Source organism: Limnohabitans lacus, assembly GCF_030053395.1.
GTDB lineage: Bacteria > Pseudomonadota > Gammaproteobacteria > Burkholderiales > Burkholderiaceae_C > Limnohabitans_A > Limnohabitans_A lacus.
In genome coordinates this window covers 111747-165716 of record NZ_JASGBH010000006.1, presented here as the reverse complement: position 1 = coordinate 165716, position 53970 = coordinate 111747, and the positions used below count along the sequence as shown (strand labels likewise).

The following is a 53970-nucleotide window of genomic DNA, read 5'->3' as shown; positions in this document are numbered from 1 at the left end:
AGTCACCACTGGCATCGGGAAAGCGACGACGCTCTTCGATCAGGTATTGCGTCAAGGTGGGCGTGGTGCGGGGACTCAAGGACATGGGGTCAACACTCTCTGAAGTTGTAAAAATTCGGGAACTCGGAATCTGACTCAAGCCACAGCGGCTTGCTTGAGGGCTTGCATCACCCCGCGGTAGCCCCCATCGGCATCGGGCGCACCGAACACGGCGCTGCCCGCCACGCAGGTGTCGGCACCGGCCGCCACGATCTGGGCGATGTTGTCGGTCTTCACACCGCCGTCTACCTCCAGCACGATGGATTGGCCACCCCGCGCCGCATGGGTGTTGATGCGCTGGCGGGCCGCTTGCAGCTTGGGCAAGGTCGAGGGGATGAATTTCTGGCCGCCAAAACCGGGGTTCACGCTCATGAGCAAGACCACGTCCAAGCGGTCCATCACATGGTCCATCCACTCCAACGGCGTGGCGGGATTGAACACCAGGCCCGCTTTGCAACCGTGGTCGCGGATCATTTGCAAGGTCCGGTCCACATGGCGGCTGGCTTCGGGGTGAAAGGTGATGATGTTGGCCCCGGCTTTGGCGAACAAAGGCACCAGCGCATCGACCGGCTCGACCATCAAATGCACATCGATCGGGATCTGGACATGCGGGCGGATCGCCTCGCACACCAGTGGGCCAATGGTCAGGTTGGGCACGTAATGGTTGTCCATCACGTCAAAGTGCACCCAGTCCGCGCCTGCGGCTTCAATGGCGCGGACCTCTTCGCCCAAACGGGCAAAGTCGGCGGACAAGATGGAGGGGGCAATGCGGACGGTGCTCATGCGGTGACCTTGAAAGCGGTGTGGTGCCATTCACGCAACTGCGCCAGCCCCACGCCCTGCAGGCTGGGGACAATGCGCAATGCGCCTTTGAAATCGTGCTCGGCAGTGAAGTCGTTGGGGGTGATGACCGTGGACAGACCTGCTGCCATAGCGGCGCGCAGACCGTTCTCGGAATCCTCAAACGCCAGGCAATGCTCGGGTGCCAAACCCAAGCGCGAGAGGGTTTGCTGGTAAACCATCGGGTCTGGTTTTTTGCGCGGCGCGGTCGAGGCATCTTCGAGCACCGAAAAATGCTGCTTCCAGTCGGGGCCGATGGCTTGGCGCAGCAAGGCCGCGATGTTGACGGGCGAGGTGGTGGTGGCAATGGCCAATTTGAGCCCTGCCGTACTGGCGGCCGACAGCAGCGCCAGCACCCCCGGGCGCATCTGTACCGCGCCGTCTTGCACCGCTTGCTCGTAAGCGGCGGTTTTGATCTCGTGCAGACGGTCAATGGTCTCCTGCATGCCCGCGCCGCTGATGTCCTTGGGCGGATTAGCCAAGGTTTGCCAATACGCCTTGATGCGCTCTTTGCCTCCAGACACCGCCAACAAGCGGTTGTACAGCGGCACATCCCAGCGCCAGTCCAGCCCCCCCTCGACGAACGCGTGGTTGAACGCCGCCAAATGCGCCATTTCGGTTTCGGCGAGGGTGCCGTCAACGTCAAAAATCAAAGCCTTGAGCATGGGATGGAGACCTACATGTAGCAGAAGGCCTCCACTTTAAAAAGGACTGACGCTCAGGACAATTCAATATTCGCAATTCATTAATTAAGTAATAGCTTAATATTTACACCTTCAGGACAAGCCAAAAACGAATCAACAAGCCCCCCAAGGTCGAACTAGATACCTTGAACCGATATGCATTTTTCAGACAAAACCCTCGTTAGAAAACTGGCCATCGTGCTGGTTTTGAAACTCACCGTGCTGATGGCGCTGTGGTGGTTTTTTGTCAGGGAAAACCGCGTGGCTGTTGACGAGAACAGCGCAGCCACGCAACTGCTGACCTTCACGCCCGATACAACCCCAAGGACCCAACCATGATCTCTGAACAACTGGTGGATCTGTCGCGCCTGCAATTTGCAGCCACTGCGATGTACCACTTTCTTTTTGTCCCGCTGACGCTCGGCATGGTCTGGCTCTTGGTGATCATGGAAAGCGTCTATGTCATGACGGGCAAGGTCATTTGGAAAGACATGACACGGTTTTGGGGCAAGCTGTTTGGCATCAACTTTGCGCTTGGCGTGACGACGGGCATCACACTGGAGTTTCAGTTCGGCACGAATTGGGCGTATTACTCACATTACGTGGGCGACATCTTTGGCGCCCCCCTGGCCATCGAGGGTTTGATGGCTTTCTTCCTTGAGTCCACCATGATTGGCCTGTTCTTCTTTGGCTGGGACCGGCTCAGCAAGACACAGCACTTGCTGGTGACTTTGCTCATGGCGGTCGGAACCAACCTCTCGGCGCTGTGGATTTTGATTGCCAATGGCTGGATGCAAAACCCGGTGGGTGCAGAGTTCAGTTATCTGACCATGCGCATGGAAATGACTGATTTTTGGGCCGTGGTTTTCAACCCAGATGCACAGGCGAAGTTTGTCCACACGGTGTCGGCAGGTTATGTCACCGGTGCCATGTTTGTACTGTCCATTTCAAGCTGGTATTTGCTCAAAAAACGCGATGTGGAGTTTGCCAAACGCAGCTTTCGGGTCGCTGCCGCTTTTGGTCTGGCGTCCGTTTTGAGTGTCATTGTGCTGGGTGACGAGTCAGGCTACACCGTGGGTGAAGCGCAGCAAACCAAAATGGCCGCATTGGAAGCCATGTGGGAAACCAAACCCGCACCAGCAGGGCTGACCCTGGTGGCCAGCATCAATGAAGCCGAGCAAAAAAACAACTGGGAGGTCGAAATTCCCTGGGTCATGGGCCTGATTGGCACGCGCTCTATCAGCAAGGAGATCCCCGGCATTCACGACATCAAAGCCAAGAACCGCCTGCGTATCCAAGAAGGCATCATCGCCGTCAATGCGCTCGAAGCCCTGCGCGCCAATCGTGACGATACAGTGGCCAAGCAAGTGTTTGAACGCCATAAGGCAGATCTGGGCTTTGGTCTTTTGCTGAAGAAATACGTGAACGATGTGAACGCTGCCACCCCGGACATCATCGACCGTGCGGTCAATGACACGGTGCCTCGCGTGACCCCCATGTTTTGGGCATTTCGAGCCATGGTGGGGCTCGGCTTTGCCATGCTTGTGCTGTTTGGCCTGGCGTTCTGGAGCACACTGAAGATGACCTGCATGGAAAAACCCTGGTTGCTCAAAACGGCGCTGTGGATGTTGCCAGCCCCTTGGATCGCCTGCGAATTGGGTTGGTTTGTGGCCGAGTACGGCCGCCAACCCTGGACGATTTACGGCGTGCTGCCAACCCATCTGAGTGTCTCCACACTCAGCGTGAACAGCTTGTATGGATCACTGGCAGGGTTTATTGGCTTTTACACCGTGCTGTTGGTGGTCGAGATGTACCTCATGGTCAAGTTCGCACGCATGGGCCCTGGCAGCTTAGGCACGGGACGCTATGAGCACGAAACACCTTTGCACGCATAACAAGGACTCGCCATGATGGATTACTCAACCCTCAAGATCATTTGGTGGCTGCTGGTCGGTGTGCTGCTGATCGGCTTTGCGATCATGGACGGGCACGACATGGGCGTAGGCACCTTGCTGCCCTTTGTGGGTCGCAACGATGTCGAACGCCGCGTCGTCATCAACACCGTCGGTCCGCATTGGGACGGCAACCAGGTCTGGTTCATCACCGGTGGCGGGGCCATTTTTGCGGCATGGCCCTTGGTCTATGCCACCGCATTCAGTGGTTTTTACTGGGCCATGCTGGTCGTCTTGTGGGCCTTGTTCTTCAGGCCCGTCGGTTTCGACTACCGCAGCAAAATCCACAACGCCACCTGGCGCAGCACTTGGGACTGGGGTTTGTTCATCGGAGGCTCAGTGCCTCCACTGATCTTTGGTGTGGCGTTTGGCAACTTGCTGCAGGGCGTCCCCTTTCAGTTCGACGCTTATTTGGTCTCCACCTACAGCGGCAACTTCTGGCAACTGCTCAACCCCTTCGCCCTGCTCGCAGGAGTGGTGAGCAGCGCCATGATCACCATGCAAGGCGGTGCCTATTTGGCCCACCGCACGGAAGGCGTGATTCAAGAGCGGACCATCAAGGCCGCCACTGGCGCTGCATGGCTCATGGTTGCAGCGTTCGTTGGCGCAGGCTTTTGGCTGCAAAGCATCGAGGGCTACCGCATCACATCCACGATCGACATGAATGCTTTGCCAGACCCCCTGTCCAAAACAGTGGTGCGCGAGGCGGGTGCCTGGATGCGCAACTACACACAACAACCGCTGCTGTGGCTTTTGCCTGGCTTGGCCGTTGCCGGCGCACTGGTGACGTCCCTGCTGCTGCGTCTGCGCTACACGCTCAGTGCATTCGTCACGTCTTCGTTGGCGCTGGTCGGTGTGATCGGAACAGCAGGAGCGTCCATGTTCCCATTTGTCATGCCTTCGAGTTCCATGCCCAATGCCAGCCTCACGGTGTGGGACAGCGCCTCCAGCCAACTCACCTTGAGCCTGATGTTCTGGGCCACTGTGATTTTCATGCCACTCATCATCGGCTACACCTCTTGGGCGTACAGCGTGATGCGAGGCAAGGTGACAGCGGCCTACATCCGAGAAAACGACCATGCGGCCTATTGAGTCAGCGCTGATTGGCCTGCCTGTAAAACTGAAAAAGGAATTGACATGTGGTACTTGACCTGGGTTTTGGGCGTCGGCTTTGCCGTGTTGCTGGCCATCCTGAATGCCATGTGGGGCGAGAACGAAGAGGCCCGCACAGCCGCACGCCAACAGGATGCGCCATGAGCCCATCCATGGCCCGGGCCGCCGAAGCTGCACCCGCCAAAGGCACTGCGATGCACTACCCCTGCTTGATGGTGGGCCTGCTGATCATGCTGACAGGCACCCTCTACCCTTTGCTTTTCACGAGTGCAAACGGCAAAGCACATCACGGCTTGGCCATGGCTTTGTTTTGGGCCATGAGTGCGGGCTTGGTGCGCGGTGTTGGCTTTGTGCCCAGAGCGTGGGGCTGGAAACTGCTGTTCAGCGCTTGGTCTTGTGGGGTGGCGCTGGGTCTGGCTGCTTATTTGCGCTGGAGCACCTTTGCAACGCCATGGCTGGGCTGACAGGATGACCCTGCTGTCAGGCTTCGCTGTGGGTGTGGTCTGTGTTTTGGGCATGCGCTACTTGGCTCATGCCCTGATCTTGCGGGGTCTGCGCGCGCCGCGCCTACCGCACCTGCAAACGCCTGCCGACCAAGGCTATCGCTGCGCTGAGGTACGCCTTCCCACAGCACGGGGGCAACTGTTTGCCTGGTTTGTACCGGCGAACTCATCAGGCCCATCTCCTGCGGTGGTGGTCATTCATGGCTGGGGGGCCAACGCCAGCTTGATGCTGCCAGCACTTCAACCACTGCATTCTGCGGGTTATGCGGTGCTGCTGGTCGATGCCCTGTGCCATGGCCAAAGCGATGGTGCCGCCTTCACCTCTTTGCCGCGTTTTGCCGACGACATCGCGACGGGCCTGGACTGGCTGAAAGAACAAGCCTCGGTGGATGCGGCCCGCTTGGCCATCATGGGGCATTCGGTCGGGGCGGGCGCTGCAATGCTGTGCGCCACTCGTCGCTCCGACGTGCGCGCCGTCATCAGCATGAGCGCGTTTGCGCACCCTCAAGACATCATGCGCAGCTTCCTGCAGGAAGCGCGCATTCCTTATCTGCTGGTGGGTTGGTATGTGATGCGGCATGTGCAACGGGTCATTGGTGCACGGTTTGATGACATTGCCCCCGTCAAAAGCATCCGCCAATTGCACTGCCCGGTGTTGCTGGTCCACGGCACCGAAGACAGCGTGGTGCCCATTTCTGACCTGCACCGTTTGATGCAAGCTGGGGCAGCAGGCCAGGTGCAGTGCCTGTGCGTGAACGGTGGGCACGATCCCAGCGCGGCCTTTGAAGCAGCGGACTTGCAAGCGCTGACCGGCTTTTTGCAACAAGCTTTTGGTGTGGTGCAGGGGTGCGAGTTGTCCCCACTTAGAAAGCCCATGTCTGAACGACCGGCCTGAGAAAATGTGCACCCACTTCGGCGGCCTTGACTCGAAACAACACAATCCATGAAAAATTCACACCCCATTCCCCATGCACACCCCGAGACCGTTGCCGACGATTTGCCGTTGTGGGGCCACGAACTGGACCTGATGGACGCCTTGCTGCCCTTGCACACGGGCCAGTTTGTCGAGCTGGGCTGCGGCGGCGCGCGGCTAGCACGTGAATGGCTGGCGCGTCATGCGCAAGCGCACATCACCGCGCTCGAAGTGGACGCGGTGCAAATGGCCAAGAACTTGCAAACCGTCACAGATCGACTGAACTTTGTGAGTGCAGGCGCGCAAGCCATTCCGATGCCCGCACTGCATTTCGATGGTGCCTTGATGCTCAAGTCGCTGCACCATGTGCCCTTGCCAGACATGGATACGGCCATGAGCGAAGTGGCGCGGGTGCTCAAGCCGGGTGGCTGGTTTTATGTGTCGGAGCCGATCTACGCCGGTGCGCTCAACGAGATCGTGCGCCTGTACAACGACGAAGGCCTGGTGCGCCCAGCGGCCCAAGCCGCGCTCGACCGTGCTGTGGCGCAAGGCCTGTTTGAGCCGGTGTCAGAACACCGTTTTGCACAAGCGGTGCACTTCGCCAACTTCGAAAGTTTTGCCCAGCGCATGCTCTACCCCAGCTTTGCAGACCACCGCGTCACGCCCGAGCTGTTGGCCAAAGTGGCGGCTGCCTATGCACCACACCAGCATGAAGACGGGGCCCACTTTGTGCGGCCCATGCATGTGCGACTTTTGCGCCGCTGCGCTTAAACGGGCTCGGATGGGGCCAAGGCCATCACCGCTTGGTGGTGCGTCAGGAACACCTGACCACTCAACTCCGCCAGCAAATGGCTGCGCTTCAACCGGTCGTGCACGGGGCCCTTGACCTCGGACAGGTGCAGCTGCACACCCGAAGCCTGCAAACGGGCGTTGATGGTTTCCAGGCTTTCGAGTGCGCTGGCGTCAATGTCGTTGACCGCCGAGCATTGCAACACCACATGCCGCACACCTGGCCGCACAGCCACCTGGGCCGCGATGGTGTCTTCGAGGAAACGGGCGTTGGCAAAGTACAGGCTTTCGTCCACGCGCAGGCCCAAAATGCCCGGCTGCTCCAGCACGACGTGACGCAGCACATTGCGGTAATGCTCGGTGCCCGGCACCTGCCCCACCACCGCGATGTGGGGTCGGCTGGTGCGGTACAGCAGCAACAGCACCGAGGCGCTCACGCCCGCGATCAACCCGGCCTCCACACCCACCGCCAAAGTCAGGCCAAAGGTCAGCAACAAAGCAATGAAATCGGCCTTGGCGTAATGCCAAGTGCGGGCAAACACCCCAACATCGACCAAGGTGAGCACGGCCACCATGATGGTGGCGGCCAAGGTGGCTTGGGGCAAATGAAAGAGCCAAGGCGTCAAGAACAAAGCCGCCAGCGCCAGCCCCACAGCGGTGAAAATGCCTGCGGCAGGCGTGCGTGCACCCGCATCAAAATTGACCACCGAACGCGAAAACCCGCCCGTGACCGGAAAGCCGCCGGAGAGTCCCGCGCCCAAATTGCTCAGGCCCAGCGCACGCAGCTCGGCATCGGGGTCGATGCGTTCGCGCCGCTTGGCCGCCAAAGACTGCCCCACCGACACCGACTCCACAAAGCCCACCAAGGAAATCAGCAAAGCGGGCACCCACAAAGCCTGGGCCAGCGCCCATGGGGCGGCCCACCCACCTGTCGATCCACCCGGCAGCGTGAGCGGCGGCAAGCCTTGCGGCACCGTGCCCACCACCCGTACACCCTGCTCGGCCAACTGCCACACGGCTGACAAGGCAATGCTCAAAAGCAGCACCACCACCGGGGCCGCCTTGGCCGCCAAATCGGCCGCGCCCGCAGACACCCCCAAGCGCTTGAGCCCGGGCTTGAGCTGACGGCGCACCAATAGCAGCAAAGCCAAAGCGCCCAGCCCCATCGCACTGGTCGGCACATGCAGGCTGGACAAGTTGTGCCACAGCTGCGGCAGCAGTTGCAAGAGGTTCTCGCCGTGCAGGGGCACACCCAACAAATGTTTGAGCTGGCTGGCCGCGATCAGCAAACCCGACGCCGAAACAAAACCCGAGATGACCGGGTGGCTCAAAAAGTTGGCCAAAAAGCCCAACCGCGCCGCGCCCATCACCAGCATGAGGGCCCCGCTGAGCAGGGCCAGCATCAAAGCCGCCTCGGTGTAAGCCACGCTGCCTTGCGCCGCCACCGCGCCCACACTGGCCGCCGTCATGAGCGAGGTCACCGCCGCAGGCCCCACGGCCAAGGTGCCGCTGCTGCCCATCAAGGCGTAGAGCACCAAGGGGGCCATGCTGGCGTACAAACCTGCCTGTGCAGGCAAGCCCGCCAACAGCGCATAGGCTAGGCTTTGCGGGATCAGCATCAGCGTCACCACCACAGCGGCCACGCCATCGGCGGTGAGCAGCGAGCGGTTGTAACGTCGCCCCCAATCCAGAATGGGAAACCAGCGCTGCAGTGCGGTGGGTGTGGACACGGCGTTCATGTTTCAAGCCTTTGCGCGGAACAAAGGCCCCACAAAAAAGGCCCCAAACGGCACAAAAGCGGCCATCACGAGCAGCGGTACGGCATGCGCACGCAGATGCCCTTTCCAGGCATAAAACAGGACCATCAGCACATAGGCCACAAAGGCCGCGCCGTGGATCGGCCCCATGAGGCTCACCGCCTCGGGCATGCCTGCCAAACGTTTGAGCGGCACAGCCACCAGCATCAAGAGCAGCAAGGTGGCGCCTTCGGCCCAGGAAGCCAAGCGCAAAGGACGCAAGACCGCCTTCACAGTGCGTCCACCGGGATCTTCAGGTAACGCTGGCCGTTGTCTTCGGGCGGCGGCATTTGACCTGCACGCATGTTCACCTGCACCGAAGGCAAGATCAGCACGGGCATGGACAAAGTGGCATCGCGCTTTTCACGCATGGCCACAAACTCGGCCTCGCTCACGCCTTGGTGCACATGCACATTGGCCTTTTTTTGCTCGGCCACGGTGGTCACGCATTGGGGCTGGCGGGTCTCGGGCGGGTAGTCATGGCACATGAACAGCTCGGTCTTGTCCGACAAGCTGAGCACTTTCTGGATCGACTGGAACAACACGCTGGCACTGCCCCCAGGAAAGTCGCAGCGTGCCGTGCCGTAGTCGGGCATGAACAAGGTGTCGCCCACAAAGGCCACCTGCCGCGCAGGATCGACACTGGCATCTGTGACCACATAGGTCATGCACGCTGGGGTGTGGCCGGGGGTGTGCAGGGCCTGCGCCTGCAAGGCACCAATCTGAAAGGTCTCGCCATCGCTCAGCAAGCGGTCGAACTGGCTGCCGTCGCGGGCAAATTCAGTGCCCGCGTTGAACAGCTTGCCAAACACGTTTTGCACCGTGGTGATGTGCGAACCAATGGCCAATTGGCCGCCCAGCTGCTTTTGCAAATAAGGCGCTGCCGACAAATGGTCAGCGTGCACATGCGTCTCCAAAATCCACTGCACACGCAGGTCCAGCGCCTTCACACGCGCCACCAACTGGTCGGCGCTGGCGGTGCTGGTGCGGCCCGACTTGGGGTCGTAGTCCAGCACGCTGTCGATCAAGGCGCACTGCCGGGTGCTCAGGTCGGCCAAGATGTGGCTGAAGGTGAACGTGGCCGGATCAAAAAACGATTCGATGTGCATGTGGGCTGTACTCATGGTGGCTTCCTTGGCGGTGGAACAACAAAGGTCCTTGACACCCCCTGCCGCTGTGCGGCAAGGGGGCAAGCCTTCAACTTAAAGAGACTTGGTCGAAAAATACCAGTCCTTCATGGCGTAACCCTCGCCTTTGCGCTTGGCAATGGCTTCGGGTGTTTTGGGCGGTGGCACGATCACGTCGCAACCGGGGGTCCAGCCCTCGGGGGTGGCGATCTTGTGGGCATCGCTGGTCTGCATGGCTTGCAACAAACGCACAAACTCTTCGATCGAGCGGCCGTTGCTCATGGGGTAGTACACCATGGCGCGCAGCTTGCCTTCGGGGTCAATGAAGAAGGTGGCGCGCACAGCTTGAGTGTCGGCAGCGCCGGGGTGGATCATGCCGTAGGCCTGGGCCACTTCCATCTTGATGTCGTCGATGATGGGGAAAGGAATCTCCACACCGAAGTTGTTCTGAATGCTTTGCATCCAGGCCAAATGCGAGTAGATGCTGTCGATCGACAAGCCGAGCAATTCGCAGTTCATGCTCTTGAACAACTCGGCACGCTTGGCAAAACCGATGAATTCGGTGGTGCACACAGGTGTGAAGTCGGCAGGGTGAGAGAACAAGATGAGCCACTTGCCTTTGTAATCGGCGAGGCTTCGGGGGCCGTGGGTGGTGTTGGCGCTGAAGGCGGGAGCGGCTTCGTTGATGAGGGGCATGGACATGGCGGGTTTCCTTTGAGGTTGACTATCGGTTTTAGAAATCGAGAGATTTATTCAATCGACAGGGTCAACTGTACATACCCCAGCAGGTATTGGGTATGAGTTATCGCAATGAATGGCATAGTCACAATTGCGGTCGTGAAATCGACAAAATTGATCCATCACAAGCCCTCAAGGTCTTGGCCATGTATATCCACTCCTCAATGCTTGGCTGGCGCTGCGGCTTTGGTCGCCGCGTCAAAACCGCCCTTGGCCTGCCACTCTGTCAAGCCGCCTTGCAAGATGCGCACGTTCTCCCAGCCCGCCACGCGCAGCGCAAAACCGGCCTGGGCCGACAATGACCCGGTGTTGCAATAAATGAGAACGGGCTTGTTTTTGGGGATGGTATTGCGCTTGGCCAGCACCTGTCGCCAATCCATGTTGACCGCGCCAGGAATGTGCCCCTTGGCAAATTGCGCCGGGTCACGCGCATCGATCACCACCATCTTGGGCCACTCGTCTTTGGGAATTTGTTCGGCAAAAATCACACCGCCACCGTAGTCCACAAACTCCAGATAGGCCTCCATCTCGTCGGTGGCAATGACTTTGTTGTCGGCGTGGGCCGCGGAGGCCAACAGCAAGCTGCCAGCGCTGGCGGCGGCAAGGGCGAGGGTACGCAAGCGCATGGGTGTCTCCACTTCGTCAGGTAATATCAGTCAAAACGAATATTGTCGCTGAACGGCAGCAAAAACACCCACAAAAGCCTCGGCGCACATGTCCAGAGACAAAAATTTCACGGCGCTGTTGCTCACGCTGGCTTTGCACGCAGCCGTGTGGCTGCTGGCCAGTGGCTACCCGTTCCAACACGTCAGCCCACCGCAAGCGCCCAAAACAGCCGAAAAAATTGTCTTTTTGGAGTTGATCCCGCCGCCGCGCCAGCCGCTGCCTGAACCGCCATCAGCGCCCCCCGCCAAACTCCCCACAACACCCATCACGGTGCCCCCGCCCGACACTGCCTTGGCGGCTCAGGCTCCGGATCCGGCCCCAGCGCCCTCGCCCGATCGCCCCCGCGCCAGCATGGCCGCGCCCCCACCACCCACCGCCGAAGAATGGGCTTTTGCCGCCCAGTACACGAACAAAAACAGCAAGGGCTACCGCTACAGCTGGGGCCAGCAACTGCGCAGCATGATGGGCACCGCTGTTGAGGGCCCCGACCAGGGCGTGGTGCGCTTTCGCATCGAGATCGCCCCGGATGGTCGCTTGACGCAATTGCAAACGCTGTGGACCACCTCGGCCAAGGCCGAACAACTCGCCCGCCAAGCCATTCAAAACATGCCGCCGCTGCCGCCCACCCCCACGGGCAAGCCGCTGGTCTTTGACAAGACGATTTCGTTTTCACCTTTTGCCAACGACGGCCCCCCCATTTACAGGGACGACTGCAAGCCCGAGCCGCCCGTGTTCCGCAACCCCTTTGCTTGGGACGGGACAACGCCCCAAGTGGTGGCAGCGCCCACCCCGACCGCCCCACTGGACCCGCAAGCGCTGGCCGACTGCCTGCGCCAGCTGCCCAAAGACAGCGTCGAAGCCGAAAGCGCCCGCGATCAGCGCGTGATGGACCGATGGGGATCGAGCAGAACGGGAAAACCTGACCAGTGAGCGCTTCAAGGATTGGACTCAAAGTCCACAAACACACGGTTCATATTGGCGCGGTGCAGCTCGTCAAAGTTCTGCAGGTGTTTGAATTGCACAGGCGCCGCATGGGTATCGAGGGTCTCGCTCATGGACTCCATATTGCGCGCCGCTGAACCCACTTGCGTGATCAGAAAACGGTAGTAGTCACCCGTTTCTTTTTGCGCTTGCGCCATGTCGGTCACGCGGCCATGACCGGGGACCACGTGCCGAGGCGCGAGGGTGCGCAAACGCTCAAAACCCTGTCCAGTCAAGGGCAGTTGTTGTGCAATTTCCACTTGGCTTCGTGGCCCATGGCTTTGGCGAAATCGGGCACTTTACACCGCTCGACTTCTGCCGGGTCCTGCGCAGCAGGCTGATCTGAGGCCTTGGCCGCTGGCAGCGCTGCAGGCACTGCGCGGGCCATCTCATGCGACACCACCACCGCCACAAGCATCGCCAACAGCACCAAGGGCACCACATGGCCCCCGCCCAAACGCTCGGTCGTTGGGGGCACGTATTCACAAGCGCCACCCGGACACAAACGGGCTTGTTCGGCATTGAATCGGTTGTAAACCCTGCAACCGATGCAGATGCCAAAAGCGCTCTCAAAAAACAAGAGCATCAAACACACAGCACACACCAGCAAATTAACCGGCCCCACAACGCCCTTGACCACCACCAGCACCCACATGGTCAGCGCCAGCACCAAACCAATGGCCCAAGCAAAGCGCTTTTGGGGCGCACCCGTCCATTCGGGCTGTTGGTGTCGCACCAGCCATTGGCCGATCACCAAGCTGGGTGCATAGGCCGGGTTGATGAACAGGCGCACCACAAAGTCGAACAAAAAAGCCAGCACAAACACACGTGTTGGCGCAAAGTTGCCGCTTAACCAAGCGTTCATGAACGCCACCATGGCGAAGAAAAACAAAATGCCCGCACCCGCACGAACCGCCCGCTCATTGAGCACGGGCACCGCATATTCAGGCTTGACCTGACCGAAAACAAAAAATGGGAATGGCATGCAAAAAACCCTTTCTGGAGCGTACCCAGGGATTGTCGCCTGCGCAGCTGCAGAGGCTTCAGCGCGTCAGCTTGAAAAACAAACTGGCCAAAGTCTCTGGCAGTTGGGCCATGCGGTCGACCAAGGTGAAGTGGTCACCAAACACATGGCGCACACTCGCTTCGTGTGCAGGATGCAACTGGATGCACCATACAAAGACGCCTTGGGATTGCAAGCTGTGCACCACTTGGCGGGCGTCGTGCATGAGATAGTTCGGATCCGTCACATCCACGTCAGAGGGTTCGCCATCGGTGAGTACCAACAAAATTTTCTTGGTGCTTTTGCGTTTGATCAGCGTTCGTGCGGCATGGCGAATGGCCACGCCCATGCGGGTGGAGTAAGCGGGCTCCAGCGCGGCCAATCGGGCCTTGACAGGATCTGCCCACGGCTCTTCAAAACCTTTGATGTGCATGTAGCGCACATCGTGTCGAGTGTTGGAATGAAAACCGCCAATGGCCAAAGCGTCGCCCAACTGGTGCAATGCCCACGCCAGCAAAGCCACCGACTCTTGGCTGATTTGCAAAACGGTTTGGTCCGAACCCGGCGCTTTTTCATTCAGCGACGCCGACAAATCCATCACCAATTGCACACTCACATCACGCTCAACAGGTTTAATGTGTTGCTCCACGCGGTGACTCGGGATGTGGCCCGTTTTCAGGTCGATGTGCGCGGCCAAGGCCACATCCAAGTCCAGCTCACTGCCATTTTCCAAATGCCGCTCGCGGGTGCGACCTTGGGGTTTGAGTTGATCGAGCAAACGTTGCAAACGTTTGGAAAGTGCAGCATGACGCAGCAACAACTGGTCAATGTCTGCCGCATGGCCGGGGGGGTGCAGGTATTCAAACACCCTCACCCAGTCGGGGCGCTCACTGCCAGCCAAATAATCCCACTCGGGGTAGAGCTGCGGCGGCAAACTGTGCAGCTCTTCATCAGCCACACGTGTAGGGCTAGGTGCGGTGTCTTCTTCGTCACCGTTTTCAATGAATTGCCAAAGGTGGCGGTTGTCGTCACGCCAGTCCACTTGCGTGTGTTCGAAATGCACTTGCGCCTGCGCATCGCTGGGGCGGCGTGTGCGAGCCACAAACTGCAGCGCCAACTGCGCTACTTGGGCCGTGCGTACTTGCCCCGTGACAACACCCTGCTCGGCATCTGTGCCCTGCCCTTGCCCATCGACCAAGGCCATGAAACGATCACGCCACTCGCGCAGTTGCGGGTCTTGCACCTCAAAGCGTTCATCCAACACGCTGCGGCTCCACACACTGAGGCGGTGCAGCACACAGGCGTGTGTGGCCTCGTTGCAGCCGCCTTCTTGTACGGGTGGGTACAGGGCCAGCAAGTTCTGTCGTAGACCGGGCCACGTGCGCATCAATATCCAATCGATGCGGGTGTCCTCAAACCACTCCACTGCAAGCCTTTGCATCGGGCTCCAGTTGTCGGCAATGCAGGGCGTGGACCACTGGATGTGTCCCGCCATGTGCATGAGCATGAGGCGGTAACGGTCCAAGGCGCTGACGCCATCACGCGCATCCAACACATCCGGCAAGCCCATGGCGTAGCTGGTCCCTTTGTCGGTGGACTCCAACAACAAACAGGGCAACACCGATACGGCCTGCACCCCATGTTCTTCGCTCATTTGAGCAGTCGGCAGGGGCAACACATGCGCTTGCAATTGCCACATGGCTTGCAGGCTCAGGCTTAACGTGCGCTCGGCATCACGCAACAAAGTGCCGTGGCGTTCACGCTGCAACACAGCCAAACTATCTGGGCTACGTAAGGCAAAGTAGTCTTCTTTTTGGGGTGGGTGGTGCGCATACGCACGCGCTCCAAAATCCACCCACGCTTGCCAGCCTGACAAGGACAGTGTTTGCAACAGTCGCGGGGCTTGCAAGAGCAACTCCGGCAAACCCGCGCTGGGCAAGGTCGCTTGTCGGCCATGGATAGAGCCGGTGGTGCGATCCATGAAATGGCCCACCGTGTGCAAATACGCTTGCAACACAGACAAACCACCCAAACGCTGGGCCACAGGCCCCAAGCTGGTGAGTAAGTGAGTCATGGCAGCACTGTTGGGCGACTTGTTCATGCGCAGCAACAAGGCCATCACAACCTCGAAGGCTTGCTCCGCATCGCTCTCGCCCAAAGCTTCCACCACTTCAGGCCAATAGGTCAGCCATGCCAGCACAGGAGCCGCACCACGGCCGAGTTTGCCAAGCTGACGCCCGCCCTGCCAAAAGGCTTGCAAAGAAGCAGGACTCAGACGGGCGATGGCTTCATGTGCGCAGGCTTCAAACACCGGGCGCACGGCGGGCAAGGCACAGTCCAAGGCTTGCCACCCCGCCAAAACTTGGGTGTCATGTGCCCAAGGAGAGTTGGGGTTGGGGGTGGGGTCAGCCTCAGCAGGCATCGATGGCATGGTCCAGGCTTTGTCGGATGTCCAAGTCATCGGTGATGGGGCGCACCATGGCCATGCGGCAAGCGTCGCGTGGTGCAACGCCTTGGCGCATCAACTGTGCCGCATACACCAGCAAGCGTGTGGACACGCCTTCACTCAGGCCGTGGCCCTTGAGTGCACGGGCTGCTCCCGCGATGCGCACCAACTGCGTGGCTGTGGCTATGTCGATGCCAGTTTCACTCACCACGATTTGAGCTTCCAAATCGGGCAAGGGGTAATCAAAATCAAAAGCCACAAAGCGTTGTTTGGTCGAAGGTTTCAAATCCTTCATCGCGCTTTGGTAGCCGGGGTTGTACGAAATGACCAATTGAAAGTCGGGGTGGGCTTGCACCACCTCCGCTTTTTTGTCGATAGGCAAACAGCGGCGGTGGTCGGTCAGTGCATGAATGACCACCGTGGTGTCTTGCCGTGCCTCCACCACTTCGTCCAAATAACAGATCGCCCCGATGCGGGCCGCTTGGGTCAGCGGCCCGTCAACCCACCGCGTGCCCTGGCTGTCGAGCAAATAGCGGCCCACCAAATCGGAAGCCGTCATGTCCTCGTTGCAAGCCACCGTGATGAGCGGCTTGCCCAAGCGCCAAGCCATGTGCTCCACAAAGCGCGATTTACCGCAGCCCGTGGGGCCCTTGACCATGACGGGCAAACGCGCTGCATAAGCGGCTTCATACAAAGCCAACTCATCGCCTTGCGGGTGATACAGGGGTTCGCTGGTCATAGGGGCTCCTGTTTTTGGACGTGAGGCTCGACTTACTTGTGTGCCGACAACTTGTCGCGCCAGCCTGGGAAGAGCTTGTCAGCGTCGCCGGGGAACGAAGCGAACGCACGGGCGAACTCTTTGTGTTCTTTGGCGAACTCGATCGGATCAGCACCCGACTTCCAGCACTCATACGACTGACGCAGAGAAATCGCGCCAGCAGCTGGGCTGTCGATGTGGCCATAAGAGCCGCCACCGGAGGTGTTGATCACGTTACCGTGTCCCAAGTTCTTGAAGAAGCCTGGCAAACGCAGCGCGTTCATGCCGCCCGAGATGATGGGGGTGGTGGGCTTCATGCCGTACCACTTTTGGAAGTAGACAGGTCCTTGGCACTCGTCGCGCTCGATCATGTAGGCGATGAGTTTGTCGTCGTTCTCACCCTCCATCTTGCCAAAGCCCATGGTGCCAACGTGGATGCCGGACGCTCCTTGCAAGCGGCTCATCTTGGCGAGCACAAAAGCGGTGTAGCCGCGCTTGGCGCTTGGGCTGGTCACAGCGCCGTGGCCCGCGCGGTGGTAGTGCAGGTATTGGTTGGGGTATTGGCGGCGGGCCGTGGTGATCATGCCGGGGCCACCTACGTAGCCATCCACCAAGAAGGCCACTTTGTCGGCATCAGGGCCGAAGGCTTCCAAGATGAAGTCAGCGCGAGCGCACATCTCATAGTGGTCATCAGCGGTGATGTTGGCCGAGAACAGTTTGGCTTGGCCGGTTTCGTCTTGTGCACGCTTCATCGCGTCGACGACCAATGGAATGGTCTTCTTCATGGGCGAGAACACTTGGTTGCCCTGAGGCTCGTCGTTCTTGATGAAGTCGCCACCCAACCAGAATTGGTAAGCCGCTTGTGCAAACGGCTCGGGACGCAGGCCCAACTTGGGCTTGATGATGGTGCCGGCAATGTAGCCACCGTCTTTGACCGGACGGCCCAAGATGCGCCACATGTCAGAAATGTCTTTGCTCGGGCCGTCGAACAACTGAATGGCCCGCTCAGGCATGTAAAAGTCGTGGATCTTGGCGTGCTCGATGTCGCCCATGCCTTGGTTGTTACCAATGACCAGCGTCAGGAACGACACCATCATCATGCGGCCATCGGTCACGTTGCGGTCGAACAGGTCGATCGGATACGCGATGCGCATGTCCTCGGTGGCTTCGTCGATGTGGTACACCAAGGCGTCGAGGCCTTTGGTGAAGTCGTCGGTGGTTGAGACCTCAACGTTTGTGCCGGTGGAAGATTCAGCAGCAAAGTGCGCTGCAGCTTCCAAGTAGCCATAACCCGATTTGGGCTTCATTTTGTAGGCCACCAGGATGTGGCGACCACCTTTGATGAGGTCCTCTTCCTTGAGGCTCAGGTCGGAATAACGTGCGCTTTGGTCCATCTTCAGTCTCCAGTTGGGTTGTTTGTCAGGGAATGTCTGGACTGTAAAAAGCTTGAGCAATAAGGTAAATTCAATATTTATCGCAATCCAATTAAGAAATTCCTGAATGAAGAATGCCACCTTCCGTCAATTGCGTGTGTTCAACGAAGTGGCCCGCCACCTGAGCTTTGTGCGTGCCGCCGAAAACCTGCACCTGACCCCACCGGCCGTGACCATGCAGGTCAAGGAACTCGAAGGCCATGTGGGCATGCCCCTGTTTGAGCGGCGCGGCAAACAAGTGAGCCTGACCACCACGGGCGAATACATGCTCGTCTACACCCGCAAAATTTTGGCCACCATCAAAGATGCCGAAGACGCAGCGGCGCGGCTGCAGCGCGCCGAAACGGGCGTACTCACCATCGGCATGGTCAGCACCGCCAAGTACTTCATGATGAAAATGCTGGCCGAATTCCGCAGCAAACACCCTGGCGTAGAGCTCAAACTGGCCATGGGCAACCGTGAGCAATTGGTGCAAATGCTGCAAAACAACGAAGTGGACATTGCAGTGATGGGTCGTCCTCCCAAAGAGCTGCAGACCCGTGCTGAGCCTTTTGCGGCGCATCCCCATGTGTTTGTCTCCACGCCTGGGCATCGCTTGGCACAACGCGGCCACTTGAGTGTGGAGGACCTGCGCCCTTACGACTTCATCGTGCGCGAGCCTGGATCAGGCACCCGCGTGGCGATGGAAAAATTCTTCGCAGAGGCGCGTGTCGAGCCTCGGCTGCAAATGCAACTGCACAGCAACGAAACCCTCAAACAAGCCGTGATGGCAGGCCTGGGACTGGGCTTTGTGTCGCTGCACACCATCGGCTTGGAGTTGAGCCAAGGCTTGATTGCTTTGCTGGATGTGGAAGGTGCGCCCGTGGTTCGTGCTTGGAATGTGGTGCACACCCAATCCAAAATGCTCTCACCCGCAGCGGAATCGTTTCGCTACTTCATGCTCGAACAAGGCGAAAAACAATTGGCCGATCAATTTGGGCGATTCCTGCCCTTTTGACCGGCCACGCGCTTGGCTTACTTTTTGTCTTTGAGCTTGACGATGCCCATCATGTCCATGACCATTTTTTCGTAGAACGGCTCGGACGTGCCTTTTTGCATTTTGCGCATGAAGTACTTTTCAAATGCCACTTTGGCCAAGTGAACCCACTTGCCTTCGGCAAACCAGCTCACATTGCGTGGCGGGATCTGCGGCAAGGCCACAAAAGCAGCGCCCGTGTCGCCAAAGTCAGCCAGGCACACGGTATTCCAAGTGGCTTTGTGCGACGGCTCTTTCCCGTCCAGCATCTCGCGAATGTTGTGCGCCGTGGCCGTGACCATCGACTCGATCATGAAACCCGTTTTGGGCGTCCCCACCGGAATGGGCGTCGCTTCCACAGGCGGGATCGCCACACACACACCCACACTGAAAATATTGGTGAACTTGGGGTTGCGTTGGTGTTCATCAATCGTGATGAAGCCCCGCGGATTGGTCAGGCCTTCGATACCAAACACCGCATCGACGCCCTTGAAGGCCGGCAACATCATCGAATGCTTGAACGGCAGCACATGTTCTTTTTTGGGTTGGCCGTTGTCGTCATGCTCGGTGACAAACATGTGGCCATCTTCGATCTTGGTGGTCTTGGCATTGCAAATCCACTTGATGTGGCGGTCGCGCATGGCCGACTCCAGCAAACCCTTGGAGTCCCCCACCCCACCCAAACCCAGGTGGCCGATATAGGGCTCTGAAGTGACATAGGTCATGGGCACCTGGTCGCGGATTTTGCGGCGCCGCAGATCGGTGTCCATGATCATGGCGTATTCATAAGCAGGGCCAAAACACGAAGCGCCTTGCACCGCGCCCACCACGATGGGACCCGGATCGGCCGTGAATCTGTCCCAATTGAGCTTGGCGGTTTCTGCATGTGAGACATGGCAAATGGACTGCGAATAGCCGTCTGGTCCCATGCCAGGGATTTCATCAAAAGCCAATTTAGGACCCGTTGCAATCACCAGATAGTCGTAATCGACCACTGTGCCATCAAGCAATTCAACTTGCTGACGTTCAGGATGAACACGTTGGGCACCTTGCGCGATCAACTCGATACCCTTGCGCTTGAGCGTTGGCGCGATGTCCAGCTCAATATCTTTGCGCTTGCGCCAATCCACTGCAACCCAAGGGTTAGAAGGAACAAAATGAAATTTTGCAGACTCGCTGATGACCGTCACACGGTCTTCGGCTCGCGCCTGCTCTTTCATTTCAAATGCCATGGGCATGCCACCAATGCCTGCGCCAATGATCACGATGTGGGCCATGTGTCTGTCTCCTGTTGTTCGAGGTCTTGATGATCCGCTCGGGTGACTCACTCAAATTGACCTGAATCAAATTCAGGGTAGATGATTACCCGATGACCATCGATTCTCATGGAACGCTGTTCGACTCCCCTCAAATATTCATAATCGCTTATATTTAAAGCTTTGAAAGCCTACACATGATTTTTAAATTAATTTCAACCCTTGCAGCACTGATGCTGGTGGCATGCTCATCAGCCGCCGATGCGGACAAAGTCTCCTTGGACGACGCACGCAGTCAACATGAAGCGGGTCAAGTCACGCTGATCGATATCCGCGAGCCCCAGGAGCACCGCACTGGCGTTGCGGCAGGCGCGGTCTTGCTGCCCATGAGTCAACTGCCTCAAAAACAAATGCTGATCCCGAAAAACCCGGAAAAGCCTGTTTTGCTGATCTGCAACACACAAAACCGCTCCAAAGCCACCTTGGCTGCGCTCAAGCAACAAGGCTATCAAAACATCCGCTATGTCGAAGGCGGCATGAGCCAATGGGCCGCCAAAGGCTGGCCACTTTCACGACCACAACCCTGAACAAGGACGACAAGATGGATGCCTTTCAAGACCACTACCCCGAGAACGTCGCACACTGCTACGGCTGCGGACACCTCAATGCGCACGGCCACCAGATCAAAACCGTTTGGGAGGGCGACGAAACCGTCACCCATTTCCAGCCCGAGACGTACCACACCTCCGTGCCGGGCTTTGCTTATGGGGGCCTGATTGCTTCTTTGATTGATTGCCACAGCACAGGCACGGCGGCGGCAGCCATGTACCGTCAAGAAGACCGCGACATGGATTCCTTGCCTGCATTTAGATTTGTCACCGGCTCATTGCATGTGGATTTCCTCAAACCCACACCGCTGGAGGGCGAGATGGTCATTCGCGGCCGAGTCAAAGAAATCAAAGGCCGAAAAGTGGTGGTCGAAACCACGGTCTTTGCAGCAGGCATCGCGACTGCACGCGGCGAAGTGGTGGCTGTTCAAATGCCCGAAAGCTTTGGCCAATCCCCAACCCAGAAAGAAGTCGCATGAAATTCATTCAAGACTATTGGCCCATGATGGCTTTGGCACTTTGGTTTGGCTACAAATGGTGGAATGCCCGACGAGTCATCGCCTTGCTGCCGCAACTGAAAACGCAAGGGGCCATCCTTTTGGATGTGCGCTCAGAAGCCGAGTTTGCCTCCGGCAATGCGCCCGGCACCCGCAACATTCCGCTCAATGAATTGGGGCAGCATTTGGGCAGCATTCCGAAAACTTCACCCGTGGTGGTGGGATGCGCCAGCGGCACGCGCAGTGGCATGGCCAAATTGGTGTTGAAAAAGAACGGCTACCAACGCGTTTACAACATCGGTGCATGGCGCAATTTCATGTCCTGAACACCGAACAAGGCATTGCCATCATGATGAACAGCCAACAACAAAAAGAGTTTTTGGAGGCCACGGCCTGGTTGCGCCCAGTCACACGCTGGGCTGCAGCCTTTTCCATTCGCTGGTCGGGTATTTTGCCTGCCGGGATCAGGAACTTGCCATTGAAAATGGTCAAACGGATTTTGGCGAATTACCAAACACGAATGAGCTCAGGCTGTAAGACGCACCGCTGATGCGTCTTACAGTGGATCAACGCGGTTGACCAAAATCGAGGTTGTTGCAAGCCTCGCACTCGTCCTTAAAAATGCCCATCTTGACCAGCAAGGCATGGACCTCACAACCGAGACAAAAGCCCAGAACCGTCTCCATCCACATGAAGCCCAGGCACACCCAAACCATCACCAAAGGCAGCCAGCGAGGTAAATATTGTTCGGTCGTGGGCAGCACCTGACTTTGAAAAATGAAGTTGACCGCTGCGGCGAACTTCTCAGGGTGAAAAAACACAAGACAGACACTGATCATGGAGGCCCCGATGGTCCATGCAAACCGTTTGGGTGCCAGAGGTTTCCACAAAGGACGCGCCTTGCGAGCCAGCAAGGTGGACAGCCAGATGGTGGGAGACAGGTAGGCCGTTTTGACACTCATGCCCGCCAGCATTTCAAACAGGGCATAAAACAACAACCAGGTTTGCACGGTGTAGTCGTAGGTGCGGCGTACGGCTTCGACCATGTATAGGATTCGGTTGTCAAAGTCGGTTTCAAACGTGTCCTTGATCACGTCCCCGGTCACGATCCAGCGACTGCCGAAAACGATGTCCCACAAGGTGAAGGCCATGAAGATCGGAATGGCCAGCATGATGCCTGCACGAATGCGCACAGCCGTGTCATTGATGAATGGCGTCATGTCGTCACGGCTTCTGAACCACAGCAGTGACCAAGAATTGACAGCTTGAGTATTTGGATTGGCCATGTGTCTCCCCTTTTTTTAAACACGTCAGAAGGCGTCTTTTTCGGCTTCGAGGTACGCCAAGCTGATGTATTTGCCGATGTTGCCGTCAAAGCCCTGCATGGTCTTGGCACGAGAGGCGACTCTGGGGTCCTTGAGCACCATGCTGCGGGCATCGGACTCAGACTTGCCATCCTTGACCGCTTGCAAGCAAGGCTCCCAGATGCCCGCCATGAACTCGCCATAGCTTTTGAGAAGATCTTTGGCGCCTTGACCGTGGCCAGGCACCCAGAGCTGATTACCAGCTGCAGCCATCAGGGTGTTGTAGTACTTGAATGTGCCCGCATAGGAGCCTTCGTCCATGTTCGCAATGCGGTTGCCCATGGCGATATCGCCCACGGCGGTCAGCTTGTCTTCCACCACCTCCACACACAAGTCGGATGGCGTGTGGGCCGTGCCGTAATGGTGCATCCGGAAACTCACATCCCCGATGCGAATGACTTGTCCTGGCTTGACGATCGTGTTGGGCAACACCACTTCGGTGCCCAGAGTGGATTGATTGGTCCAGCGCTCCATGAGACTGCGCCACAAATTGCCCTCAGCCCCTTTGAGCTTGTCAATTGTGCTGGACAAAGCATAAATCGGCAGCTGCTTGCCGTAGGCTTTGACGAAGGCATGGTTGCCCAGCCAATGGTCGCCATGGTAGTGGCTGTTGAAGACCGCGACGACCGGCTTGTCTGTCACTTTGCGAATCATGCGGATGGCCATTTGACCAATTTGCAACGAAGCTCCCGAGTCGATCACCACCACGCCGGCAGTGGTCACCACGAAGATCACGTTGGACATCATTCCGCGGTTTTCGGGGGTCGGAAAACCGTCGGGAGAAAAGATCATCCAGACATGCGCAGACAGCTGTTGGGCTGGAATGTCCGTCACCGGCGGTCCTTCAATGAAGTCCTGCGCCTGTTGCGCCAACAAACGGGCCTCAGGCCAAAGTGCCACACCGCAGGTCGCTGCAGTGGCCATCAACAAATGTCTTCTTTTCATGGCGAATCCCCTTCAACTGCAGCGCTGTCAGCCGAAATTTCGGCTGACAGCGCCCTCATGCCTGATCAAGCGACATAACCCTGATTGGGCAATCCGCCTGTGATCTTGGGCGCATTGAGTTTGCGCGGTTTGATGCGACCACCTGGCTGGGTCTTGAGCCAAGTCTCGACCACTTCCCACACTTGCTTGTTGCCTTGCGTGCGCGCTTCTTCGGCCACAGGGGCCCAACCGGCCACCTTGTATTTTTTGCTGGCTTCGATCAATTGACCGTTCAAGCGCATGTCGCCAATGCGGGTACCCATCTTGCCCAGTGGGTTGCAGCTGTAGCTCAAGCCGCCCACGCGCACCATGTCACCACCTTGCTGGTAATAAGGGTCGGGGTTGAACAGGTTGTCGCAGACGTCTTCCAAAACCGTCTTGATGGTCTCACCCGTCATTTCGGTCACCGTGGCATAGGAGTAGGTGGTCGCGGTCATGTCCAGCAACCACTCGCGTGTGATGTCCTGGCCTGGCAGCAAAGAGGTGCCCCAACGGAAGCCGGGCGAGAACGCGATCTCCGCGCCTTGCACGTCCAGCAAGGCATCCACCAAAAGTTGGTCACCCGTGCCGTTGAAGTTGCCACGACGGTACAGCAAGCCTTCCGAGATGCCGAGCTTCTCGGACAACTTGGCTTCATAGGGCGCACGGATCTTGGTGATCAAGGCATCCATTTCCTTGTCGGCAGGCAGCATGTTCGAGAACACGGGCAGCAGCTTGTATCGGAAGTCGCTGACCTTTTTGTCTTTCACATCAAAGTCGAGCACGCCCAAGAACTTGCCGTTGGAGCCCGCATTGGTGACGATGGTCTTGCCGCCCTTGTTGGACACCAGGCTGGCCACCGGCATGCCGTCGTGGGTGTGGCCGCCCATGATGGCGTCGATGCCACTGACGCGGCTGGCCATTTTCAAGTCCACGTCCATGCCGTTGTGGCTGATGACGACGACGACCTGAGCACCTTTGCCGCGGGCTTCGTCCACCATTTTTTGCATGTTGTCGTCCTGGATGCCAAAGGCCCAGTCGGCAACCATGTAGCGGGGGTTGGCAATCGGCGTGTAGGGGAAGGCCTGGCCGATGATGGCGCAAGGCACGCCATTGATCTCGCGAATCACATAAGGCTTGAACACGGGATCGCCAAAGTCATTGGTCTTGACGTTTTGCGCGACAAAGTCCACTTTGCCTGCGAAGTCTTTCTCAACAATTTCCTTCACACGCTCCATGCCCAGGGTGAATTCCCAGTGGCCCGTCATGACGTCCACACCCAGCAGTTTGCAGGCGTCGACCATGTCTTGGCCATTGGTCCACAAGCACGTGCCTGAACCTTGCCAAGTGTCACCGCCGTCGAGCAGCAATGCGCCTGGGCGGCTGGCCTTCATGCGCTTGACCAAGGTGGCCAAATGCGCAAAGCCACCGACTTTGCCGTAACGCTTCGCTGCTTTTTCGTAATCGAGGTAAGTCAGTGCGTGCGCTTCTGCCGAGCCCGGACGAATTTTGGCCACTTTGAGCAAATGCTCGCCCACCAAGTGAGGCAAATTGCCCTGCATGGAACCAATGCCCATGTTGATGCTCGGCTCACGGAAATAAATGGGCTTGAGCTGCGCATGGCAATCGGTCATGTGTAAGAAAGACACATTGCCGAACTTGGGGATGTCGTACAGGCCATTGGCGGCGGTCGCCGCACTGGCTTCCGAAAACTTGCCCATGCTCATGCCAGCCATGGTGCCGGCGCCCATCACTTGGATGAATTCACGTTTGGTCAGATTCATATTTGCATTCACTGATGTATTGGTGGCAAAAAAACCCGGACAAGCCGGGTTTGAAATTCATTATTGGTTAACGGGTGACTTGGGGTCGAGCAACAAACCCACAATGTGGCGAACTTGCGTTTCGTTCAAGATGCCCATGTGACCTGCGCGCGGCATGTTGGAGCAAGCGTTGTAGGCCTTGGAGTTCCAGATCTTGCCCCAGGTGTATTCCACAATCGGCTTGCTTTCTGGACTGTTCGGGTCAGTCACACCACGGATCTTGCCGTAGTTGTAGAGGCTGGGGCCAATCGTGCCGAAAGAGATTTCCTCTTTGCTGATTTGGTGGCAGTTGTAGCAGTTGCCGCCGTTGACAGCATCTGCCTTGTCGCTCCACGTCAATCCTCGACCGCTTTGCGCGATTTTCTCGCCTTCCTTCCAGTCGCCGATGAATTTGCCATCCGAGGGCCATTTGATGGCCTTCAAATTGACTTCCTCAAGTGCCTTGGCTGTTTTTTCATCAAGCGGCTTGCCTGCCACATCGGCATCACTGCAGGCACGATTGGTTTCATCCGTCGCCGTGATACGTTCAACTTTTACATGGCTTTGGTCACGAAAAGAGGCTTTGATGATTTTGTCTGTCAAGGTATTGAGCTCGGCCACCGAAGGGCCTGAGGCGCAACCCACAGCCACCAATGCCGCAGTCAGTGTTGTCAAAATAAGGCTGGTTTTTTTGTTCATGAAGAATCTCCTGTTCGGATCAACGCTTGATGGCTGGTGCAATTGACGCTGCACCTTTGGCATTCACACCCAAGTAAGTGGACAGCGCGATCGTTGCATCACTGCCAAAACCTGGATAGGGAAAGCGTTGCTGACGATAACAATCGTTCAAGCGCAACTGCATGCTCCACATTTGCCCATTGGACACACGGTAAGCAGGCCACGCTGCAAAGCCAACCCCATCGCCAGGGTTTTTGCTCAAAATGGGCAAGTCTTGTAAACGGATGCGTTTACCTTCTTCGCCATGGCATGAAGCGCATGAGAAATCATGAGGTCCACCACGTTGGAAAAACAAACGCTTGCCCACTTCGTAAAAAGTTTTCTCTTGCGCGTGCGCTTGGGACAAATTGAAGCGCTGGCCCTTGGACTCGGCGGCAATCCATGTGGCCAAAGCCGTCACATTGGCCATCTCGCCTTTGCCATAAGGCGTCTTGGCAATTTCAGCTCCATTCAAGCCCTGCAAGGTTTCCATGCAAGTCACCAAGCGTGACTCCAGATCTTGCATTCGCTGGGTATCTGCGAAATAACGGGGCAACTCGACAAAAGCACCCTTGACCACGCCAGGACCTTTACCCAAATCGCATTTTTCCAGCGAAGCATTCTTGGGTCCCCTGGCTTTTTTCCAGAGGTCTTCGCCTTTGGCTTCAAACAAGTCCGCTGGATTACCGTCCTGCAACATGGCACGGTATTCGTCAATGCCCTGGCTGGCCGTTTTTTGCGCCATAGTTGGCGTCACAGACAGTGCCAAGACTGCTGCAATGGAAAGGATTGATGCTTTTTTCATTGTCACCTCTGTTGATGTTTTTAAATGCAAAAAGGGTGAAGGAAAACTTCACCCTTTTGAAGAAACAAACGATATCAGGAAACTGTGGCTTCGTCTGTACGGGTATCACCCTTGTTGTCTTTCCAAGTCACGGCGACTTTGTCGCCGGCTTTGGCACCCTTGATGGCAAATTGCATGAAGGGGTTCTTGGACACTGCTGGGCCCCATTCAGCGGCCAAGACTTGCTTGCCGTTCAAAGAGGCGGTGACTTCTTGGATGAACCAAGCTGGGACCAACTTGCCAGCAGCGTCTTTGCGCTGACCGGATTCCATCTCGTGGCTCATGAGAACACGGACGGTGGCTTTGTCGCCGGAGGCTTGGGCACGAATGCGCATTGGATCTGCCATTTTTTTCTCCTAATCTTTCAATGATTCTGTTGAAAAGCAATTGGGGGATTAACCGCCGCAACCACCCAAAGTGACTTTGACTTCTTTTTTGGCAAACAAAGCCTTGCCGTCGGCCATGATGGCCACTGCGTAAACGTCAGACGACTGGCCCATCTTGGCGCGGGTCGCGAAGTTGGCTTCAACAGCATCGCTCACGTGGAACATGGCCACCAAAGCAGCGGGGTTCTTTTCGACCAAGATCAACAGTTGCTTGACGCCGGGCAAAGATGTGCTGGCACCCAAGGGAACCACGGCACCGTTTTCTGCGATGTCCGGACCGGTGATGGTGACGTCTTTGCTTTCAGCCATGCTGGCAGCACCAAAGGCTTTGGCTGCGTCCTGCACGGATTTGGCATCGAAGGCAGCCTTGTTGAAAGCTGCTTGAGCGAACTGGGGGAAGCCAGCCGAAGCCAGCAAGCCGGCAACCACTGCGCTTTGCTTGAGTGTCTCGCGACGAGTTTGCATCTGAAATCTCCTTGATGATTGAATGATGCTAGTGAAATTGGTTCAGCAATGTTACGGGAATATCCCGTATCACTTGCTGGCCCCCTTGGAAATCCATTCGGCAATCTTTTTGGCGTCTGCATCGGGCAGTGTTTGTGGTGGCATGGGGATTGGACCCCAGACACCAGAACCACCGGCCTTGATCTTGCCTACCAAATAGTCAACTTTGCCCGCGTGCTTTTTGGCGATCTCATTGAAGCCTGGGCCGACCACTTTCTTGTCTACACCATGGCAAGCCGTGCAGCTGTACTTATTCAGCAAGGCGATGGCGGCTTTGGCCTCGGCGTTTTCGGGCTTGGCTGGAGCCGCTGCTGCTGGCGCTGCAGCTGCAGGCATACCGGCTTTGGCTTCAGGCTTGGTCGTGTCAACACCAATTTGCTGGCCAACCAAGCGGTTTTGCTCCGCCAAATTGCCATGGGCATTGCGCGCAAAGTCAGGTAAGAACGAAGCCACTTTAGGCTCAGGCGTGCAGTCTTTCATGCACAGCTTGTTGTCCGTATCAGGCTTCTTAACCCCACCGAACTCCTGACCTGGCCACATGGCGTGCTTGGTCGTCATGCCGTTGCGGTTAGGCATGCGGTTTTGCACGTCGGCAATGTTCTTGTCTGACAACACAAAGTCATCAGGCACCACATTGGCCAGATTGAGCAAGAATGCAGTGACCGAATAGACCTCTTCCGTTGTCAACGACTTGGGTGCGGTCCAAGGCATGGCGCGGTTGATGTAGTCCCACAAAGTGGAGACCGTGGCCACCTTCATGATGGTGGTGCGGCCTGGGTAGTCTGAACGGTTCAAGTTGGCCACGCGACCGGTCTTGACGTCTTCGGCCGTGGTGCCGCCAATCAAGGGGCTGAACACCTCGCCGGATTCACCGAACACACCATGGCAGTGGGCGCACTTGCCTTCCCACACGTCTTGGCCCTTGGCCACAGAGCCTGAACCTGCAGGCAGACCTTTGAAGTCCGGACGGACATCGATGTCCCACTTGGCGACTTCCTTGGGGGTTGCTGCGCGACCCACACCAGGGTATTTGGGCGACTGCGCCGCAGCCAAACCCGCCACGGCCAGCAAGGCGACCGTCAAAACGGCATTACGAAACCTGGACATTTTTCACCTCACCGTTTTCTTGTACCAGCCACGACTGAATGGCGTTGTTGTGATAGATCGAACGCGTGCCACGCACGCCGCGCAATTGCTGATAGGTCGGCTGCACATGGCCTGTTTCGTCCTGTGCGCGGCTTTGGATGATGGCGGGCTTGCCATCCCAGACCCAATCGAGGTTAAAGCGAGTCAAAGCTTTGGACAGCACTGGTGTCTCCAGGCGCGCCTGGCGCCAGTTGCGGCCACCGTCGACCGACACATCCACCCGCTGGATCTTGCCCTTGCCCGACCAAGCCAAGCCGGTGATGTTGTAAAAACCTTTGTCCAGCAAGACCTGACCGCCGGAGGGCGTGGTCACCACGCTCTTGACTTCCTGGAGGTTGGTGTACTGGCGGTGCAAACCACCGGGTTGCAAATCGATGTAGTGAATGGCCTCATCCTTGGCGGCATAAGGCTTGTCACCCACTTCGATGCGGCGCAGGTACTTGACCCAACTCACACCTTGCACACCTGGCACGATCAAACGCAGGGGATAACCGTTTTCTGGGCGCAGCATCTCACCGTTTTGGCCATAAGCCACCAGCACTTCACCTGAAGTGATCAAGCTCATGGGGATGGTGCGGGTCATGGACGATCCATCACCACCTTCAGCCAAAACGAATTTACCGTTTTTCAAGTCAGCGCCAGCCAACTCGAGCAAAGTGATCAAGGGCACGCCCGTGAACTCACTGCATGACAGCATGCCGTGGGTGTATTGCACCGTAGGCACCGCCACATTCCCCCAATCGACCGCTGTGTTGGCACCGCACTCGATGAAGTGGAAACGCGACACCGATGGCAAGCGCATGATCTCGTCCATGGTCAACACCATGTTCTTTTTGACCATGCCGTTGATCATGAAGCGGTGCTTGGACGGATCGATGTCCCACCAGCCTTGGTGGTGACGCTCAAAATGCAAACCGCTGGGCGTAACGATGCCAAACAAGGACTGCAATGGCGCAAAGGACACCGAGGCTTGTGTGGTTTGCGTCAAACCAGGACTTTGGCGGCGCTGCAGGTTGGCCTCGAATTTGGAGGGCTTGCCGTAACCTTCAACGGCTACGCCTTGTCCCAAACCTGTTGCATGCTCAGGCAAATTCAGAATATTGGGATCACCACCCTCGGTGGGCACAGGATTGCCCTGAGCCATGGCCATGGGTGCCGCCGCACCAGCAGCAGCGGCTGCAAATGCATTGCGAATGAAATCGCGGCGGCCTTTTTTGCCTTCGGCAAAGACCTCCTTGATACCACTTTGGGTCAGGAAGTTCTCTGGTGCTTTTTGCACCCTTCCCGAGTTGATGCTGTCTTCTTTCACACAAACTCCTCGTTTTGAGTTGTCAATCCACGGCTGCAGCAATGGCTTTTTGCGTGCACACGGCACGACAAACCATCGCCGCAGATTCGTCTGCAATCCGATAAAACATTTGGGCCCCTTGCCGACGCTTACCCAGCACACCCGATCTGTACATGATGTTCAGATGTTGGGACATATTGGGTTGCGCAACATCAATGTTCTCGAGCAACTGACCCACATTCTTCTCACCCTGGCACAACTCGCTGATGATGCGTAAACGGATCGGTGTCGACAGAACAGCAAACAATGCAGCCGCCTTGTCAAAAACCTGATCGATTTCATCGCTCATGCGGTGCTTGCCATTAAGTTAGTATATTCGGATGTGCGAATATATACGATAAACGAAGTATCTGAACCAGAAATTACAAAGCGATGCCCACTTGATCAGGACAAACCCTGATCAAGCGGGTCATCCAACTCAGTAGCGGTAGCTCAGCATCATTTGGTAGTTGGTCTGGCTGTGGCTGATGGTCAAAGGCATCTGCCCTGATGTATTGACGACAGTCACGGTTGGCGCATGTGAAATCGCGGCATCCACGCTGACCGCCTTGCTGACCTTGTAGCCAAAACCAGCGGTGTAATGATTTTTGACAATGGCTGGGAACAAGGGGTGCACATACCCATCAGGAATGGGGTTCGATGAATGGTTGTAGCCCGCACGCAAAGTCCAGGCTTCATCCAATTGGTAGGCACCACCCAAAGCGACAACCGTTTGGTCTTTCCAGTTTTGAGGCATGGTGAAATTGAGACTTCCGCCCATTGCCGCGCTGTCGTAGCGCATAGAAAAGCCCTTCATCACGCTTGACCAACCGATGCGTTTGACATCTGCTGCCACCATCAGCTTGGGGCTGGCTTGCCATGCCAGACCCACTGTGGTGGATGCCGGCATCTGAAAGTTGATCACCGAAATTTTTCCGGTATCGGAAAAAGCCCCTTGCCCCATGTCCGGTGCACTCATGCTCGCACCGGTCGCTGCTGTCGTCATGTCACTGAGGTTGGTCTTGAGATGATGACTCACGCCCAGTGACAGATCTTTGCTTGCTTGAAAGACCAGTCCTAACTTACCAGTCCAACCAGAGCCTTTGGCAGCACCCGTGAATTTATTGGAATTACTGAAATCAATACGTGCCCAAGGAGCTCCAGCCAGCATTGGAGCAGCCATAGCAATAGGGTTCGAACCACCCGTGACCATGCCATCCAACTGTGCACCACTGGCGGCCATTTTCATGTCCAAGCTGGCCCATGTGTAGTCGAGCGAAGCACCGAGATTCAAATGTTCATTGACCTTCAAGGCCACCGGGAAAATCACACGTCCCACAGCCAACTCAGAGCGCACATCCTTGCCGGTTTGCATGGCCAAGAAAGTATCAGCACCGTACTCCGTTCCCATGCCACCTTGACCAAAGATACCCACACCCCAGGTCATGCGGTCGTCTTTGCGTACCCAACCCATGGCCGGCATCACATAGGAAGTGCCACCGGATGAAGCGGTCGGCATGCCCGTCATGCTGGATTTGACGTTGGGACCCAACACACCCAATGCCACATCGAGACGCGAACCATTGGCACCCAACTGCAAAGTTGCAGGGTTGTTCATCATGGCCGCCGTCCCATTGTCAAATGCTGTGGCTGCACCGCCCATGGCCAGAGATTGCGGACCATAACCCTCCATCAACATGCCATTGGTGGCATGGGCTGACCAAGAAGCCAGCAGCAAAGCAGAAGCAGCAACGGTGGCGCGCAATGTGTGTTTTGTTTTCATGGTTTGTCTCCTCGTGTTGGCTTAAATCAGAACTCACCCTTGGAGCCGCGCTCCATCATTTCCCAAATGGTGTCGCGAACAGCGCGGGCCTCTTCCTTCAGGGGTGAAGGCAGCTGACGGCCCATCTTGACCATCATGTCCATGTTGAGTGTGTACATCCACAGGCCATCTTCTTTCTCAACCAATGAGATGCGGCAAGGCAAGTAAGCGGCCATGTGTGGGCTGAAATCCACCATGCGTCGTGCTGTGGTGGGGGTGCAGAAGGAGTAGACCGTCAGCAGTTTTTGTTTTTGGCCAGTACGGGCCTCGAGTTCCTTGGACAAGGGCAGCGTGCCCACGTCTTTCATGTTGCGCTCGGTGGCCACTTGTTTGAGCACTTGCTCCACTTCATTGGCCGTGACGCCGGCCTTGACCTTGCGCTCCCAAGTGGTCGCCACAGCGATGTCACCATTGCCATCTACCCAGCGATCCCACATGCGACCAGCCTCTGCAGCCGCGCCGGTCTCGAGTTTGCCCATCGTGCTGATGGTTCCACAACCCGTCAGCCACACAGAACTGGCCAACACGCCCCACTTCACCCAGGTCCAAGATTTGCGCATTTTTATCTCCTTCAGATTTGCAACATTTGAACGCTGACCCCGCACCACCGCCGGCCCAGCGTTTGATTCAAATCATCAGAGACATTCGTTGAAACTGATATAGGAGATACCCTATATAAGCAAAGATTTATTTAAACTTGTAGTAGTTCTTGTTCAAAACAGCGGCCACCGCATTGACCTCTTCGGGAAACATGCCCATGTTCAGCTCGGTGTTGCATTGTTCGACCATGCCACGCAACAGGCCTGCCGTGTTGATACGCCCCTTGGGTTTGTAAATGGCACTGCCATCGCCCGGGACCTTGGACGCGTGGCACTCAACGCACTTGTTCTCATCGATCAGTTTTTGACCTAATTTCAAATCTGCGCCATGAAAAATAGACGGCTGTGCGTGCAACCCTGCGCACATGCCTGCGAACAAGACATACAAAATCCATCGAGCAGGTGTCAGCATGCGATGTCTTCCTCAAAAAAAACGCTCTTCAGTTGCCCGAAGAGCGGATTACAAAAGCCACGAATACCGATCGTGCTTTCACAACTTCAACACCCAATTGGCAAGCAATTGGACAGTGCGATCACTTGGCACCCGCCAAAATCCAAGCAGCCAAGGTGTTGGCGTCAGCTTCGCTCAATGCGGCTTGTGCAGGCATAGGAATGGGACCCCATTTGCCAGAACCACCGGCTTTGATGCTTTTAGCGACAGCAGCCACAGCATCTTTCTGACCTGCGTATTTTTTGGCCACTTCTTGGTAAGCAGGGCCCACAACCTTCTTGTCCACTGCATGGCAAGCCATGCAGGCGTTTTTCTTAGCCAGATCCAGATTGGCAAAGGCAGGCGCGGCGAACAGTGCAGACACGGCGACGATTGCAGAAACCAGTTTCATGAGAACTCCTTGATTAAATATAAACAAGCGCTAATTTAACGCAAATTCAGTTGTTTCGAACAAAACGCTGATCGAGAACGATCAGGGATTTCACCGATTTCGGCCACCCAGCCAAGAACCGAGAAATCCAAAAAGAACTCCAACGCCAGCCCTGGCGTCACACGCATTGACCGCAGGCCACAGGGCAAGCGGGATTGAACGCGCCAAATTGAAACAGCGCCATCATGCCTGGTCGCTCATTCGTAGGACGGTTGTTCAGGCCGAACAACGGCCTTGCCTGCGGCCACCCACGCGTCATACCCGCCCGCAATGGACGCCACATTCAAATACCCCATGGCCTGCATGGTTTGCGCCGCCAAAGCTGCTCGCCCACTCGTCTTGCAATACACCACCACTTTGATGTCGCGTGCAGACAGCGCAGGAGACGCACTGAGTTTGAACTCCAGCAAACCACGGGGCATCAAGACAGCCCCGCGCAAGTGGCCCGCAGCGTACTCATCTGCTTCACGAACATCCAACAAAACGTCCGCAGCAAGCATCGCTTGTTCGGCCTCATGCAAAGAAATTTCTTGCGTCATGTTCTTGGCTTGCGTCACCAAATCGTGTGCTGTTTTCATAAGTCTTTCTCAATGTTGTGGCGCTGAAGTTGCTTTGAGGTTTGCATCCATGCCACCCTTGGCTTTCCATTCTGCATACCCACCCTGAAGGATGCGAACATTTTCCCAACCTGCTACGCGCAAGGCAAAACCGGCTTGTGCCGACAAACTCCCAGTGTTGCAATAAACCAAGACAGGTTTGTCTTTCGGGATTTGATCTGACTTTGCCAATACTTGTCGCCACTCGATGTGGATGGCGCCAGGAATGTGGTCTTTCACGTACTGCGAACCATCACGTGTATCGATGATGAGCATCTTGGCGTATTCAGCTTTGGGGATTTGTTCGGGGAAGATCGTGCCCCCACCGTAGTCCACAAACTCCAGATAAGCCGACATCTCATCCGCAGCCACTGCTTTGTGGTCTGCGGCCCAAAGAGTCTGGCTGGCAAAAGCGCCGCAGCACACGCAGACACTCCAGAAGGCGCGGCGTAAGTTTGTGGTGATCACGATCCAATCCATAAGTTTTCACGAATATACTCATTTTTTATCATCAGCGTTTGCGCTTCAACACAGGGCGCACAAAACCATGTCCGCATTCAACAACCCACAACACACTTGGGACCAGCGATTTGCCTCGGAGCACTACCTTTTCGGTGAAACGCCCAATGCCTATTTGCGCAGCCAAGCCATGCACCTGCATGCAGGCTCAGCGCTGGCCGTCGCAGACGGAGAAGGCCGCAACGGCGTCTGGTTGGCGGAACAGGGCCTCAAGGTCGACGCCTTTGACTTCTCAGAAAATGCCCTCCGCAAGGCAAAACGATTGGCCGAATGCCGCCAGCAATCGGTTCATTGGCATTGCTGCGATTGGCAATCATTTGCCTGGCAAGACGCACATTACGACAACGTGGTGGGAATTTTTTTCCAATTTGCCAGTCCGGCCGACCGTCAGTTGCTTTTTACCAAGATGGACACCAGCCTGAAGTCGGGCGGGACGCTGATCATTCAGGGCTATACGGCTGCACAGTTGAAGTTCAACACTGGTGGCCCCGGAAAACTCGACCATATGTACGATGAGCACATGATGAAAGAAGCTTTCCCGAATTACGACATCATCGATTTACAAACCTATGAAGCTCAGATCGATGAAGGCACAGCCCACAAAGGCATGTCGGGCTTATTGGGCTTGACCGCCCGAAAACGCTAAGCCCAATGATCGCTTCAAGCTGTCAGAATTTTTTCATCGAGGATTTCATAACGCCGACCTTGTTTATCACAGGCTTTCAAAGCGCCGTCGCGCACCAAACCCGAAATTTCACGGCTCACGGTTTCCAGCTTCAAATCCAGCATGGCCCCCATATCGTCACGCGCAAAAAATGAAGTGAACTGTGGCCGATCAGGATCACGCATCTTTAAGGCCAGACCGGCCACGCGCTGACGCGCAGTCCCAAAGTTCAATTCAGCCAGCCAGTCGTCTGCATCCTTCAAAGCTTGCTGCCACTTTTGCATCAACCTCAAATGCAAGCGAGGCGAAGTGCCTGAAAGTTGAGTGATCACCGACAAGGGAATCCTGCAAACACTGATGTCGACCATGGCCACAGCCTCACAGTCATAGCGCCCTGTACCCAATGACTCGAGTCCGATGACATCCCCTGGGCGCAGCACCCTGACAATTCGTTCTCGACCATCAACTGTCGATCGCACCAATTTGACGGTGCCTTTTCTCAGTGTGTACAGCCCTTGCGCCGTTTGCCCCTCGGTGTACAGAACCGAATCCGATTGAAACACCATATCGTCGATAGGTGAGTGCATCTCACTGAAGTCTTGCTCGTTGAGATCGGCAAACAGCACCATGTCACGGATGCCACAACTGCGACAGTCTGAGATGCCTTTCCAGGCAGATTCAATGCGAATGGGAATCATGGGTGATGGGTCAATCAAGGAATCTCTTGCGGCATCTCAAAAGCCATGCCAAGTGGCTCACAACGTCAAAGAGCCTGGCGTCCTTTGAGGATGCGTTCATCCAGATAGGGACCGTAAAAATCTGGCAGATAGCCGCCCTCCATCCGCTCAGCGACTTCTTTGCCTCCCGGTCCAAAGAAAAGCAAGGTCGGTGCAATGGAGATGCGCCATTGTTTGATCAATTGATCATGCGTGGTGGCACGCCCCTGGAAATCCAACACGGGCAGAGGACTGCGCATGTCCAGCTGGACGATGGTCGCTCCTGCCTTTTGCATGGGCACCAAATGGCTGCTGCGGGCAACACGGCAAAACGGACACCCCTCCAGACTCACCATGACAATCAAGGGTTGCTTTTGCTGCAATGCCCTGCTCAATTCAACTTGCAAAGAGGACGGCGAAGGCAAGCTCGCGGGCAAGGCAGTTTGTGCTGCAACTTCATTGAACGCCAACAAAGTGAGCAGCCCCAAGAAATGGCGTCGTTGAAACACTGCATTCAAAGTGGTCTTGTTCATGAAGGTCGATCGAAAAACCAGGAAAATAGCATTGTTTGCCGCGAAATTTAGGCAACAGCAAATATAAGTAATTATCGAATTATTGGAGATCACTGTGAATCTTGCAAGCCTGTTGGAAACTTGGGGTGATGCCAATGTCTTGGCAGCTGGGGGCGTACTCATTGGCTTGGTGTTTGGTTTTGCGGCCCAACGTACACGTTTTTGTGCGCGTGCGGCCGTGCTGGAATGCTGCGAAGGTCAGGCTGGCGAGCGTTTGAGTGTCTGGTTGTTGGCTTTTGGCGCTTGCTTGTTCAGTGTGCAGCTGCTGGTCAGCATGGGCTGGCTCAAGCCTTCGGTCTCTCGCTTCATGGCGCAACCGGGCAGCATTTCAGGCGCAGTGCTGGGCGGTTTGTGCTTTGGTGCGGGCATGATCTTGACGCGTGGCTGTGCCAGCCGATTGCTGGTGTTGTCGGCCAACGGCAATTTGCGGGCGCTGCTGTCTGGCTTGGTTTTTGCCGTGACGGTGCAAGCCACCGTGGGCGGCTGGCTGGCACCTTTGAAATTGCAATTGACGCAACTGTGGCCTGTCGATGGCGGACCCTCGCGTGATTTGCTGCAGGTCACCGGCTTGGGTCCTACTGGCGGCTTGGTCCTGTCTGCCTTGGGCTTGGTGATCGGCCTGGCGTTCTTTTTGCGCCATCACGCAGGCCGCTGGGCATTGGGTCTGGGTGCCGCCTTGGCGGGAAGCACCATCGCGATGGGCTGGGGCTTGACCCAGGCCATCGCATCTGCCTCGTTTGAACCCGTGGCCGTGCAAAGCCTGAGCTTCAGCAGTCCCTCAGCCGAATGGCTGATGCGTGTGCTGTCCACAGCCAATGCCGCCAGCTGGGGCTTTGACACCGGGGTCTTGCCCGGCACTTTCTTGGGCTCCTTGATCGGCGCCTTGGTCGGCCGCGAGTTCAAACTGGAAGGCTTCAAAACCGAGAACAAATTGGGCCACTACCTGACGGGGGCCATCTTGATGGGCTTTGGTGCCGTCTTGGCCGGTGGTTGCACCGTGGGCGCTGGCATGACGGGCGGATCCATCTTTGCACTGACAGCATGGACGACGCTCATCAGCATTTGGGCAGGCGCTGGTCTGGCATGGCGTCTGAGCAAAAGCATGGGGTGGGCCATCTAAGACCTGACACTGACCTTGATCAAGGCCCCATGGCTGGCACACCTTAAGATATACATCATTCAATAATGATGTAACTGGAGTTTGCCATGCCCATGGCCCAATGGTTGGAAGCCTACGGAAACCCCACGGTCCTGGCCACCGGCGGTGCGCTGATCGGCGGCTTGTTTGGGTTTTTTGCGCAGCGCTCGCGTTTTTGCCTTCGTGCAGCCGTGATCGAGTTTTGGCACCGCCGATTTGGCGACAAACTTTCGGTGTGGTTACTGGCCTTTTCCTCCGCCGTCATCGCCGTACAGCTCATGGTCTTGATGGGCTGGCTGGACACCCACAACGCGCGTCAAATTGCGGCCACGGGCAGCCTGTCGGGCGCCCTCATCGGCGGTTTGATGTTTGGCGTGGGCATGGTCATGACACGTGGCTGTGCCAGCCGCTTGTTGGTGCTGTCGGCCAATGGCAATTTGCGCGCACTGTTGTCTGGCCTGATCTTTGCCGTCACGGCCCAATCAGCACTCTCCGGCGTTTTGTCCCCTGTGCGTTTGGCCATCAGCGCTTGGTGGACCGTTCCAGGCGGCGCAGCGCGTGACCTGTTGGCCATTACAGGTCTGGGGCACGGCGCAGGTTTGGCCATGGGCGGCGTGTGGTTGATCGCTGCTTTGTATTTTTCTTGGCGCTCTCCCCAGCGCAGTTTTTGGATGTGGGTGGGCGGCATCGGCACCGGGTTGATGGTGGCGGCTGCCTGGGGCTTTAGCCAATGGGTGGCCCGTGAATCTTTTGACCCCGTGCAAATTCAAGGCCTGACTTTTAGCGGTCCTTCTGCTGAATGGCTCATGCGCGTGGTGCAGTGGCCTTGGCCCCCGATCGGCTTCGAGTTCGGGTTGATGCCGGGGGTTTTTCTGGGATCTCTGATGGGCGCCTTGCTGGGCAAGGATTGGAAGCTGGAAGGCTTCACCGATGGCTACAGCATGCGCCGCTACATTGGCGGAGCCATCTTGATGGGCTTCGGATCGATGCTCGCAGGTGGGTGCGCTGTAGGCGCTGGCGTCACCGGTGGCGCCATCTTCGCGCTCACTGCATGGGTGAGCCTGATGGGAATGTGGGCAGGCGCAGGGTTGACCGATCGCTGGTTGGATGGTGGGCCAACAGCGATTGTCAAACCTTCTCAGGCGATGCCGGTATCAGGTTTGACCGCCCCCTGAACGCAAAAAAAATCATTTGCCGCTCAAGTACTCGGCAACAGCCGCCATTTCCAAGGGTGTCATTTTGCTGGCAATCGCATGCATCACAGCGTTGTCATTGGTGCGCTCACGCTGATTAAACTGCTTGAGCTGGGTTTCGGTGTAACCCGCATACTGCCCAGCCAATCGAGGCAACGCTGCCGTGCCCTTAGCCTCTGCTCCGTGGCAGCTGGCGCAAGCGGCCAGACCGCTGTATTTATTGCCTTTGTGATAAATGAACTTCCCCACCGCGGCCAACTCCGCATCTTTAGGTGGCTCCACAGCTGGATTTTGCTTTTCAAAAAATTTGCCCAGCGCCACCATCTCATCCGGGGTCAACTTGGCCACCATGTCGGCCATGGCCGTGCTCTTGCGCTTGCCATTTTTGAAATTTTCAAGCTGCTTGGCCGTGTACTCCCAATGCTGTCCCGCCAGGCGGGGAAACACTTCGCTGGAAGATTCGCCTTCGGCACCGTGACATACAAAGCAGGAACCGCCCACGATTTTTTTGGCACGGGCTTCATCCGCTTGGGCCTGGACCGAACTGCCCAGCACCGCAGCGCCGAAGAACACAAGCGCCTGAGTCAGCAGGCGGATGGAGTGGAAATGTTTTTTCATGAAGGATCTCGATCCACAAGGATTACAAGAAGAATCGTCGTAAAAAAACGCCGCGGCCTGACGACTGCGGCGTTTGCTCAGTGACCAATCAAGCCAGCGTATCAGCCCAGATGTTGCGTGCCCAAGCGAGGGCGTAACGGCCTTCCAGTTCATTGGCCGCGCTGGACACGCCACCCGAACCTGGCACAGTGAGCATGGTCTTCTTATCCGCATCGTAGCGGTGCACGCTGGCCACGTGGACCACGTCCTCCGAGCTGACAAAACTGTAGCAAGTGTTGTTGTAGATGGGCTGAGGGTTGACCTCTTTGCCCATCAACAATGCCACCACGGCAGCAGCACAAGTCTTGCCGTGTTGGTTGGCCATGTGACCTGACTTGGGCATGCCCGGTGCAATCTGGATCGAATCACCCAGCACGTGCACATTTTTGGCGGCTTTGGACTCAAAAGTCAGGAAGTCGACTTCGCACCAACGCTTGTTGGCCGTTGCCAAACCTGCATTGACAGCAATATCCCCCGCGCGCATGTCGGGGATGACATTCAGCACATTGGCCTTGATGTCGTCATTGAACTCGAACTTGAGGGTCTGGGTGGCAGCATCCACATCCGTCACACGGTGCTTGCCACGGTACTCCACGATCCCTTTGTAGCGCTCAGCCCAAGCCTTTTTGAACAAAGGCCCTTTGGAGGTCACATCGTCGTTGGCATCCAAGATCAGCACCTTGCTCTTGGGCTTGGCCTTGGTGAAATACTCAGCCACCTGACAAGCACGCTCGTAAGGACCGGGCGGGCAACGGTATGGGGCCAACGGAATGGACATGGCAAACACGCCGCCATCGGGCATGGCTTCCAGTTGTTTGCGCAAGGTCAGGGTTTGCTCACCCGCTTTCCATGCATGCATGACTTTATCCTTGGCACCCGCTTTCGCCATGCCGGGCAGGTTTTCCCACATGAAATCCACCCCAGGGGACACAATCAAGCGGTCATAAGTCAACTCGGTACCACCTGCCAACTTGACGATGCGCTTGTCGGCATCGATCGAGTTCACGCGATCTTTCATCACTTTGACACCATGACGCTTGGTCAGGTTGTCATAGGGGGTGGTGATGTCGTTGATGGTTTTACTGCCCCCAATGACCAAGTTGGAGATGGGGCAAGAAATGAAAGCGTCGTTCGGTTCGACCAGCGTGACCTGGATTTTGTGCTCGGACCACAAGCGCAGGTATTTGGCGGCCGTTGCACCCGAATAACCACCACCGATGACCGCCACTTGGGGGCCACTGCCGCCGCCCATGGTGGCACAGCCGGAAACCAAGCCCAAGGCTCCCATCGCGGAACCGGTCTGCAAAAAATGACGTCGTTGCATGGCTGTAATTCCTTATTTCTTTTGAGCGGCAAAGTAGCCGGCGATGGCAACAATTTGCTCGTCGGAATAACCCTTGGCAAGTTGGTGCATGAGTGTCGCGGGTTTGCGTCCGGCCTTGAAATCCAGCATTTTCTTGACCATGTCGTCTTTGTTGGCGCCCGCCAAGGACTCCATACCGGGTTGGGCACGACCGTCGGTGCCATGACACGCGGCACAAGAGGCCGCCCAACTGCGCACATGCGCTGGGTCAACCTGGGCTTGCGCCAAGCCCGACATCACCATCAGCGCAGTGGCGGTCAAAACGTATTGGATTTTCATGAGTTCTCCTGAGGAAAATGAATGCCGACGCGCGACGAAACGGCATCAAGGACGTAAATACACAAAGCCTTCTTTGGCTTGCAATTTGGCGACTTCGGCAACACCTGAAGGCACAACCTTGGCCTCCATCAAGACTTTGTCAGCTGAAATTTTGCGGGCCGTCAAGGTGTTGTTACATACCCGAAACTCCACGCCTTTGCCCACCAATTCGCTGACACTGCCTGCAAAAGGTTGATCCATCTGGTTGGTCGCACCATCCAGCAAAAAGTCGATGCCCAAGCCATGAGTCACCACCACGATTTTGGCCTTTGGATCGGCATTGAGGTGATTCCGTATATTGCCAATGGCTCTGGACGCCTGAGGAATGCCCTCACTCAAGTGATAAACCACCTTGATGTCTGCCCATGTCAATGTGCATGCCAACAAAGCGGCTGCCAAGAAAATCAATCGTTTCATTCGTGTCTCCTGATGAACTGATATTAGCCGTTCCCAATCGAAACCGAGGCCCGTAATAACCCGACTCGAAACTGACGATCAACTTTCAATGTCGGTCTGTTTGCATACGGCACGGCAAATGTTGACGATGTTGTCGTTGACGATGCGGTAATAAATTTGGACACCTTCTCTGCGCTTGTCTAAGACACCCGCCAAATAAAGGGTGTTCAAGTGTTGAGACATGTTTGGTTGGGTGGTATCGATTTCACTCAACAGCTCCCCCACATTTTTTTCGCCACTGCACAGACAACTGATGATTCGAAGGCGCATGGGCGCCGACATCACACGAAAAACTTCTGCAGCTTTTTCAATTTGCGCGTCTGAAACGGCAATGGGTTGGTCAAGCGCAGATTGGGGGGTCGTTTTGACCATGGAGCTTCCCGTCGGATTTCACTAACAAGGCTCGATTGTGGCTTAAAACCAATCCGTCCATTCACCTGACGGGTTGCAGAACCTGAACCCGAACACGTCAAGATCAAGGGTTTACCCCAGGATTGGTGTTGATTTATCTCAAGACAGATTGCCGTGCACAAAACAACCATATGGACACTCTCAAATTTATTGAAACATGAACATGAAACGCATTTCAGCTTGGCTCTTGGGACTCGGTTTTGCTGGCGTGGCTTTTGGCCAAGCCGCGGTCATCCCTGTCGGAACGGCTCTGAACATTTTTGACAACCAAAAAACGGTGGTCGTCAAAACAGCCAAGGGGCCCGTGGAGATCACGCGCGTCATGACTGCAGCAGCCAAAAACGGCGGCACCTTGCAACCATTGGTTCCTGTCCCTGGCGTTCATCCCGTGGGCGAAATTGAAATTCTGGAAGCTTTGAGCGACCGCAACGCTCTGGTCGTGGACATGCGCGACAGCAATGACCGCGTCAAAGGCACGATTCCTGGCTCTGTGGGCATCCCCTACACGGAAGTGGCTGCACGGCTGAACGAATTGGGCTGCCAAAAAACAGGTACGCAGTGGAACTGCACGGCTGCCAAAAAGGTTTTTGCATTTTGCAACGGCCCCGTTTGCCCTCAAAGCCCCATGGCCATCCGTGCGATGACACGCGACGGCTTTCCCGCCGACAAAATTTATTACTACCGAGGCGGCATGCTCGACTGGGACGCCTTGGGCTTGACCATGGTGAAAGACGAGTTCTGAGTCAAGACTCGAACACCTAAATCTCCAACCCCTGCGGCCCCTTTCATCGGGGCCGCAGTCGTTTGTCACAGGCTCATTCCACATGAATGCACACCATCTGCCCACTGACGATGCTTTGCGACGTGAATTGCACAACGAAGTGCACGCCAGACCCTCTGCGCGGGTTCGATTGCCTGCACTGATCGTGTATGTCGCTGTATTGAACGAGGGCATCCGCAGAGAAACGGAATGTCAGCACTTACGCGCCTTGCCAGGACAAGAAAACCTGTCAGACGCTCAGATCCGTGGCAACTTTTTACGCCTTCGCTGCGAGGGTTTCACCCTCAAATGGGAGCGCCACACAGAATTCACGCGGTACACGATCATTCAGGCCATGCCAGCGCACGCGACATGGGGGAGCCATCTGCCGGACATGGCACAACATGTGGCAACCGGCACACCCTGGTTGCGAGCGATTCCTGGCAAGACCGTGGCCGCCATCCAGTTGGCCATGTTGACCGAAGACATGGTGGAGGCATCCGTCCTTGACAAGGCCCAGCAATGGCTGGGCGAAGGCACCATCATTGGCTCACGCATGGGCAACAGCGCCGAACGTCCTTCTCATTCAATGCTGTTGACGAATTTACGCATTGGCGCCGATGGTTTCGAACGCATGCTGGTGTTGGCGCCAGCCGATACACCCGAAGGCCGAGCAGGTCGAATTTCGCAGCGGGTGTTGGAACTGGAAACCTACCGGCTCATGGCCCTGCGCGGCCTGCCGATTGCCAAACACCTCGCTTCTGCGCTGGGACAAGCCGAAAACCGTTTGGCTGACATCACCGCCCGACTGGAGTCCAAGCAGGAAAGCGATCAAACACTGCTGGACGATCTGGTGGCCTTGGCGGCCCACGTGGAACGGGCCACAGCGGAACATGGCTACCGGTTCTCGGCGACTCGCGCCTACAACGCGATTGTTCAGGAGCGAATAAGCGAGTTGCGAGAGCGGCCCATTTCAGGCACGCAGACTGTGAGTGAATTCATGCAAAGGCGTTTGGCCCCCGCCATGGCCACAGTTGTGGCCACTTCTCACAGAATGGCTGCGTTGTCGGAACGCATCACGCGTACCAGCGCACTGCTTCGCACCCGTGTGGACATTGCCGCTGAAGTGCACAACCAACAGCTTCTGGAAAAACTCACACGTGGACAAGCACTTCAGTTGCAACTGCAATCCACGGTGGAAGGCTTGTCCATCGCCGCCATTTCCTATTACGTGGTCAGCCTGATCCTCTATATCGGCAAAGCACTCAAGGCCACGGGACTGCCCATCCAGCCTGAAATCATGACGGGCATGTTGACGCCCGTGGTGCTTTGGATTGTCTGGAAAACGGTGCAGCGCATCCACGCACGCTTGCATACGAGTGACTGATGCCCCTTGACGTGCGAGACGTCAGGGGCTTTGCACTTTCACGCCTGAGCAGGCGCGAATGCATCCCATGCGGCCAGCGCTTCGGCCGTGTACATCAAGGCCGGGCCGCCGCCCATGTATACGCAAACGGTGAGCATTTCTTCCAACTCCTGGCGTGTGCAAGCTAGGCGGCGTAAAGCCTTGACGTGAAAGCCGATGCACCCTGAGCAATGCTGGGTGATGCCAATGGCCAATGCGATCAACTCTTTGTGCTTTTCACTCACAGCACCTTCGGCCATGGCCGATTTGGCCAGCTGGCCAAATCCTTGCATCGCTTCCGGTTGAGCTTTACGCAAGCCAGCCAATGAGTGGTTGATGTTCTGGATCAAGGTGGGGTGATCAAACGTGCTCATGGGATTTCTTTCAGGGTTGAATCACAAACGGTCAATCGGCAAGCCGCATTGCATGGACACGGCGCCTGCAGAGCCGCCGTTGGTGACTTGTTGGTAGCCCATTTGCTGCATGAAGCTGCAGGCCATGCCCGAGCGGCCGCCCGAGGCACAGCACAAAATCACTGGCGCCGATTTGTCGGGCACCGCCTTGGCAATGTCGTCGGCCAAACGGTCCAAAGGAACGTTAACCGAACCCCGCACGTGGCCGGTCGCGAATTCGCCCGGCGAACGAACATCGATGATCAATGGGGTCGAAGATGAAGTGGTCATGTGAAGGTGGATGGAAAGTGATCGGGATCCGTTCAACGCTGAAGTGCTGCGTTCACGGCTTGAAGTTTTTGCGCGTCCAGTTGGCCCGCCAAGGCATGCAAACGCAACTGCCCCATCAAGAGATCAATGCGCGCTTGCAGCAATGTCAGTTGTCCGGCACTGGCGTCGTTTTGTGCATTGAGCAAATCCAGCGTGGTGCGATCGCCCACCTGACGGCCCAACTGGGTGGCGTCGAGTCGGGCCTGGCTGGCCTTGTCGGCCGCCTCAAGTGCAGCAATGCGTGCTTGTCCACTTTGCACGGCAAGCCAAGCCGCACGGGTCATCTGGCTGACCTGCAAGCGGGTACGCTCCAACTCGGCCTGCGCTTTGGTTTGCAAGTGCGTGGCTTCTTGCAGCTTGGCACTGCGCCAGCCCCCGGTGTACAGCGGCACATTCAACATCACGCCCACCATCTGCTGGTTTTGCGTGTTGCTGGCTGCGCCAAAATCGCCCGTACCGCTGATGCGATCGCGTGAGGCTTGCGCCACCAAGTCCAGCGTAGGCGCAGCCAAGGCAGCATGCTTGCGCACCTCTTGCTGCGCCACTTTGTCCTGAACTTGCTGCAGCGCCATCATGGGGTTGCCCTGTTCGGCTTTTTGCAGCCAGACCGAAAGGGCATCGGATTCGCCCAGCACATCAGAACGCTTGGGCGCTTTCAGGGTCATGGCCGCAAGCGGAAAACCGGTCACGTCGGTCAACACCTGGCGGGCCATGTCCCGCTCGTTGCGTGCGGCAATGGCCTGTGCACTGAGCGCTTGTGCACGAGCTGTGGCTTCATGGGTGTCGGTGACGGGGGCGTCTCCGATGGCAAAGCGGTCTTTGGCTTCGGTCAGCGCCTTGTTGACGGCCAATTGCTGCTGCTCAATCAGCGCCAGACGCTGCTCTGCCAGCACCACGTCAAAGTAACGTTGCGTGGTCTGCAGCATCCAGTCTTGCTGGGCCAACTGCCATTCGTGTTCACTGGCCTGAGCGGCCAAATCCAACTGCGCACTTTGGGCCTCGCGCTCTCGGTTGTAAAGCGCTTGCTTGGCACTCAGCGCCCAGCGGGTTGCTGCCCCCCCGTTGACGGAAGTTGCAAAACCCGAGCCACGGATGGGCGTTGCGCCGGGCATCACAAACTGCGCACCATTCATCTGACTTTGCGCACTGGCCCAACCCGCACTCGTTGACAAAGCCAGCGCAGGTCGCCACAGGGCATTGGCCTGATCGTGCTTGGCCGATCCCGCCGCACGACTGGCTTGGCTGATGGCGCCTTGAGGGTCATGCTTTTGGGCCGCCTCCCAAACCTGAATGAGGTCGGTGGCCAAAGCTGTCGAGGCACACAAGGCCAAAACAGCACTCGCCAGCAGGGTGCGTGGGATCATGGTTTCACTCCTTTAGTGAGGACAGATCAGCAACCGGACTGCACGCCCATTTTGCGCAAGATGGTTTCCATCAGGCACCACTGGGTCAATGCACTTTGCAGCAGGTTGGCGCCCACAAAGGCGGTGAAGGCCAGCCACCAAGGGCTCACAAAAATCGGGCTGCCCTCGATGCCCAGCGCCAAGGACAAAAGGATGAAAGTGCCAGCGACGAGGCGAACGATTTGCCATGTTTTCATGATGAAGATCTCCGAGAGGTTAAAAAATCAAAGGGTTTCGTACTGACGGCGGTAAGCCATGTAGTACAGCGTGGGAATCACCACCAGCGTGAGGATGGTGGACACAAAGATGCCAAAGATCAGCGAGATGGCCAGGCCATTGAAGATCGGGTCATCCAAGATGAAGAAGGCGCCCAGCATGGCCGCACCGCCCGTGAGCATGATGGGCTGTGCACGGGTGATGGCCGACTCGACAATGGCCCGTTTGAAAGCCATGCCTTGTTGGACTTGCAGGTTGATGAAGTCCACCAGCAAGATCGAATTGCGCACGATGATGCCGGCCAGCGCGATCATGCCGATCATGCTGGTGGCGGTGTATTGGGCATTCAACAAGGCATGGCCTGGCATCACGCCAATGATGGTCAAGGGGATCGGCGCCATGATGATCAGCGGCGTGAGGTAGGAGCCAAACTGCGCCACCACCAACAAATAGATCAACACCAAGCCCACCGCGTAGGCAGCGCCCATGTCGCGGAAGGTTTCGTAGGTGATCTGCCACTCGCCATCCCACTTGAGGGCGTAGCCGCGCCAGGCATCCGAGGGCTGGCTGATGAAATATTCGTTCAGGCCTTGCGCATCGGGCGTCTGGATTTTCTGAATCGCACTGCGCATCTGGAACATGCCGTACAAAGGGCTGTCGAGCTTGCCGGCCATGTCGGCAGTCACGAAGTTCACCGGCAACAAATCCTTGTGGATCACCGGCTGCTCACGTTCGCTGTCGCTGATGCTCACCAACTCGCGGATCGGCACCAACTTGCCCGAGGCACCGCGCACCGTCAGCTGCAGCAAAGCCGACAAATCGCCATGCCTTTCCGCGGGCAGTTGGATCAAGGCCGCAGTGGGGTACTTGCTGCCGTCGTGCAGATAGGTGGTGGCTTCACCGGCCAGCCCCGCGCGCAAGGTCGTCACGATGGCCTGCTGGGGAATGCCAAGCGCTGCGGCTTTGCGGCGGTCCACCAGCAGCAGCTTGCGAGGAGCGGGGGCAATGCTGCTGTCGTCCACGTCCACCACGTTGTCGGTCTTCTCAAAGACAGCCCGAACCGCTTTGGCCACGCTGCGGCGACCTTCGGCATCTGGCCCGTAAATCTCGGCCACGATGGGCGCCATCACGGGCGGGCCAGGCGGCATTTCGACCACTTTGACATTGGCACCGAAGCGCTGACCGATGGCCTGCAAGTCGGGGCGCAAGCGGGTGGCAATGACGTGGCTCTTGTCCGAGCGGTGGTGCTTGTCCACCAGCTTGACCTGCATATCGCCCACCTCGCCGCCCGAGCGCAGGTAGTACTGACGCACCAGCCCATTGAAGTTGATCGGCGACGATGTGCCGGCATAGGACTGGTAATCGGTCACTTCGGGCTGCTGCGCCAGGTGGGCGCCCAACTCGCGCATCACGGCGGCGGTCTCTTCCACCGGCGTGCCTGCGGGCATGTCCACCACCACTTGAAACTCCGACTTGTTGTCAAACGGCAGCATCTTGAGCAGCACCAGGCCCGTGGCCGGCAAGACCAAAGACAAAGCGATCAAACCGGCAATGCCCAAGCCCAAGAGTTTGCGGTTGCGTGCACCCTGCTCCTTGTGCAGCAAGGGCTCGAACACGCGCTCGAACAAAGGACCCAGCTTGGCGGCCAAGCCGGTGGGCGCAGCATGAACATCGCCTGAATGGGCGGGCTTCATCCAGATGCGCGCCAACCAGGGCGTGACCACAAAGGCAATCGCCAGCGACAGCAGCATGCCCATGCTGGCATTGATCGGGATCGGGCTCATGTAGGGGCCCATCAAGCCGCTCACAAAGGCCATGGGCAAGAGCGCAGCGATCACCGTCAGCGTGGCCAAAATCGTGGGGCCACCCACTTCATCGACCGCCCCAGGAATGATCTCCACCAGCGTCTTGCCTGGGAACAATTGTTGATGGCGGTGGATGTTCTCCACCACCACGATCGCATCGTCCACCAAAATGCCGATCGAGAAGATCAGTGCAAACAGCGACACGCGGTTGAGCGTGAAGCCCCAAGCCCAGGAGGCGAACAGCGTGACGGTGAGCGTCAAGATCACGGCCGTGCCGACGATGGCCGCTTCGCGCTTACCCAAGGCGATGAACACCAGCGCCACCACCGCTGCGGTGGCAAACAGGAGCTTTTGGATCAGCTTTTGGGCTTTGTCATTGGCCGTGCTGCCGTAGTTGCGGGTTTCGGCCACTTCCACCTCATCGGGGATCACCGTGCCGCGCAGCGCAGCCACACGGTCCATCACGGCGTTGGCGACGTCGATGGCGTTTTCACCCGGCTTTTTGGTGATGGTCAGCGTCACGGCAGGGTATTCACCGCCACCGGCTTGCTGCCCCAGACCATGCATCACATAGCGCGTGGCGGGCAATGGACCTTCTTGCACCTTGGCCACGTCTTTCAAAAACACCGGGCGGCCGCTTTGCACACCCACCACCAGATCGGCCACATCGCTGGCTTGCGCCAAATGGGGGCCCGCCTCGATGCTGATGCTCTGGTTGCCTCTGATCAACTCGCCCACAGGCAAACCCATATTGGCCGACTGCAAAGCCATGCGCAAGTCTTGCACCGTGATGCCGTATCCGGTCATGCGCTCGGGCTCGATCTGCACCAGCACCGCACGATCAGGCCCACCCAGGGTCTGGACATCTTGCGTGCCTTTGACGCGCTTGATGTCCGCTTCCATGCTGTGCGCCACGCGCTCCAGGTTGTAGGCACTGGCATCAGGGCTTTTGCTGAAAAGGGTCAAGGTCACGATCGGCACATCGTCCACGCCCTTGGGTTTGACCAAAGGCTCCATCACGCCCAGCCCCTTGGGCAACCAGTCCGCGTTGTCGCGGATGGTGTCGTGCAAACGCACCAAGGCTTCGGTGCGAGGCACGCCCACCTTGAACTGCACCGTCAGGATGGCCACGCCAGGGCGCGATACCGACATGACGTGTTCCACCCCCGCTATTTTTGAAAGCACCTGCTCAGCCGGGATGGCCACCATTTGCTCGACATCGCGCACGGCCGCACCGGGGAAAGGCACCAGCACATTGGCCATGGTCACATTGATCTGGGGCTCTTCTTCACGCGGCGTCACCAGCACCGCGAAGATGCCCAGCAGCAAAGCCACCAGCGCCAGCAAAGGCGTGATCTGCGCGCTCTGAAACATGGCCGCGATGCGGCCGGAAATGCTCAAGTTTGTGGGTTCAGTCATGTGGACCTCCGCTCAACGCACAGCGCCAGCCAACTGCGGCTCAGCAGCCACCTTGTCCTTGGGACGCAGACCACTCAAGACCTCCACGCGATCACCAGACGTTTGACCCAAGCGCAGCTGACGCAAGCTGGGTTTGCCCTGCGCGTCCAACACGTACACGCCGGTCATCTCGGCACGGCGCACGATGGCACTGGTGGGCAAATAAACTCGCTCAGCACTGCCTTGGCCAGCTGCCGCACCGGGCAACCACACCCGCGCAAACACACCCGGCGCCACACCAACCATGCCAGTGGGCAAGCTCAAGCGAATCTGCCCTGTGTGCGTGACCGGATCCACGGACGGCAAAACCTGAATTTGTGAAGCCAGCTGCGGCGTGCTGTAACCCGTCACACCAGGAAATTCATAACGCACGCCTTTGGGCTGCGCTTGGACACCGGCCAACAGGCCTTGTGGCACGGCAGCGGTCACGCGCATGGCCGTGGGGTCGTACACCGTCACCAAGGGCCGGCCTGGCATCGCCATGTCGCCCAAAGTGACGGGCACATCACTCACCACACCCGCATAGGGCGCATTCACCACAAAAAAGCCTGACTGGGTTTGGGCAGCACTGTTTTGGGCTTGCAATGCCTTGAGCTGGGCCTTTGCGGCATCCCACTGCGCTTGGGCACGGTCAAAAGCAGCTTGGCTGATGTATTGCTTTTGAAGCAGTTGTTTTTGGCGCTCGAGCTCTTTGCTTGCCACCGCCAAATTGGCTTGGGCGGCCTCAACCTGCGCACCCGCACCGATCACGTTTTGGTGAGCGGCCCGGGCATCGATGCGCAGCAGCTCTTGTCCTGCTCTAACCCTGTCACCTGCCTTCACGTGCAGCGCCACGACCGCACCGGCCACCTGGGTGGACAAGCTGGTTTGCCTCACGGCTTCCACCACCGCGTCCACCGTGCTTTCGTTGTGCGTTTGGCCTGTGCTCTGCACGGTGATCACCTTCAGGGGTGGCGCGTCGGCCGCCCACAACAAGCCCTGCGGCACAAAAGCGGCCATGACCGACAAAGAAAGCAAGGTGGTTCGCATCATCGTCTTTTCCTTTTGTAATTTGCTTTTTGCTTATTTAACTGATTGATTGATTATCTAATGATACAATGAAAAAAGCCAACCGACAGGACCTGCGATGAAAAACACCCCGACACCCGATCCGACAGAGGGCATCCCCATGAAGCAGCTGCCCGAAGGCGCCTTGACGGAAATCGCGGCTTACTTTCAGGTTTTGGCTGAACCCACGCGTTTGCAAATCCTGAACATCCTGCGCACAGGCGAGCGCAATGTCGGAGAGCTGGCCCAGATGTGTGGCTTCACGGCCGCCAATGTGTCGCGCCACCTGGCCTTGATGACGCAGCAAGGCCTGGTCGAGCGCGAAAGCCGCGGCACCAGCGCCTATTACAAAATTGCCGATCCGGCCGTCTTTGCGCTGTGCGATTTGGTCTGCGGAAACATCACGCGCCAGCTTGATCGCGCAGCAGAACGCCGCGCCGCTTTCACCCCACCGGTTTGATGCGCGAAGGCTACACACAAGCTCCATCGCCCTCCGTGCCATGGCGCACCCAACACCGCCATCCACGGTGATGGGTCTTTGAAAATTTGCAGCGCCAGAGGGGAAAAGGTCACTTTGGCACTCTATAATCGACGGTTTCGTGTGGGACCATAGCTCAGTTGGTAGAGCAGCGGACTTTTAATCCGTTTGTCGTGGGTTCGACCCCCGCTGGTCCCACCATCCATTGCAAAAAGCCACTTTGTGACACATCACAAAGTGGCTTTTTTCTTTGGTTACACCGGAGGCATGCATGCCCTTTTTTGTTGACACTTCGCCACCTGGTCAATGCATCTTTTGTCGCCTGATCAGCCGAGCGATCCCAGCGGCCATCGTCTTTGAAGACGAACAGACCCTGGCTTTCATGGATTTGGGCCAGGTCAACCCAGGCCACGTGCTGGTGGCCAGCAAACGACATGCCGCCACGCTGTTGGACCTGAGTGCCGAAGAAGCCGCCGCCGTGATGCGAACCGCCCACCACGTCGCAGGAGCCATAGCCATCACCTTTGACCCACCGGGTCTGACGCTGCTGCAGGCCAACGGCCAAGAGGGTGAGCAAACCGTGTTCCATTTCCACATGCACGTGGTGCCCCGCCACTCAGGCGACGGCATTACCCTGACCTGGCCCCGCAAAGAGCCAGCGCGAGAAGTGCTGGAAGACCACGCCCGCCGGTTGCGCCAAGCGCTCGCGCCTCAATAGAAGAACCACGGTGTTCAATGTCTACGCATCCAAGTCGCGCAAGCGGATGATGTCCTGTCGCAGATCATGAGCCCAGGCCCGTCGGTCGCGGCCCTTGGCGGATTGAGGCTCACCAAAATGGACCACGGCGATGATGCGCGATGAGGTGAGCGTGCGCCAGATGGAGCCGATCAAGGTGTCGTCACCGATGTAGCAGGGCGCAAAACTGGTCTCACCCGTGGCCGCGTCGATGAACTTGAGCGACATGGGCTGCACCGGCGCTTGGGCCAAGATGGCCGACTGGAGCAGGTTGGCGTGAAAAGGCAAGATGTCACGCCCATCACTGGTCGTGCCCTCCGGAAAAACCGCCACCACATCGCCGTCTTTCATCGCATCGGCCATGTCCTTGACCATGCGCAAGGCGTCTTTGCGGTTGGTGCGCTCGATGTACAAACTCCCTGAGCCGGTGGCCAAGGTGCCAATCAGGGGCCATTGGCGGATGTCCGACTTGGCCACAAAGCGGCAGTGCCTGGCCGCGTGAATCACCGAGATGTCCAGCCAGGAAATGTGGTTGGCCACGATCAAGGCTGGGCCGTTGAGGACCGGCTGCCCCAACACTTTCAGGTGGATGTCCCACAGCGCCAAAAACTGCAGCGACCACACCTGCACGCGCATCTCGCGCTGCTCGGCACTGAGCCTTGGAAAGTGCGCGTGAATCCACCACATGCCCACGACCACATGCCACAGGCCGCGCAGCATCTTCCAGACGGCATGGATGGATTTCATCTCGCGCGCTTCAAAGGTTTGTCGGTGGGTCCCCACCCGTAGGGGCTCGCGCGCACAACGGCATCACTTGGCTTCAAAAGCCACATGCCCGCCCACCAAAGTGGTCAACACACGGCCGGGCAACTCGTAACCCGAGAACGGTGTGCTTTTACCTTGACTGCGCAGGCAATCCGGCGTCACCAGCCAGTGGCCTTCGGTGGACAACACACACACATCGGCCACACCGCCAATGGCCAGGTGACCGACGGAGCCTTGCAAGGTGTTGAGCGTGGTGCCCAGCACACGGGCCGGATCAGACGTGATGCGCGCCAGCACTTTCGGCAAATCCACGCCAGCCTCTTGACCCCACTTGAGTGCCAAGCTCCAGAGCAACTCCATGCCGGTGGCGCCGGGCTCGGCCTCGGCAAAAGGCAAGGCTTTGGCATCGGCGTCGACAGGCGTGTGGTCCGACACCAGCACATCGAGCGTGCCATCGGCCAAGCCTGCACGCAGGGCTTCGCGGTCGCGCTGCTGACGCAGCACGGGGGTCAATCGGGCACGGCTGTCGAAGTAGCCCATGTCGGCATCGGTCAAGTGCAGCGAATTGATGCTCACGTCGGCCGTGATCGGCAGGCCCTCGGCCTTGGCCTGACGAAGCAGCTCAACACCTTGCGCGCTGCTGATGCGGCACAGGTGCACGCGGGCTCGGGTGCTGCGCACCAATTCAAAAATCGTGTGCAAGGCGATCGTCTCGGCGGCCACCGACACGCCCGATAAACCCATGCGCGTGGCCAAGGCGCCACTGGCGGCCACGCCTTTGCCCAGGTGCAGCTCTTGCGGGCGCAGCCAGACCGTGAAGCCAAAGGTGCTGGCGTATTGCAAGGCGCGTTGCAGCACTTGGGTGCTGGGGATCGGCACTTCGGCCTGGCTGAAGCCCACGCAACCAGCGTCGGTCAGCTGGACCATTTCGGTCAGCACATCACCTTTCAAACCCACCGTGAGTGCGCCCAGCGGCAGCACGCGGGCCTGGTGCAGTTTTTCAGCGCGGTAGCGCAGCATCTCCACCAGACCGGGTTCGTCGAGCACCGGCTCGGTGTCGGG

65 protein-coding genes and 1 tRNA gene (2 of these 66 running past the window's edge) are annotated in these 53970 nt (G+C 57.4%); 21 read left to right on the top strand and 45 right to left on the bottom strand.

The features are described 5' to 3' along the window. The 3 genes in view from QLQ16_RS09820 to QLQ16_RS09810 are tightly spaced (at most 50 nt apart) and all read right to left on the bottom strand, a layout consistent with a single transcriptional unit that may run on beyond the window. Positions 1-85 carry the 5' end (the start) of a class 1 fructose-bisphosphatase gene (locus tag QLQ16_RS09820; protein WP_283224510.1) on the bottom strand. It extends 1013 nt beyond the left edge of the window, so only the first 85 of its 1098 coding nucleotides appear in the window; the start codon lies at positions 83-85; the stop codon falls past the left edge of the window. Positions 86-135: 50 nt separating this feature from the next. Further along, positions 136-822: a ribulose-phosphate 3-epimerase gene (rpe, locus tag QLQ16_RS09815; protein ID WP_283224509.1), complete on the bottom strand. Its 687-nt coding sequence runs from the start codon at positions 820-822 to the stop codon at positions 136-138. Further along, positions 819-1544: an HAD-IA family hydrolase gene (locus tag QLQ16_RS09810; RefSeq protein WP_283224508.1), complete on the bottom strand. Its 726-nt coding sequence runs from the start codon at positions 1542-1544 to the stop codon at positions 819-821. The genes rpe and QLQ16_RS09810 overlap by 4 nt, the downstream gene beginning before the upstream one ends. Positions 1545-1718: 174 nt before the next feature. Between QLQ16_RS09810 and cydP the strand changes: the two genes are divergently transcribed. Genes cydP through QLQ16_RS09775 form a run of 7 tightly spaced genes read left to right on the top strand, consistent with a single transcriptional unit; the run spans position 1719 to position 6814 of the window. Continuing rightward, positions 1719-1901 carry a cytochrome oxidase putative small subunit CydP gene (cydP, locus tag QLQ16_RS09805; protein ID WP_283224507.1) on the top strand — a complete coding sequence of 61 codons (183 nt, stop codon included), beginning with the start codon at positions 1719-1721 and terminating at the stop codon, positions 1899-1901. Continuing rightward, complete coding sequence (locus QLQ16_RS09800; RefSeq protein WP_283224506.1) at positions 1898-3457, top strand: cytochrome ubiquinol oxidase subunit I; 1560 nt, start codon at positions 1898-1900, stop codon at positions 3455-3457. The genes cydP and QLQ16_RS09800 overlap by 4 nt, the downstream gene beginning before the upstream one ends. A gap of 12 nt (positions 3458-3469) precedes the next feature. Continuing rightward, positions 3470-4606, top strand: a complete 1137-nt coding sequence (cydB, locus tag QLQ16_RS09795; protein ID WP_283224505.1) for a cytochrome d ubiquinol oxidase subunit II — start codon at positions 3470-3472, stop codon at positions 4604-4606. 45 nt (positions 4607-4651) lie between these two features. After that, positions 4652-4771 (top strand): cytochrome bd-I oxidase subunit CydX, encoded by a 120-nt coding sequence (cydX, locus tag QLQ16_RS09790; RefSeq protein WP_283224504.1) that lies wholly within the window; start codon positions 4652-4654, stop codon positions 4769-4771. Continuing rightward, positions 4768-5091, top strand: coding sequence for a cyd operon YbgE family protein (locus QLQ16_RS09785; RefSeq protein WP_283224503.1), 324 nt, complete (start codon positions 4768-4770; stop codon positions 5089-5091). Before cydX ends, QLQ16_RS09785 begins: the two co-directional genes overlap by 4 nt. 4 nt (positions 5092-5095) lie before the next feature. Further along, positions 5096-6025, top strand: a complete 930-nt coding sequence (locus QLQ16_RS09780) for an alpha/beta hydrolase (protein ID WP_283224502.1) — start codon at positions 5096-5098, stop codon at positions 6023-6025. 48 nt (positions 6026-6073) lie between these two features. Beyond that, positions 6074-6814 (top strand): class I SAM-dependent methyltransferase, encoded by a 741-nt coding sequence (locus QLQ16_RS09775; protein ID WP_283224501.1) that lies wholly within the window; start codon positions 6074-6076, stop codon positions 6812-6814. Here the strand turns inward: QLQ16_RS09775 and QLQ16_RS09770 are convergent. The 5 genes from QLQ16_RS09770 to QLQ16_RS09750 all read right to left on the bottom strand — a co-directional run bounded on the left by QLQ16_RS09770 (position 6811) and on the right by QLQ16_RS09750 (position 11119). After that, entirely contained in the window at positions 6811-8562 is a 1752-nt protein-coding gene (locus QLQ16_RS09770; protein ID WP_283224500.1) for a SulP family inorganic anion transporter, read from the bottom strand. The two genes, QLQ16_RS09775 and QLQ16_RS09770, sit on opposite strands and share 4 nt — an antisense overlap. 12 nt (positions 8563-8574) lie before the next feature. Further along, positions 8575-8850 (bottom strand): DUF3817 domain-containing protein, encoded by a 276-nt coding sequence (locus QLQ16_RS09765; protein WP_283224499.1) that lies wholly within the window; start codon positions 8848-8850, stop codon positions 8575-8577. 8 nt (positions 8851-8858) lie between these two features. Then, entirely contained in the window at positions 8859-9737 is an 879-nt protein-coding gene (locus QLQ16_RS09760; RefSeq protein ID WP_283224565.1) for an MBL fold metallo-hydrolase, read from the bottom strand. Positions 9738-9830: 93 nt separating this feature from the next. Continuing rightward, on the bottom strand, positions 9831-10457 hold the full coding sequence (locus tag QLQ16_RS09755) for a peroxiredoxin (RefSeq protein WP_090140118.1): 627 nt from the start codon (positions 10455-10457) through the stop codon (positions 9831-9833). Between the two features lie 197 nt (positions 10458-10654). Beyond that, complete coding sequence (locus tag QLQ16_RS09750; protein WP_283224498.1) at positions 10655-11119, bottom strand: rhodanese-like domain-containing protein; 465 nt, start codon at positions 11117-11119, stop codon at positions 10655-10657. Between the two features lie 88 nt (positions 11120-11207). On the opposite strand from QLQ16_RS09750, the gene QLQ16_RS09745 reads away from it, so the two are divergent. Next, positions 11208-12089, top strand: a complete 882-nt coding sequence (locus QLQ16_RS09745; RefSeq protein WP_283224497.1) for an energy transducer TonB family protein — start codon at positions 11208-11210, stop codon at positions 12087-12089. A 5-nt stretch (positions 12090-12094) separates the two neighbouring features. Here QLQ16_RS09745 and QLQ16_RS09740 read toward each other — a convergent pair whose 3' ends face one another. The 5 genes from QLQ16_RS09740 to QLQ16_RS09720 are packed head-to-tail and all read right to left on the bottom strand — an operon-like array spanning position 12095 to position 17740. Next, a complete protein-coding gene (locus QLQ16_RS09740; protein WP_283224496.1) occupies positions 12095-12376 on the bottom strand; it encodes a hypothetical protein in 282 nt (93 codons plus the stop codon). Continuing rightward, on the bottom strand, positions 12373-13125 hold the full coding sequence (locus QLQ16_RS09735; protein ID WP_283224495.1) for a DUF4395 domain-containing protein: 753 nt from the start codon (positions 13123-13125) through the stop codon (positions 12373-12375). Before QLQ16_RS09735 ends, QLQ16_RS09740 begins: the two co-directional genes overlap by 4 nt. A gap of 58 nt (positions 13126-13183) precedes the next feature. Next, positions 13184-15574: a nitric oxide reductase activation protein NorD gene (locus tag QLQ16_RS09730; RefSeq protein WP_283224494.1), complete on the bottom strand. Its 2391-nt coding sequence runs from the start codon at positions 15572-15574 to the stop codon at positions 13184-13186. Beyond that, positions 15555-16328, bottom strand: coding sequence for a CbbQ/NirQ/NorQ/GpvN family protein (locus QLQ16_RS09725; RefSeq protein WP_283224493.1), 774 nt, complete (start codon positions 16326-16328; stop codon positions 15555-15557). The genes QLQ16_RS09730 and QLQ16_RS09725 overlap by 20 nt, the downstream gene beginning before the upstream one ends. A 32-nt stretch (positions 16329-16360) precedes the next feature. Further along, positions 16361-17740 carry a ribulose-bisphosphate carboxylase gene (locus QLQ16_RS09720; protein WP_283224492.1) on the bottom strand — a complete coding sequence of 460 codons (1380 nt, stop codon included), beginning with the start codon at positions 17738-17740 and terminating at the stop codon, positions 16361-16363. 106 nt (positions 17741-17846) lie between these two features. Between QLQ16_RS09720 and QLQ16_RS09715 the strand changes: the two genes are divergently transcribed. Beyond that, on the top strand, positions 17847-18776 hold the full coding sequence (locus QLQ16_RS09715) for a LysR family transcriptional regulator (RefSeq protein ID WP_283224491.1): 930 nt from the start codon (positions 17847-17849) through the stop codon (positions 18774-18776). A gap of 17 nt (positions 18777-18793) precedes the next feature. Here the strand turns inward: QLQ16_RS09715 and QLQ16_RS09710 are convergent, their stop codons facing one another. Then, positions 18794-20071 (bottom strand): NAD(P)/FAD-dependent oxidoreductase, encoded by a 1278-nt coding sequence (locus QLQ16_RS09710; protein ID WP_283224490.1) that lies wholly within the window; start codon positions 20069-20071, stop codon positions 18794-18796. Positions 20072-20283: 212 nt separating this feature from the next. On the opposite strand from QLQ16_RS09710, the gene QLQ16_RS09705 reads away from it, so the two are divergent. The 4 genes from QLQ16_RS09705 to QLQ16_RS09690 are packed head-to-tail and all read left to right on the top strand — an operon-like array spanning position 20284 to position 21705. Then, entirely contained in the window at positions 20284-20637 is a 354-nt protein-coding gene (locus tag QLQ16_RS09705) for a rhodanese-like domain-containing protein (RefSeq protein WP_431310405.1), read from the top strand. A gap of 14 nt (positions 20638-20651) precedes the next feature. Then, complete coding sequence (locus tag QLQ16_RS09700) at positions 20652-21137, top strand: PaaI family thioesterase (RefSeq protein WP_283224488.1); 486 nt, start codon at positions 20652-20654, stop codon at positions 21135-21137. Then, positions 21134-21481 (top strand): rhodanese-like domain-containing protein, encoded by a 348-nt coding sequence (locus tag QLQ16_RS09695; RefSeq protein ID WP_283224487.1) that lies wholly within the window; start codon positions 21134-21136, stop codon positions 21479-21481. Before QLQ16_RS09700 ends, QLQ16_RS09695 begins: the two co-directional genes overlap by 4 nt. A gap of 23 nt (positions 21482-21504) precedes the next feature. Beyond that, a complete protein-coding gene (locus QLQ16_RS09690; RefSeq protein WP_283224486.1) occupies positions 21505-21705 on the top strand; it encodes a hypothetical protein in 201 nt (66 codons plus the stop codon). Positions 21706-21721: 16 nt separating this feature from the next. On the opposite strand, the gene QLQ16_RS09685 is transcribed toward QLQ16_RS09690, so the two are convergent. The 16 genes from QLQ16_RS09685 to QLQ16_RS09610 all read right to left on the bottom strand — a co-directional run bounded on the left by QLQ16_RS09685 (position 21722) and on the right by QLQ16_RS09610 (position 34574). Continuing rightward, positions 21722-22375, bottom strand: coding sequence for a DUF4395 family protein (locus QLQ16_RS09685; RefSeq protein WP_283224485.1), 654 nt, complete (start codon positions 22373-22375; stop codon positions 21722-21724). A gap of 90 nt (positions 22376-22465) precedes the next feature. Beyond that, positions 22466-23464 (bottom strand): MBL fold metallo-hydrolase, encoded by a 999-nt coding sequence (locus QLQ16_RS09680; RefSeq protein ID WP_283224484.1) that lies wholly within the window; start codon positions 23462-23464, stop codon positions 22466-22468. 65 nt (positions 23465-23529) lie between these two features. Beyond that, on the bottom strand, positions 23530-25266 hold the full coding sequence (gene soxB, locus QLQ16_RS09675; RefSeq protein WP_283224483.1) for a thiosulfohydrolase SoxB: 1737 nt from the start codon (positions 25264-25266) through the stop codon (positions 23530-23532). A 60-nt stretch (positions 25267-25326) separates the two neighbouring features. After that, positions 25327-25983, bottom strand: coding sequence for a sulfur oxidation c-type cytochrome SoxX (soxX, locus tag QLQ16_RS09670; RefSeq protein WP_283224564.1), 657 nt, complete (start codon positions 25981-25983; stop codon positions 25327-25329). 19 nt (positions 25984-26002) lie between these two features. Next, entirely contained in the window at positions 26003-26806 is an 804-nt protein-coding gene (gene soxA, locus QLQ16_RS09665; protein ID WP_283224482.1) for a sulfur oxidation c-type cytochrome SoxA, read from the bottom strand. Positions 26807-26880: 74 nt separating this feature from the next. Next, positions 26881-27192, bottom strand: a complete 312-nt coding sequence (soxZ, locus tag QLQ16_RS09660; protein ID WP_283224481.1) for a thiosulfate oxidation carrier complex protein SoxZ — start codon at positions 27190-27192, stop codon at positions 26881-26883. A gap of 48 nt (positions 27193-27240) precedes the next feature. Continuing rightward, positions 27241-27696: a thiosulfate oxidation carrier protein SoxY gene (soxY, locus tag QLQ16_RS09655; RefSeq protein WP_283224480.1), complete on the bottom strand. Its 456-nt coding sequence runs from the start codon at positions 27694-27696 to the stop codon at positions 27241-27243. Between the two features lie 69 nt (positions 27697-27765). Beyond that, the gene (locus QLQ16_RS09650) at positions 27766-28842 is read right to left on the bottom strand and encodes a c-type cytochrome (protein WP_283224479.1); all 1077 of its coding nucleotides are present in this window, start codon (positions 28840-28842) and stop codon (positions 27766-27768) included. Continuing rightward, on the bottom strand, positions 28826-30190 hold the full coding sequence (soxC, locus tag QLQ16_RS09645; protein ID WP_283224478.1) for a sulfite dehydrogenase: 1365 nt from the start codon (positions 30188-30190) through the stop codon (positions 28826-28828). Before soxC ends, QLQ16_RS09650 begins: the two co-directional genes overlap by 17 nt. A gap of 22 nt (positions 30191-30212) precedes the next feature. Further along, positions 30213-30518 carry an ArsR/SmtB family transcription factor gene (locus QLQ16_RS09640; RefSeq protein ID WP_283224477.1) on the bottom strand — a complete coding sequence of 102 codons (306 nt, stop codon included), beginning with the start codon at positions 30516-30518 and terminating at the stop codon, positions 30213-30215. A 129-nt stretch (positions 30519-30647) separates the two neighbouring features. Next, a complete protein-coding gene (locus QLQ16_RS09635; protein WP_283224476.1) occupies positions 30648-31991 on the bottom strand; it encodes an OmpP1/FadL family transporter in 1344 nt (447 codons plus the stop codon). 26 nt (positions 31992-32017) lie between these two features. Further along, a complete protein-coding gene (locus tag QLQ16_RS09630; RefSeq protein WP_108325852.1) occupies positions 32018-32590 on the bottom strand; it encodes a DUF302 domain-containing protein in 573 nt (190 codons plus the stop codon). A 127-nt stretch (positions 32591-32717) separates the two neighbouring features. After that, on the bottom strand, positions 32718-33041 hold the full coding sequence (locus QLQ16_RS09625) for a hypothetical protein (RefSeq protein ID WP_283224475.1): 324 nt from the start codon (positions 33039-33041) through the stop codon (positions 32718-32720). Positions 33042-33162: 121 nt separating this feature from the next. Continuing rightward, positions 33163-33471, bottom strand: coding sequence for a c-type cytochrome (locus tag QLQ16_RS09620; protein ID WP_283224474.1), 309 nt, complete (start codon positions 33469-33471; stop codon positions 33163-33165). A 236-nt stretch (positions 33472-33707) separates the two neighbouring features. Continuing rightward, positions 33708-34088 carry a rhodanese-like domain-containing protein gene (locus tag QLQ16_RS09615; RefSeq protein WP_283224473.1) on the bottom strand — a complete coding sequence of 127 codons (381 nt, stop codon included), beginning with the start codon at positions 34086-34088 and terminating at the stop codon, positions 33708-33710. Between the two features lie 9 nt (positions 34089-34097). After that, positions 34098-34574, bottom strand: coding sequence for a rhodanese-like domain-containing protein (locus QLQ16_RS09610; protein ID WP_283224472.1), 477 nt, complete (start codon positions 34572-34574; stop codon positions 34098-34100). A gap of 79 nt (positions 34575-34653) precedes the next feature. Here QLQ16_RS09610 and QLQ16_RS09605 point away from each other — a divergent pair, with 79 nt between their 5' ends. Beyond that, positions 34654-35271 (top strand): class I SAM-dependent methyltransferase, encoded by a 618-nt coding sequence (locus QLQ16_RS09605; RefSeq protein WP_283224471.1) that lies wholly within the window; start codon positions 34654-34656, stop codon positions 35269-35271. Positions 35272-35285: 14 nt separating this feature from the next. Here the strand turns inward: QLQ16_RS09605 and QLQ16_RS09600 are convergent, their stop codons facing one another. Further along, on the bottom strand, positions 35286-35987 hold the full coding sequence (locus QLQ16_RS09600; protein WP_283224470.1) for a Crp/Fnr family transcriptional regulator: 702 nt from the start codon (positions 35985-35987) through the stop codon (positions 35286-35288). Between the two features lie 65 nt (positions 35988-36052). After that, positions 36053-36538, bottom strand: coding sequence for a thioredoxin fold domain-containing protein (locus QLQ16_RS09595; RefSeq protein WP_283224469.1), 486 nt, complete (start codon positions 36536-36538; stop codon positions 36053-36055). 94 nt (positions 36539-36632) lie between these two features. Between QLQ16_RS09595 and QLQ16_RS09590 the strand changes: the two genes are divergently transcribed. Continuing rightward, positions 36633-37697, top strand: a complete 1065-nt coding sequence (locus QLQ16_RS09590; protein ID WP_283224468.1) for a YeeE/YedE family protein — start codon at positions 36633-36635, stop codon at positions 37695-37697. An 86-nt stretch (positions 37698-37783) separates the two neighbouring features. After that, complete coding sequence (locus QLQ16_RS09585; protein ID WP_283224467.1) at positions 37784-38890, top strand: YeeE/YedE family protein; 1107 nt, start codon at positions 37784-37786, stop codon at positions 38888-38890. A 12-nt stretch (positions 38891-38902) separates the two neighbouring features. Here the strand turns inward: QLQ16_RS09585 and QLQ16_RS09580 are convergent, their stop codons facing one another. From QLQ16_RS09580 to QLQ16_RS09560, 5 genes are all read right to left on the bottom strand, one after another. Beyond that, positions 38903-39679 carry a c-type cytochrome gene (locus tag QLQ16_RS09580; protein ID WP_283224466.1) on the bottom strand — a complete coding sequence of 259 codons (777 nt, stop codon included), beginning with the start codon at positions 39677-39679 and terminating at the stop codon, positions 38903-38905. Next, positions 39615-40889 (bottom strand): NAD(P)/FAD-dependent oxidoreductase, encoded by a 1275-nt coding sequence (locus QLQ16_RS09575; protein ID WP_283224465.1) that lies wholly within the window; start codon positions 40887-40889, stop codon positions 39615-39617. Before QLQ16_RS09575 ends, QLQ16_RS09580 begins: the two co-directional genes overlap by 65 nt. A 12-nt stretch (positions 40890-40901) precedes the next feature. Beyond that, a complete protein-coding gene (locus QLQ16_RS09570) occupies positions 40902-41207 on the bottom strand; it encodes a c-type cytochrome (protein ID WP_283224464.1) in 306 nt (101 codons plus the stop codon). Positions 41208-41252: 45 nt separating this feature from the next. After that, positions 41253-41663, bottom strand: a complete 411-nt coding sequence (locus QLQ16_RS09565; RefSeq protein WP_283224463.1) for a DsrE family protein — start codon at positions 41661-41663, stop codon at positions 41253-41255. A 78-nt stretch (positions 41664-41741) separates the two neighbouring features. Next, positions 41742-42074: an ArsR/SmtB family transcription factor gene (locus tag QLQ16_RS09560; protein WP_283224462.1), complete on the bottom strand. Its 333-nt coding sequence runs from the start codon at positions 42072-42074 to the stop codon at positions 41742-41744. A 202-nt stretch (positions 42075-42276) separates the two neighbouring features. On the opposite strand from QLQ16_RS09560, the gene QLQ16_RS09555 reads away from it, so the two are divergent. Both QLQ16_RS09555 and QLQ16_RS09550 read left to right on the top strand, forming a co-directional pair. Then, on the top strand, positions 42277-42855 hold the full coding sequence (locus QLQ16_RS09555) for a rhodanese-like domain-containing protein (protein WP_283224461.1): 579 nt from the start codon (positions 42277-42279) through the stop codon (positions 42853-42855). An 82-nt stretch (positions 42856-42937) separates the two neighbouring features. Further along, on the top strand, positions 42938-44260 hold the full coding sequence (locus QLQ16_RS09550; RefSeq protein WP_283224460.1) for a DUF3422 family protein: 1323 nt from the start codon (positions 42938-42940) through the stop codon (positions 44258-44260). Positions 44261-44298: 38 nt separating this feature from the next. Here the strand turns inward: QLQ16_RS09550 and QLQ16_RS09545 are convergent, their stop codons facing one another. Genes QLQ16_RS09545 through QLQ16_RS09520 form a run of 6 tightly spaced genes read right to left on the bottom strand, consistent with a single transcriptional unit; the run spans position 44299 to position 50914 of the window. Further along, entirely contained in the window at positions 44299-44652 is a 354-nt protein-coding gene (locus tag QLQ16_RS09545) for a carboxymuconolactone decarboxylase family protein (RefSeq protein ID WP_283224459.1), read from the bottom strand. Between the two features lie 21 nt (positions 44653-44673). Beyond that, positions 44674-44961 carry a rhodanese-like domain-containing protein gene (locus tag QLQ16_RS09540; protein WP_283224458.1) on the bottom strand — a complete coding sequence of 96 codons (288 nt, stop codon included), beginning with the start codon at positions 44959-44961 and terminating at the stop codon, positions 44674-44676. Positions 44962-44993: 32 nt separating this feature from the next. Further along, the gene (locus tag QLQ16_RS09535; RefSeq protein ID WP_283224457.1) at positions 44994-46364 is read right to left on the bottom strand and encodes a TolC family outer membrane protein; all 1371 of its coding nucleotides are present in this window, start codon (positions 46362-46364) and stop codon (positions 44994-44996) included. A gap of 26 nt (positions 46365-46390) precedes the next feature. Further along, positions 46391-46600, bottom strand: coding sequence for a YgaP family membrane protein (locus QLQ16_RS09530; protein ID WP_283224456.1), 210 nt, complete (start codon positions 46598-46600; stop codon positions 46391-46393). Positions 46601-46627: 27 nt separating this feature from the next. Beyond that, complete coding sequence (locus QLQ16_RS09525) at positions 46628-49843, bottom strand: efflux RND transporter permease subunit (protein ID WP_283224455.1); 3216 nt, start codon at positions 49841-49843, stop codon at positions 46628-46630. A 12-nt stretch (positions 49844-49855) separates the two neighbouring features. Then, on the bottom strand, positions 49856-50914 hold the full coding sequence (locus tag QLQ16_RS09520) for an efflux RND transporter periplasmic adaptor subunit (RefSeq protein WP_348534198.1): 1059 nt from the start codon (positions 50912-50914) through the stop codon (positions 49856-49858). 136 nt (positions 50915-51050) lie between these two features. On the opposite strand from QLQ16_RS09520, the gene QLQ16_RS09515 reads away from it, so the two are divergent. The 3 genes from QLQ16_RS09515 to QLQ16_RS09505 all read left to right on the top strand — a co-directional run bounded on the left by QLQ16_RS09515 (position 51051) and on the right by QLQ16_RS09505 (position 52125). Then, positions 51051-51389, top strand: a complete 339-nt coding sequence (locus tag QLQ16_RS09515; protein WP_283224562.1) for an ArsR/SmtB family transcription factor — start codon at positions 51051-51053, stop codon at positions 51387-51389. A 143-nt stretch (positions 51390-51532) separates the two neighbouring features. Then, positions 51533-51608 (top strand) — tRNA-Lys (locus QLQ16_RS09510). Positions 51609-51678: 70 nt separating this feature from the next. After that, complete coding sequence (locus QLQ16_RS09505) at positions 51679-52125, top strand: HIT family protein (protein WP_283224454.1); 447 nt, start codon at positions 51679-51681, stop codon at positions 52123-52125. Positions 52126-52146: 21 nt separating this feature from the next. Here QLQ16_RS09505 and QLQ16_RS09500 read toward each other — a convergent pair whose 3' ends face one another. Continuing rightward, positions 52147-52890, bottom strand: a complete 744-nt coding sequence (locus tag QLQ16_RS09500) for a lysophospholipid acyltransferase family protein (RefSeq protein ID WP_283224453.1) — start codon at positions 52888-52890, stop codon at positions 52147-52149. Between the two features lie 63 nt (positions 52891-52953). Then, positions 52954-53970: the 3' portion of a dihydroorotase gene (locus tag QLQ16_RS09495; protein ID WP_283224452.1), read on the bottom strand. Its footprint extends 279 nt past the window's final position; only the last 1017 of its 1296 coding nucleotides appear in the window; its start codon lies beyond the right edge, outside the window; its stop codon occupies positions 52954-52956.

Excerpts from the sequence above, each read along its gene's own strand:
- rpe (WP_283224509.1), bottom strand. The coding sequence starts at position 822 with ATGAGCACCGTCCGCATTGCCCCCTCCATCTTGTCCGCCGACTTTGCC.
- QLQ16_RS09810 (WP_283224508.1), bottom strand. The coding sequence starts at position 1,544 with ATGCTCAAGGCTTTGATTTTTGACGTTGACGGCACCCTCGCCGAAACC.
- cydP (WP_283224507.1), top strand. The coding sequence starts at position 1,719 with ATGCATTTTTCAGACAAAACCCTCGTTAGAAAACTGGCCATCGTGCTG.
- QLQ16_RS09800 (WP_283224506.1), top strand. The coding sequence starts at position 1,898 with ATGATCTCTGAACAACTGGTGGATCTGTCGCGCCTGCAATTTGCAGCC.
- cydB (WP_283224505.1), top strand. The coding sequence starts at position 3,470 with ATGATGGATTACTCAACCCTCAAGATCATTTGGTGGCTGCTGGTCGGT.
- cydX (WP_283224504.1), top strand. The coding sequence starts at position 4,652 with ATGTGGTACTTGACCTGGGTTTTGGGCGTCGGCTTTGCCGTGTTGCTG.
- QLQ16_RS09785 (WP_283224503.1), top strand. The coding sequence starts at position 4,768 with ATGAGCCCATCCATGGCCCGGGCCGCCGAAGCTGCACCCGCCAAAGGC.
- QLQ16_RS09780 (WP_283224502.1), top strand. The coding sequence starts at position 5,096 with ATGACCCTGCTGTCAGGCTTCGCTGTGGGTGTGGTCTGTGTTTTGGGC.
- QLQ16_RS09775 (WP_283224501.1), top strand. The coding sequence starts at position 6,074 with ATGAAAAATTCACACCCCATTCCCCATGCACACCCCGAGACCGTTGCC.
- QLQ16_RS09760 (WP_283224565.1), bottom strand. The coding sequence starts at position 9,737 with ATGCACATCGAATCGTTTTTTGATCCGGCCACGTTCACCTTCAGCCAC.
- QLQ16_RS09755 (WP_090140118.1), bottom strand. The coding sequence starts at position 10,457 with ATGTCCATGCCCCTCATCAACGAAGCCGCTCCCGCCTTCAGCGCCAAC.
- QLQ16_RS09750 (WP_283224498.1), bottom strand. The coding sequence starts at position 11,119 with ATGCGCTTGCGTACCCTCGCCCTTGCCGCCGCCAGCGCTGGCAGCTTG.
- QLQ16_RS09745 (WP_283224497.1), top strand. The coding sequence starts at position 11,208 with ATGTCCAGAGACAAAAATTTCACGGCGCTGTTGCTCACGCTGGCTTTG.
- QLQ16_RS09735 (WP_283224495.1), bottom strand. The coding sequence starts at position 13,125 with ATGCCATTCCCATTTTTTGTTTTCGGTCAGGTCAAGCCTGAATATGCG.
- QLQ16_RS09730 (WP_283224494.1), bottom strand. The coding sequence starts at position 15,574 with ATGCCATCGATGCCTGCTGAGGCTGACCCCACCCCCAACCCCAACTCT.
- QLQ16_RS09725 (WP_283224493.1), bottom strand. The coding sequence starts at position 16,328 with ATGACCAGCGAACCCCTGTATCACCCGCAAGGCGATGAGTTGGCTTTG.
- QLQ16_RS09720 (WP_283224492.1), bottom strand. The coding sequence starts at position 17,740 with ATGGACCAAAGCGCACGTTATTCCGACCTGAGCCTCAAGGAAGAGGAC.
- QLQ16_RS09715 (WP_283224491.1), top strand. The coding sequence starts at position 17,847 with ATGAAGAATGCCACCTTCCGTCAATTGCGTGTGTTCAACGAAGTGGCC.
- QLQ16_RS09710 (WP_283224490.1), bottom strand. The coding sequence starts at position 20,071 with ATGGCCCACATCGTGATCATTGGCGCAGGCATTGGTGGCATGCCCATG.
- QLQ16_RS09705 (WP_431310405.1), top strand. The coding sequence starts at position 20,284 with ATGCTGGTGGCATGCTCATCAGCCGCCGATGCGGACAAAGTCTCCTTG.
- QLQ16_RS09700 (WP_283224488.1), top strand. The coding sequence starts at position 20,652 with ATGGATGCCTTTCAAGACCACTACCCCGAGAACGTCGCACACTGCTAC.
- QLQ16_RS09695 (WP_283224487.1), top strand. The coding sequence starts at position 21,134 with ATGAAATTCATTCAAGACTATTGGCCCATGATGGCTTTGGCACTTTGG.
- QLQ16_RS09690 (WP_283224486.1), top strand. The coding sequence starts at position 21,505 with ATGATGAACAGCCAACAACAAAAAGAGTTTTTGGAGGCCACGGCCTGG.
- QLQ16_RS09685 (WP_283224485.1), bottom strand. The coding sequence starts at position 22,375 with ATGACGCCATTCATCAATGACACGGCTGTGCGCATTCGTGCAGGCATC.
- QLQ16_RS09680 (WP_283224484.1), bottom strand. The coding sequence starts at position 23,464 with ATGAAAAGAAGACATTTGTTGATGGCCACTGCAGCGACCTGCGGTGTG.
- soxB (WP_283224483.1), bottom strand. The coding sequence starts at position 25,266 with ATGAATCTGACCAAACGTGAATTCATCCAAGTGATGGGCGCCGGCACC.
- soxX (WP_283224564.1), bottom strand. The coding sequence starts at position 25,983 with ATGAACAAAAAAACCAGCCTTATTTTGACAACACTGACTGCGGCATTG.
- soxA (WP_283224482.1), bottom strand. The coding sequence starts at position 26,806 with ATGAAAAAAGCATCAATCCTTTCCATTGCAGCAGTCTTGGCACTGTCT.
- soxZ (WP_283224481.1), bottom strand. The coding sequence starts at position 27,192 with ATGGCAGATCCAATGCGCATTCGTGCCCAAGCCTCCGGCGACAAAGCC.
- soxY (WP_283224480.1), bottom strand. The coding sequence starts at position 27,696 with ATGCAAACTCGTCGCGAGACACTCAAGCAAAGCGCAGTGGTTGCCGGC.
- QLQ16_RS09650 (WP_283224479.1), bottom strand. The coding sequence starts at position 28,842 with ATGTCCAGGTTTCGTAATGCCGTTTTGACGGTCGCCTTGCTGGCCGTG.
- QLQ16_RS09640 (WP_283224477.1), bottom strand. The coding sequence starts at position 30,518 with ATGAGCGATGAAATCGATCAGGTTTTTGACAAGGCGGCTGCATTGTTT.
- QLQ16_RS09635 (WP_283224476.1), bottom strand. The coding sequence starts at position 31,991 with ATGAAAACAAAACACACATTGCGCGCCACCGTTGCTGCTTCTGCTTTG.
- QLQ16_RS09630 (WP_108325852.1), bottom strand. The coding sequence starts at position 32,590 with ATGCGCAAATCTTGGACCTGGGTGAAGTGGGGCGTGTTGGCCAGTTCT.
- QLQ16_RS09625 (WP_283224475.1), bottom strand. The coding sequence starts at position 33,041 with ATGCTGACACCTGCTCGATGGATTTTGTATGTCTTGTTCGCAGGCATG.
- QLQ16_RS09620 (WP_283224474.1), bottom strand. The coding sequence starts at position 33,471 with ATGAAACTGGTTTCTGCAATCGTCGCCGTGTCTGCACTGTTCGCCGCG.
- QLQ16_RS09615 (WP_283224473.1), bottom strand. The coding sequence starts at position 34,088 with ATGAAAACAGCACACGATTTGGTGACGCAAGCCAAGAACATGACGCAA.
- QLQ16_RS09605 (WP_283224471.1), top strand. The coding sequence starts at position 34,654 with ATGTCCGCATTCAACAACCCACAACACACTTGGGACCAGCGATTTGCC.
- QLQ16_RS09600 (WP_283224470.1), bottom strand. The coding sequence starts at position 35,987 with ATGATTCCCATTCGCATTGAATCTGCCTGGAAAGGCATCTCAGACTGT.
- QLQ16_RS09595 (WP_283224469.1), bottom strand. The coding sequence starts at position 36,538 with ATGAACAAGACCACTTTGAATGCAGTGTTTCAACGACGCCATTTCTTG.
- QLQ16_RS09585 (WP_283224467.1), top strand. The coding sequence starts at position 37,784 with ATGCCCATGGCCCAATGGTTGGAAGCCTACGGAAACCCCACGGTCCTG.
- QLQ16_RS09580 (WP_283224466.1), bottom strand. The coding sequence starts at position 39,679 with ATGAACTGGAAGGCCGTTACGCCCTCGCTTGGGCACGCAACATCTGGG.
- QLQ16_RS09575 (WP_283224465.1), bottom strand. The coding sequence starts at position 40,889 with ATGCAACGACGTCATTTTTTGCAGACCGGTTCCGCGATGGGAGCCTTG.
- QLQ16_RS09570 (WP_283224464.1), bottom strand. The coding sequence starts at position 41,207 with ATGAAAATCCAATACGTTTTGACCGCCACTGCGCTGATGGTGATGTCG.
- QLQ16_RS09565 (WP_283224463.1), bottom strand. The coding sequence starts at position 41,663 with ATGAAACGATTGATTTTCTTGGCAGCCGCTTTGTTGGCATGCACATTG.
- QLQ16_RS09560 (WP_283224462.1), bottom strand. The coding sequence starts at position 42,074 with ATGGTCAAAACGACCCCCCAATCTGCGCTTGACCAACCCATTGCCGTT.
- QLQ16_RS09555 (WP_283224461.1), top strand. The coding sequence starts at position 42,277 with ATGAAACGCATTTCAGCTTGGCTCTTGGGACTCGGTTTTGCTGGCGTG.
- QLQ16_RS09550 (WP_283224460.1), top strand. The coding sequence starts at position 42,938 with ATGAATGCACACCATCTGCCCACTGACGATGCTTTGCGACGTGAATTG.
- QLQ16_RS09545 (WP_283224459.1), bottom strand. The coding sequence starts at position 44,652 with ATGAGCACGTTTGATCACCCCACCTTGATCCAGAACATCAACCACTCA.
- QLQ16_RS09540 (WP_283224458.1), bottom strand. The coding sequence starts at position 44,961 with ATGACCACTTCATCTTCGACCCCATTGATCATCGATGTTCGTTCGCCG.
- QLQ16_RS09535 (WP_283224457.1), bottom strand. The coding sequence starts at position 46,364 with ATGATCCCACGCACCCTGCTGGCGAGTGCTGTTTTGGCCTTGTGTGCC.
- QLQ16_RS09530 (WP_283224456.1), bottom strand. The coding sequence starts at position 46,600 with ATGAAAACATGGCAAATCGTTCGCCTCGTCGCTGGCACTTTCATCCTT.
- QLQ16_RS09525 (WP_283224455.1), bottom strand. The coding sequence starts at position 49,843 with ATGACTGAACCCACAAACTTGAGCATTTCCGGCCGCATCGCGGCCATG.
- QLQ16_RS09520 (WP_348534198.1), bottom strand. The coding sequence starts at position 50,914 with ATGATGCGAACCACCTTGCTTTCTTTGTCGGTCATGGCCGCTTTTGTG.
- QLQ16_RS09515 (WP_283224562.1), top strand. The coding sequence starts at position 51,051 with ATGAAGCAGCTGCCCGAAGGCGCCTTGACGGAAATCGCGGCTTACTTT.
- QLQ16_RS09505 (WP_283224454.1), top strand. The coding sequence starts at position 51,679 with ATGCCCTTTTTTGTTGACACTTCGCCACCTGGTCAATGCATCTTTTGT.
- QLQ16_RS09500 (WP_283224453.1), bottom strand. The coding sequence starts at position 52,890 with ATGAAATCCATCCATGCCGTCTGGAAGATGCTGCGCGGCCTGTGGCAT.